The 55,829-nt window shown below is 59.9% G+C and carries 53 protein-coding genes, 7 pseudogenes and 1 riboswitch; of the genes and pseudogenes, 28 read left to right on the plus strand and 32 right to left on the minus strand.

Annotated elements, in window-relative coordinates:
* The 4 pseudogenes from AC1DF8_RS26965 to AC1DF8_RS26980 all read left to right on the plus strand — a co-directional run.
* Window positions 1-166 (plus strand): annotated as a pseudogene (locus tag AC1DF8_RS26965) (IS5/IS1182 family transposase); the annotation flags it as partial.
* Window positions 167-208: 42 nt separating this feature from the next.
* Window positions 209-433, plus strand: a pseudogene (locus tag AC1DF8_RS26970) (DUF1295 domain-containing protein); the annotation flags it as partial.
* Window positions 364-612 (plus strand): annotated as a pseudogene (locus tag AC1DF8_RS26975) (DUF1295 domain-containing protein); the annotation flags it as partial. The pseudogenes AC1DF8_RS26970 and AC1DF8_RS26975, both read left to right, overlap by 70 nt.
* Window positions 613-715: 103 nt before the next feature.
* A pseudogene (locus tag AC1DF8_RS26980) lies at window positions 716-1,243 on the plus strand (lipocalin family protein).
* Between the two features lie 495 nt (window positions 1,244-1,738).
* On the opposite strand, the pseudogene AC1DF8_RS26985 reads toward AC1DF8_RS26980, so the two are convergent.
* Window positions 1,739-2,020: pseudogene (locus AC1DF8_RS26985) on the minus strand (nucleotidyl transferase AbiEii/AbiGii toxin family protein); the annotation flags it as partial.
* A gap of 11 nt (window positions 2,021-2,031) precedes the next feature.
* Window positions 2,032-2,295 (minus strand): hypothetical protein, encoded by a 264-nt coding sequence (locus AC1DF8_RS26990; protein ID WP_029616580.1) that lies wholly within the window; start codon window positions 2,293-2,295, stop codon window positions 2,032-2,034.
* A 493-nt stretch (window positions 2,296-2,788) separates the two neighbouring features.
* On the opposite strand from AC1DF8_RS26990, the gene AC1DF8_RS26995 reads away from it, so the two are divergent.
* Both AC1DF8_RS26995 and AC1DF8_RS27000 read left to right on the plus strand, forming a co-directional pair.
* On the plus strand, window positions 2,789-3,070 hold the full coding sequence (locus AC1DF8_RS26995) for a ribbon-helix-helix domain-containing protein (RefSeq protein WP_113207689.1): 282 nt from the start codon (window positions 2,789-2,791) through the stop codon (window positions 3,068-3,070).
* The gene (locus tag AC1DF8_RS27000; RefSeq protein WP_113207690.1) at window positions 3,060-3,377 is read left to right on the plus strand and encodes a type II toxin-antitoxin system RelE/ParE family toxin; all 318 of its coding nucleotides are present in this window, start codon (window positions 3,060-3,062) and stop codon (window positions 3,375-3,377) included. The genes AC1DF8_RS26995 and AC1DF8_RS27000 overlap by 11 nt, the downstream gene beginning before the upstream one ends.
* A 110-nt stretch (window positions 3,378-3,487) precedes the next feature.
* Here AC1DF8_RS27000 and AC1DF8_RS27005 read toward each other — a convergent pair whose 3' ends face one another.
* Entirely contained in the window at window positions 3,488-4,582 is a 1,095-nt protein-coding gene (locus AC1DF8_RS27005; protein ID WP_478155706.1) for a nucleotidyltransferase family protein, read from the minus strand.
* Window positions 4,583-4,783: 201 nt separating this feature from the next.
* On the opposite strand from AC1DF8_RS27005, the gene AC1DF8_RS27010 reads away from it, so the two are divergent.
* The gene (locus AC1DF8_RS27010) at window positions 4,784-5,758 is read left to right on the plus strand and encodes a hemagglutinin repeat-containing protein (protein WP_478155707.1); all 975 of its coding nucleotides are present in this window, start codon (window positions 4,784-4,786) and stop codon (window positions 5,756-5,758) included.
* Between the two features lie 98 nt (window positions 5,759-5,856).
* Window positions 5,857-6,069, plus strand: coding sequence for a DUF2283 domain-containing protein (locus tag AC1DF8_RS27015; protein WP_478155708.1), 213 nt, complete (start codon window positions 5,857-5,859; stop codon window positions 6,067-6,069).
* Window positions 6,070-6,191: 122 nt separating this feature from the next.
* On the opposite strand, the gene AC1DF8_RS27020 is transcribed toward AC1DF8_RS27015, so the two are convergent.
* The gene (locus tag AC1DF8_RS27020; protein ID WP_478155794.1) at window positions 6,192-7,082 is read right to left on the minus strand and encodes a LysR family transcriptional regulator; all 891 of its coding nucleotides are present in this window, start codon (window positions 7,080-7,082) and stop codon (window positions 6,192-6,194) included.
* Window positions 7,083-7,203: 121 nt separating this feature from the next.
* Here AC1DF8_RS27020 and AC1DF8_RS27025 point away from each other — a divergent pair, with 121 nt between their 5' ends.
* Window positions 7,204-7,467: a helix-turn-helix domain-containing protein gene (locus tag AC1DF8_RS27025; RefSeq protein ID WP_478155709.1), complete on the plus strand. Its 264-nt coding sequence runs from the start codon at window positions 7,204-7,206 to the stop codon at window positions 7,465-7,467.
* Window positions 7,468-8,012: 545 nt separating this feature from the next.
* On the opposite strand, the gene AC1DF8_RS27030 is transcribed toward AC1DF8_RS27025, so the two are convergent.
* Window positions 8,013-8,144: a hypothetical protein gene (locus tag AC1DF8_RS27030; RefSeq protein WP_478155797.1), complete on the minus strand. Its 132-nt coding sequence runs from the start codon at window positions 8,142-8,144 to the stop codon at window positions 8,013-8,015.
* A gap of 118 nt (window positions 8,145-8,262) precedes the next feature.
* On the opposite strand from AC1DF8_RS27030, the gene AC1DF8_RS27035 reads away from it, so the two are divergent.
* The 11 genes from AC1DF8_RS27035 to AC1DF8_RS27085 all read left to right on the plus strand — a co-directional run bounded on the left by AC1DF8_RS27035 (window position 8,263) and on the right by AC1DF8_RS27085 (window position 17,529).
* Complete coding sequence (locus AC1DF8_RS27035) at window positions 8,263-9,150, plus strand: LysR family transcriptional regulator (RefSeq protein ID WP_478155710.1); 888 nt, start codon at window positions 8,263-8,265, stop codon at window positions 9,148-9,150.
* A gap of 193 nt (window positions 9,151-9,343) precedes the next feature.
* Window positions 9,344-10,396, plus strand: coding sequence for a cyanuric acid amidohydrolase (gene atzD, locus AC1DF8_RS27040; RefSeq protein ID WP_478155711.1), 1,053 nt, complete (start codon window positions 9,344-9,346; stop codon window positions 10,394-10,396).
* A gap of 53 nt (window positions 10,397-10,449) precedes the next feature.
* Window positions 10,450-10,884, plus strand: a complete 435-nt coding sequence (locus tag AC1DF8_RS27045) for a RidA family protein (RefSeq protein ID WP_478155712.1) — start codon at window positions 10,450-10,452, stop codon at window positions 10,882-10,884.
* Between the two features lie 159 nt (window positions 10,885-11,043).
* Window positions 11,044-11,157: riboswitch (guanidine-I (ykkC/yxkD leader) on the plus strand.
* Between the two features lie 124 nt (window positions 11,158-11,281).
* Window positions 11,282-12,139, plus strand: a complete 858-nt coding sequence (locus AC1DF8_RS27050; RefSeq protein ID WP_478155713.1) for an ABC transporter ATP-binding protein — start codon at window positions 11,282-11,284, stop codon at window positions 12,137-12,139.
* On the plus strand, window positions 12,108-13,037 hold the full coding sequence (locus tag AC1DF8_RS27055) for an ABC transporter permease (protein ID WP_478155795.1): 930 nt from the start codon (window positions 12,108-12,110) through the stop codon (window positions 13,035-13,037). Before AC1DF8_RS27050 ends, AC1DF8_RS27055 begins: the two co-directional genes overlap by 32 nt.
* Before the next feature lie 50 nt (window positions 13,038-13,087).
* Window positions 13,088-14,086, plus strand: a complete 999-nt coding sequence (locus tag AC1DF8_RS27060) for an ABC transporter substrate-binding protein (protein WP_478155714.1) — start codon at window positions 13,088-13,090, stop codon at window positions 14,084-14,086.
* An 80-nt stretch (window positions 14,087-14,166) separates the two neighbouring features.
* Window positions 14,167-14,595: a GlcG/HbpS family heme-binding protein gene (locus AC1DF8_RS27065; protein ID WP_478155715.1), complete on the plus strand. Its 429-nt coding sequence runs from the start codon at window positions 14,167-14,169 to the stop codon at window positions 14,593-14,595.
* 50 nt (window positions 14,596-14,645) lie between these two features.
* The gene (locus AC1DF8_RS27070) at window positions 14,646-15,611 is read left to right on the plus strand and encodes a nucleoside hydrolase (protein ID WP_478155716.1); all 966 of its coding nucleotides are present in this window, start codon (window positions 14,646-14,648) and stop codon (window positions 15,609-15,611) included.
* 112 nt (window positions 15,612-15,723) lie between these two features.
* The gene (locus tag AC1DF8_RS27075; protein ID WP_478155796.1) at window positions 15,724-16,374 is read left to right on the plus strand and encodes an N-acyl homoserine lactonase family protein; all 651 of its coding nucleotides are present in this window, start codon (window positions 15,724-15,726) and stop codon (window positions 16,372-16,374) included.
* Window positions 16,375-16,420: 46 nt separating this feature from the next.
* Window positions 16,421-17,122, plus strand: a complete 702-nt coding sequence (gene biuH, locus AC1DF8_RS27080; protein WP_478155717.1) for a biuret amidohydrolase — start codon at window positions 16,421-16,423, stop codon at window positions 17,120-17,122.
* A 56-nt stretch (window positions 17,123-17,178) separates the two neighbouring features.
* Window positions 17,179-17,529, plus strand: coding sequence for a cupin domain-containing protein (locus AC1DF8_RS27085; protein ID WP_478155718.1), 351 nt, complete (start codon window positions 17,179-17,181; stop codon window positions 17,527-17,529).
* Window positions 17,530-17,642: 113 nt separating this feature from the next.
* Here the strand turns inward: AC1DF8_RS27085 and AC1DF8_RS27090 are convergent.
* From AC1DF8_RS27090 to AC1DF8_RS27160, 15 genes and pseudogenes are all read right to left on the minus strand, one after another.
* A pseudogene (locus tag AC1DF8_RS27090) lies at window positions 17,643-18,425 on the minus strand (DUF3095 family protein); the annotation flags it as partial.
* 173 nt (window positions 18,426-18,598) lie between these two features.
* Window positions 18,599-18,913 (minus strand): alpha/beta fold hydrolase, encoded by a 315-nt coding sequence (locus tag AC1DF8_RS27095; RefSeq protein WP_478155719.1) that lies wholly within the window; start codon window positions 18,911-18,913, stop codon window positions 18,599-18,601.
* Window positions 18,885-19,586 carry an IS6 family transposase gene (locus AC1DF8_RS27100; RefSeq protein ID WP_478155720.1) on the minus strand — a complete coding sequence of 234 codons (702 nt, stop codon included), beginning with the start codon at window positions 19,584-19,586 and terminating at the stop codon, window positions 18,885-18,887. Before AC1DF8_RS27100 ends, AC1DF8_RS27095 begins: the two co-directional genes overlap by 29 nt.
* Window positions 19,587-19,705: 119 nt before the next feature.
* Window positions 19,706-19,852 carry a hypothetical protein gene (locus AC1DF8_RS27105; RefSeq protein ID WP_478155721.1) on the minus strand — a complete coding sequence of 49 codons (147 nt, stop codon included), beginning with the start codon at window positions 19,850-19,852 and terminating at the stop codon, window positions 19,706-19,708.
* A 124-nt stretch (window positions 19,853-19,976) separates the two neighbouring features.
* Window positions 19,977-20,963, minus strand: coding sequence for an Ldh family oxidoreductase (locus tag AC1DF8_RS27110; protein ID WP_478155722.1), 987 nt, complete (start codon window positions 20,961-20,963; stop codon window positions 19,977-19,979).
* Between the two features lie 4 nt (window positions 20,964-20,967).
* A complete protein-coding gene (locus AC1DF8_RS27115) occupies window positions 20,968-21,735 on the minus strand; it encodes a TSUP family transporter (protein ID WP_478155723.1) in 768 nt (255 codons plus the stop codon).
* Window positions 21,736-21,778: 43 nt separating this feature from the next.
* Window positions 21,779-22,930, minus strand: a complete 1,152-nt coding sequence (locus tag AC1DF8_RS27120; RefSeq protein ID WP_478155724.1) for a M20 family metallopeptidase — start codon at window positions 22,928-22,930, stop codon at window positions 21,779-21,781.
* Between the two features lie 21 nt (window positions 22,931-22,951).
* Window positions 22,952-25,315: a penicillin acylase family protein gene (locus AC1DF8_RS27125; protein ID WP_478155725.1), complete on the minus strand. Its 2,364-nt coding sequence runs from the start codon at window positions 25,313-25,315 to the stop codon at window positions 22,952-22,954.
* A gap of 11 nt (window positions 25,316-25,326) precedes the next feature.
* A complete protein-coding gene (locus tag AC1DF8_RS27130; RefSeq protein WP_478155726.1) occupies window positions 25,327-26,301 on the minus strand; it encodes an ABC transporter ATP-binding protein in 975 nt (324 codons plus the stop codon).
* Window positions 26,298-27,293: an ABC transporter ATP-binding protein gene (locus AC1DF8_RS27135; protein ID WP_478155727.1), complete on the minus strand. Its 996-nt coding sequence runs from the start codon at window positions 27,291-27,293 to the stop codon at window positions 26,298-26,300. Before AC1DF8_RS27135 ends, AC1DF8_RS27130 begins: the two co-directional genes overlap by 4 nt.
* A 9-nt stretch (window positions 27,294-27,302) precedes the next feature.
* The gene (locus AC1DF8_RS27140) at window positions 27,303-28,085 is read right to left on the minus strand and encodes an SDR family NAD(P)-dependent oxidoreductase (protein ID WP_478155728.1); all 783 of its coding nucleotides are present in this window, start codon (window positions 28,083-28,085) and stop codon (window positions 27,303-27,305) included.
* Window positions 28,086-28,093: 8 nt separating this feature from the next.
* Window positions 28,094-28,954, minus strand: coding sequence for an ABC transporter permease (locus AC1DF8_RS27145; protein WP_478155729.1), 861 nt, complete (start codon window positions 28,952-28,954; stop codon window positions 28,094-28,096).
* Window positions 28,955-28,963: 9 nt separating this feature from the next.
* Window positions 28,964-29,884, minus strand: a complete 921-nt coding sequence (locus AC1DF8_RS27150; protein ID WP_478155730.1) for an ABC transporter permease — start codon at window positions 29,882-29,884, stop codon at window positions 28,964-28,966.
* Between the two features lie 20 nt (window positions 29,885-29,904).
* Window positions 29,905-31,401 carry an ABC transporter substrate-binding protein gene (locus tag AC1DF8_RS27155; protein ID WP_478155731.1) on the minus strand — a complete coding sequence of 499 codons (1,497 nt, stop codon included), beginning with the start codon at window positions 31,399-31,401 and terminating at the stop codon, window positions 29,905-29,907.
* 55 nt (window positions 31,402-31,456) lie between these two features.
* A complete protein-coding gene (locus AC1DF8_RS27160) occupies window positions 31,457-32,392 on the minus strand; it encodes a polysaccharide deacetylase family protein (RefSeq protein WP_478155732.1) in 936 nt (311 codons plus the stop codon).
* 122 nt (window positions 32,393-32,514) lie between these two features.
* Here AC1DF8_RS27160 and AC1DF8_RS27165 point away from each other — a divergent pair, with 122 nt between their 5' ends.
* Complete coding sequence (locus AC1DF8_RS27165) at window positions 32,515-33,261, plus strand: IclR family transcriptional regulator (protein ID WP_478155733.1); 747 nt, start codon at window positions 32,515-32,517, stop codon at window positions 33,259-33,261.
* Between the two features lie 329 nt (window positions 33,262-33,590).
* On the opposite strand, the gene AC1DF8_RS27170 is transcribed toward AC1DF8_RS27165, so the two are convergent.
* Together AC1DF8_RS27170 and AC1DF8_RS27175 are read right to left on the minus strand one after the other, a co-directional pair.
* Complete coding sequence (locus AC1DF8_RS27170) at window positions 33,591-33,941, minus strand: DUF1330 domain-containing protein (RefSeq protein ID WP_478155734.1); 351 nt, start codon at window positions 33,939-33,941, stop codon at window positions 33,591-33,593.
* 173 nt (window positions 33,942-34,114) lie between these two features.
* On the minus strand, window positions 34,115-35,932 hold the full coding sequence (locus AC1DF8_RS27175; RefSeq protein ID WP_478155735.1) for a PAS domain-containing sensor histidine kinase: 1,818 nt from the start codon (window positions 35,930-35,932) through the stop codon (window positions 34,115-34,117).
* Window positions 35,933-36,220: 288 nt separating this feature from the next.
* On the opposite strand from AC1DF8_RS27175, the gene AC1DF8_RS27180 reads away from it, so the two are divergent.
* The gene (locus AC1DF8_RS27180) at window positions 36,221-39,070 is read left to right on the plus strand and encodes an ATP-binding protein (protein ID WP_478155736.1); all 2,850 of its coding nucleotides are present in this window, start codon (window positions 36,221-36,223) and stop codon (window positions 39,068-39,070) included.
* Window positions 39,071-39,115: 45 nt separating this feature from the next.
* Here AC1DF8_RS27180 and AC1DF8_RS27185 read toward each other — a convergent pair whose 3' ends face one another.
* Complete coding sequence (locus AC1DF8_RS27185) at window positions 39,116-40,213, minus strand: IS1595 family transposase (RefSeq protein ID WP_478155737.1); 1,098 nt, start codon at window positions 40,211-40,213, stop codon at window positions 39,116-39,118.
* 502 nt (window positions 40,214-40,715) lie between these two features.
* Here AC1DF8_RS27185 and AC1DF8_RS27190 point away from each other — a divergent pair.
* Complete coding sequence (locus AC1DF8_RS27190; RefSeq protein ID WP_478155738.1) at window positions 40,716-41,753, plus strand: IS110 family RNA-guided transposase; 1,038 nt, start codon at window positions 40,716-40,718, stop codon at window positions 41,751-41,753.
* A gap of 857 nt (window positions 41,754-42,610) precedes the next feature.
* Here AC1DF8_RS27190 and AC1DF8_RS27195 read toward each other — a convergent pair.
* On the minus strand, window positions 42,611-42,883 hold the full coding sequence (locus AC1DF8_RS27195) for a DUF982 domain-containing protein (RefSeq protein ID WP_478155739.1): 273 nt from the start codon (window positions 42,881-42,883) through the stop codon (window positions 42,611-42,613).
* Between the two features lie 382 nt (window positions 42,884-43,265).
* Between AC1DF8_RS27195 and AC1DF8_RS27200 the strand changes: the two genes are divergently transcribed.
* The 3 genes from AC1DF8_RS27200 (at window position 43,266) to mgtA (ending at window position 47,645) form a co-directional block, all read left to right on the plus strand.
* The gene (locus AC1DF8_RS27200; protein ID WP_478155740.1) at window positions 43,266-43,646 is read left to right on the plus strand and encodes an EF-hand domain-containing protein; all 381 of its coding nucleotides are present in this window, start codon (window positions 43,266-43,268) and stop codon (window positions 43,644-43,646) included.
* A gap of 326 nt (window positions 43,647-43,972) precedes the next feature.
* On the plus strand, window positions 43,973-44,806 hold the full coding sequence (locus tag AC1DF8_RS27205) for a universal stress protein (RefSeq protein WP_478155741.1): 834 nt from the start codon (window positions 43,973-43,975) through the stop codon (window positions 44,804-44,806).
* 193 nt (window positions 44,807-44,999) lie between these two features.
* A complete protein-coding gene (mgtA, locus tag AC1DF8_RS27210; protein ID WP_478155742.1) occupies window positions 45,000-47,645 on the plus strand; it encodes a magnesium-translocating P-type ATPase in 2,646 nt (881 codons plus the stop codon).
* A gap of 42 nt (window positions 47,646-47,687) precedes the next feature.
* Here mgtA and AC1DF8_RS27215 read toward each other — a convergent pair whose 3' ends face one another.
* The 3 genes from AC1DF8_RS27215 to AC1DF8_RS27225 all read right to left on the minus strand — a co-directional run bounded on the left by AC1DF8_RS27215 (window position 47,688) and on the right by AC1DF8_RS27225 (window position 49,554).
* Entirely contained in the window at window positions 47,688-48,617 is a 930-nt protein-coding gene (locus AC1DF8_RS27215) for an ABC transporter ATP-binding protein (protein ID WP_478155743.1), read from the minus strand.
* A gap of 79 nt (window positions 48,618-48,696) precedes the next feature.
* Window positions 48,697-48,849 carry a hypothetical protein gene (locus AC1DF8_RS27220; protein WP_018073256.1) on the minus strand — a complete coding sequence of 51 codons (153 nt, stop codon included), beginning with the start codon at window positions 48,847-48,849 and terminating at the stop codon, window positions 48,697-48,699.
* A 39-nt stretch (window positions 48,850-48,888) separates the two neighbouring features.
* Complete coding sequence (locus AC1DF8_RS27225; RefSeq protein WP_180692023.1) at window positions 48,889-49,554, minus strand: CBS domain-containing protein; 666 nt, start codon at window positions 49,552-49,554, stop codon at window positions 48,889-48,891.
* A 243-nt stretch (window positions 49,555-49,797) separates the two neighbouring features.
* Between AC1DF8_RS27225 and AC1DF8_RS27230 the strand changes: the two genes are divergently transcribed.
* Window positions 49,798-50,850 (plus strand): type III polyketide synthase, encoded by a 1,053-nt coding sequence (locus AC1DF8_RS27230; RefSeq protein WP_130686292.1) that lies wholly within the window; start codon window positions 49,798-49,800, stop codon window positions 50,848-50,850.
* A gap of 46 nt (window positions 50,851-50,896) precedes the next feature.
* Here AC1DF8_RS27230 and AC1DF8_RS27235 read toward each other — a convergent pair.
* The 4 genes and pseudogenes from AC1DF8_RS27235 to AC1DF8_RS27250 form a co-directional block, all read right to left on the minus strand.
* Window positions 50,897-50,999: pseudogene (locus AC1DF8_RS27235) on the minus strand (phosphoketolase family protein); the annotation flags it as partial.
* 69 nt (window positions 51,000-51,068) lie between these two features.
* Window positions 51,069-52,241, minus strand: a complete 1,173-nt coding sequence (locus AC1DF8_RS27240; RefSeq protein ID WP_130686291.1) for an acetate/propionate family kinase — start codon at window positions 52,239-52,241, stop codon at window positions 51,069-51,071.
* A complete protein-coding gene (locus AC1DF8_RS27245; protein ID WP_130686290.1) occupies window positions 52,234-52,587 on the minus strand; it encodes a hypothetical protein in 354 nt (117 codons plus the stop codon). The genes AC1DF8_RS27240 and AC1DF8_RS27245 overlap by 8 nt, the downstream gene beginning before the upstream one ends.
* The gene (locus AC1DF8_RS27250) at window positions 52,568-54,202 is read right to left on the minus strand and encodes an MBL fold metallo-hydrolase (protein WP_478155744.1); all 1,635 of its coding nucleotides are present in this window, start codon (window positions 54,200-54,202) and stop codon (window positions 52,568-52,570) included. Before AC1DF8_RS27250 ends, AC1DF8_RS27245 begins: the two co-directional genes overlap by 20 nt.
* Window positions 54,203-54,415: 213 nt before the next feature.
* Here AC1DF8_RS27250 and AC1DF8_RS27255 point away from each other — a divergent pair, with 213 nt between their 5' ends.
* Window positions 54,416-55,063 carry a BON domain-containing protein gene (locus AC1DF8_RS27255; protein WP_130686288.1) on the plus strand — a complete coding sequence of 216 codons (648 nt, stop codon included), beginning with the start codon at window positions 54,416-54,418 and terminating at the stop codon, window positions 55,061-55,063.
* Window positions 55,064-55,141: 78 nt separating this feature from the next.
* Here AC1DF8_RS27255 and AC1DF8_RS27260 read toward each other — a convergent pair whose 3' ends face one another.
* Window positions 55,142-55,651 carry an Hsp20/alpha crystallin family protein gene (locus tag AC1DF8_RS27260; RefSeq protein WP_165419625.1) on the minus strand — a complete coding sequence of 170 codons (510 nt, stop codon included), beginning with the start codon at window positions 55,649-55,651 and terminating at the stop codon, window positions 55,142-55,144.
* Window positions 55,652-55,829: the final 178 nt, after the last annotated feature.

The following is a 55,829-nucleotide window of genomic DNA, read 5'->3' on the forward strand; positions in this document are numbered from 1 at the left end:
ACGAAACCTCGTGGAGAGATTCTTCAACAAACGAAACCTCGTGGAGAGATTCTTCAACAAGATCAAACAGTTTCGAGGTATAGCTACTCGCTATGACAAGCGCCCAGAAAATTATCTCGCTGCTGTCAAAATCGTCGCGGCAAGGATCTGGTGTCAGAGTTTATGAGTCGACGGCCTAGTGATCATCGCGATTGGGCTTTCTGTGGCGATGGCCGGCGCGTGGGTAATAGAGCGCACGACCGGCCTTAGCGGCTGGATCGACACGACGTGGTCTCTGGCCGTAAGGGCCGGGAGCATCGCGGCAGCAATCTTCGCAGATGGTAGCATCAGTCGTCGGTCCATAGCGCTGCTGCTCGTGGCACTTTGGTCGCTCAGGCTCGCCAGCCATATCGGCGCGCGCACCAGAGGCGCGAAAGAGGACCCCTGCTATGCAAATTCATCGAGGAAGGGGGCGATAGCGCGCCATGGCGGCTCTTCGTGTTCTCGCAGGTGCAAGCAGTCGCCGCCTTCGTTCTTGTCCTGGCCGTCTATATGGCAGCAACCAATGGCGAAGATCTCGTTCGCACTCTGGATTTCATTGCCATTGCGGTCGGTTTTACTGCCTTGGGGGGCGAGGCGGCTTCGCTTTTATCGGGCTACGATATGCGGGGATTTGGCGCCGCCGATCAGGGACATCAGAAACTCAAGTGCAGATTAACGAACCAGGGAGGACTCAATGATTCATCTCCGAATCGTACGGTCGCTGCTTCTCGCTCTCGCCGTCGTTGCGTCGGCAACGTGCCCGGCAAGTGCCGAACCCGATGTCGTGAAGGTCGAACCAGACCATTACCGCGGCACCTGGCTGGAGATCGCCAGAAGACCGATGTACCTGACCGACGGCTGTGTCGCTGGCTACTCGACATATCGCCAGGGACCGTCGCGGAGCGAGATCCTCGTCGAGGATGGTTGCAGGGTGGATACGCCGAAAGGCCGCCTGAAGGCCGTAAAGGGCGTCGGCACGATCACCGATTTTGAAACAACCAACGCCAAAATGCGCGTTCGCTATCCTTGGTTCATCACATTCAATTACTGAGTGTTGTACAAATCTCATGATAAATCCTGGTTTATAAGCGCGAACCCCTCGATGACCGACCTTTGGATCTATGCGCGGACGGTACCGTCCAAAAGTAAACTTCAACGCATGGTCAGAAAGGCAAGCGAGCCGGGCTACGACGTGCGCCGGCTCGAGTTCCCGGCGCAATAAGCATTGGTGGCGATGGGGCATGTGAGCTAATTTCCGGCGGACAATCCAATCCTCTACGGATGATGTGGCTCGCAATACAGCCTTCGGCGTGGGACGACCCCGAAGCCACTATGCTACCAAGAGCTGATGGCGTGCTCTTCTTATCGTTGCCGGCTCACGACGTGATGTCGCTCTCTTCTCCTATGCGGCTAGGCTGACTCAAATCCTATGAACACTTCATGCAGTCCAGATCTCATCACAATAACTGCGCGTCACCAGGCAAAATGTAATGCAAACATGAGACAGTAAGCGAATAGAACGACCAGCGTGACCCTTACACGAAGCGTCAAGTACCAGCCGGGTCATCGCGTTCAGCGATCATCCTCCCGTCGGCGGCGAGCAAAAGACCGAACGAAATCATTTGAATGAGAAGGCTCACAGTGGTGGATCCAATGAGGAGCGTCCAGAATGCAACCAGCGCCAACGCGTTGCTCGCGAGGGTAGTGAAGTTGCCCGGCCGACCGTCTTGAGCACTGCGATTTTCAAAGCATGCGTCCCGTCCGAAACATATTCATCAGGGTTCACCTGTAGGGTATAGCCCTGTGTTTTCGGGTTCAAATATGGGAGGACCTGCGGATCATCGATGAAAATGTCGATATCGAAGCTTTCACGATGGTTTATCTGGAGCATAAGGGCGGTGCCACCTCCGAAAGTCCAGCTATCGAGGAGCTTAAAAGAAGTGTTCGCCTGATTTATAATTGACACAGCCTGGTCGAAAAGGCTTTCCCAATGGCTCATCAGGACAGCCCTCAGGCGGCCAGGGCGAGGGGATATCCAGCCAGCTGCGAGAATTTCTGGGCAATTTCGAATGCGGTACCGTGATCAATCTCCATCTCATCGAGAAACTGGTGCTGGAGCTCGGCTTTCACTTCGGAATAGAATGAAAATGCGGAAGCATCAAAGTTCTTAACGCTCGCAAAATCCGAAATCTTCGAAGCGAGTTGCTCAGCCGAGAGGTTCGTCCCGTAAGGGGCGTTCACCGTCGACAGTACCTTAATCGCAACGCTAGACATCGTTATCACCACCGTTTTTCAATAAGTTATATAATACATAGCCGCCGAAAACGCAATAAACACAGCAGACGCAGGCATGCAACGGGCGATTGATCCGGCTTATTCCAGTTCTTCTGACAAGAGCAGACGAAGCAGTGGCTTTTTTCTTCCCGGTGCATGTCAACCACACCGGGAATAGGCATTTTGCGGCTCAGAGGCATGCACGTGCCAGACCATGCTCGACGAGCCTGTCGACCTCGGGCTATTCAGTCGTTCCGTTCACGTTCTGTCCGGCAACTGTTGCGCTGTCCATCGCTTTGAATGGATTCGAACCGTCGGCCCTGCTTCTCAGAGTCCTACAAACCTCCGAAGCCGCTAATTCCGGTCGACGTCGAAGCGTCCCGGCAGTGACGCTTAAGAGCCGGACCTCGTTTCAGGCGTGACTGAAACAGCGAAGTTGCCATCTCGAACAACTGGTGGTAATAATTGCTACCAATCCTGATGGAGGTTATCAATGCCGAATGTTGAAAAGGTCAGTATTTCGATGACACCCCAACATGCCGAGTTGTTGCGAGATGCGGTGAGCAGTGGGGCTTATGCAAGCGGAAGCGAAGTTGTTCGCGAAGCTATGCGTGATTGGTCGGCCAAATGGATGCAAAAGCGTGCGGATATCACCAAGCTGCGTGCGATGTGGGAGGAAGGCAAAGCTAGTGGTCCTCCTGTCGAAGTGGATTTTGATGCAGTGCTGGATGAAGCACGCCAGGAAATAGCACCTGCCTCTCCTCATGCCGGTTAAGCTTCTGTGGACACCACAGGCGCGCGCCGACGTTAAGAACATCTACATTCATATTGGCAAAGAGCAGCCACGGAGCGCGGAGAAGTACTTCGCCAATTTTCGTCGCAAGGTGGAGTTGCTCATTGAGCACCCGCGGTTAGGCGAGCGTCACCAGGAAGTATTCCGAACAGCCCGGATGTTGGTCGAAGCGCCCTTTGTCATCCTCTATGAGACAAGGCCTGACACTGATGACGGTCCTATTGATACCGTCGAGATCGTCCGAGTGGTTGACGGACGGCGTGACCTTTCAGCTCTGTTTAAGAGCTGATGGGTTGGAAGTAAGGTATCGAACGCCTTGAGCGGACTCGAACTCTCGGCACCAGATTTGTCTCCACTTCGAATGAAATCAACTGCTTGGCTTTCGAAGCCGAGGACGGCCTATTCCCCAAACGGAAGTTCAATTTCTTCGCGGATTTTTTTTGCGCCCTCGATCAGGACCGCGCTGAACCGCTCGGCATCTTGTGCCGGCAGCATTCCCGCCCCGGTTCGAATACCTTCTTGCCACGCGGGCCCGCGCTCCCATGCTTCGTTGTAGACGAACGCCAAGTCAGCAGATCGCCTTGTCTGCTGCAGGGCTTCAAAGAGCAACGCAGCTTGACGAATGTCCTTCTCTTGCTTTGCCGGCCCCTGCCCGTCAGTGTGTCGGCGACTGGCGACGATGAGCTTGTGGACCGCATAGCGGGACGGATCAGGGACGACAACTGGGACACCACTTCGGTGGAGCAGCATTGTCCTGACAGGTTCCCTTATGAGGAAGTCGAGAAAGCGTAATGGATCCGCGCTGGCGCCACCAAGGGCGGGCATCTTCGCCGGCTGGTCGATGTAGTCATCCGAACCGCGGTTAGACGTCAGGAATTCGACCCGGTAGCCGTCCGCATTCTGAAACGCCGACGAGGCAGCGGATCCCGATCGATGTGGAACTGGCCGGAAGCTGGCGTCGACGCTCTGCAACAGCTCAACAATCGGAGGCAGACTGTCTTCTACCTCCCGACTGATGGCATAGTCCTGAGCGATATCCGCATCGCCGGTCAGGATCGCAGCCATGGGAAGGCGGACGCCTAGAAGTCCGGAATAGCACTGAAAGGCCACCGTGCCGACGAGAACACCTCGGAGACGAAAGAGACCGCCATCGGCAAGAGCCTCGACGATGTCGCCCGACATCGCATCAGGGGCGATCATACCGCCTTCGCGGGTCAGGGTATTTACCAAGCGCCTGCGAGCGCGTAGATCGTCCTTGTCCCGCTTGTGATCAGCTACGCGCTGCGCGATAACCGGATCATCAGCAGAACCGACGTAACGACGTTTCGTGCCACCATGTCCATCTGGGATGTCGAAGTACCAGTACTTGCGCCCTTTGATGTTCGCCGGGGTGAACCGACCTTCCGGAGGGAAATCGGCCGTCCAAGCGGCGTCGAGCGAGCGCTGACCTAGCTCGGCGAGCATCGTCTGATACATGAGGTCGATGGGCTTCATAGGCTTGGCTCCGGCGTTATACCGTTTTTCAAAAACAGTATAACGGTCGAGAGAATAGGCCGCAAGATAGGATGCTAGCCCTATCGAGCCGCCTTCCTCGACGTTTCGACATTCTACGGATCGAGCTATTTTATAAAGCGCATCGGCTACCAGCCGGAAACCACCGTCCCCTTCCTCGGTGACGCCTATTTCGACAACCAGTTGATCGATACCCAGCTGCGCCAGCTCGTCGGCGATGGACTCGGCAAGGGCTCCTTCATTCCCGGCAACAACGCCACCGAACAGATGAAGACGCTCCTCGACAACGGTGTCGCCTATCTGCAAGAGAACGGCATTTCCTTCGGCCAGGCGCTGACGCCCGAGCAGGCAGCCAATCTCAAGCAGTCGATCGTCGTCTACCAGCCGCAGACCATCGACGGCGTCACGGTACTGGCGCCGGTCGTCTATCTCTCTGTCGCTGATCGCGCCGGGATCAAGGCCTCCGGCGCCACCATCGCCGTCAACAGCGTCGACATGAACGTCGGCGACCTCACCAATTCTGGCGCCATCGCCGCAGCGGGCGGCCTTACCATCGCCGCCAACTCGATCAAAGCGACGGGTGCGTTTCTGTCCGGCGGCAACATGAACCTCAATGCCGCCAACGGCATTACGCTTGCCGCGCAGACGATGTCGATCGGCGGTCAGACGTATGTTTCCGGCAATGGCGGTGTGAAGTCAGGCGGCGACCTCAAGCTTGCCGGCGGCGCCGGCGACCTGACCCTCCTGGGCACTACCGCTACGGCCGGTGGCAATGTCGCCCTGAGCACGAACGGCAACATCAACATCGCCGCGGTCGGCAACACGACGACCAGGACGAAGCGCGACCGACACAGCAATACAACCAGGTCGAGGCGACGGCAAAGTAAAGTGCTGGCAGCTCGATCAGCACGGCCGATTGCCTCCTATGGGGAGCTGAGGCATACGAGGGCACGAACAAACGCATCTTCAGATAGTGTAGCGCCTGCAGTCCAAAGAATTCGGGGACCGACTGGCCCGAGCATTCGCGTCTGCCTTTTAGTCCGATCTCCTGATCAGGTTGGCACGGTAGAGATAGACAGCGACCTTTTCCCTTCCATCGCCGACCGGCCGCATGGAGCCATGTTGATCAATAGGTTACGCCTGAACAGGGTACTCTGACGCAGCCAGCAACACCTTCGTCGGTGTCGGTGACCGAATTACCACCGTGGTCAGACCCAAAACCCGACGAGCTACATTGCGAACGTAAAGGCACGACAGTGAAGATAAGCTATGATGACAGTGTAGACGCAGCTTATATCAAGCTCAAAACGGAGGACGATAGGACGCCTTTTGGGTTCACATATTGCTGTGATCCGGCCGCCGTCGATGGTCAAATCAATCTCGACTTCGATCTCGACGGTCGACTAATAGGGATTGAGGTGCTGTCCGCCAGCACAAAGCTTCCTTTGGATTTGCTCAAAAGAGCTTGAGGACAACGCCAGAGACCTCATAGGCTGCTGCCGACCGTTGAGTCGGGTCACAGCCGCGGGAGCATATTGAAGCTATCTGCTTAGCGGGTCGCCCAGATCAGAACGCGAAAGCCCGGCCTCCCTCACCTGCCCGGCCGCACCAGCGATCGTGCGATATCGATGATGTCGTCACGCGAGGCGGTTGGATCTTCCCTGTTCCAGGCGACACCGAGCCCGATCTTGAAATCGACACCCCTCACCTTCTTCAGCTCAAACCCGCGGTTCGGCAGATCCTGCGTCCATTCCGGCACGAAGCCGATGCCAAGCCCGGCAGAAACCAGCGACACCAGCGAGAAGGTGTCGTCGCATGTGTAGGCGACATTGTCGGTTAGATCGTGCTCCTCGAATTTTTCGGCGAAATAGCGCTCGCTGTAGGAGAGGTTCTGGCGGGAAAAGGAGATGATCTTCTCACTGCGCAGATCCTCGAGACCGATCTCGCTCTTCAGCGATAGTGGGCTCTCCCTGGCAACGGCCAGCAGATAACGCTCGTGAGCAATCGAGAAGAAGCGCAAGGAGCCGATATTCTCCACCGGCCGGATGAAGCCGAGATTGATGCGGCCGGCCTCGATATGGCGGATGATGTCATCGGTGGTGCCGCTTTCGATATGCAGGCGGATATCGGGATATTTGCGGGCGATGCGCGACAGGAAGGACGGCAGCACGCCGATGGTGGCGGGATAGACGGTGCCGATCGCAATTCTCCGCGTCGTCTTGCCGGCCACAGACCGGGCGATCTCGGCTGACAGGTCCACCTCGCTGAGGATCCTGACCGATCGTTCGTAGAAGGCCGCCCCTGCCCGCGTCAGCTCCACCCGCCGTGTCGTGCGCAGGAAGAGCTGCACGCCGAGTTCCTTCTCGAGCGCCATCACCTGGTTCGACAGTGCCGGCTGGGCGATATGCACCTTGGCTGCCGCCCTGCCGAAATGCAGCTCCTCGGCCACTGCAACGAAGTAGGATAGCTGGCGCAATTCCATACGATCCACTTACCCCCGCCCCATAGGACAGTGTTCATGACGTCGCGTACGCGCCGACAATGTGATAATATGTCGGTTATATCCCATGGATTAATGCAATGCAAGATGGTGCCCATGAGCTATGGACACTCGAGCGCGCATAGCCTGGAATCTGCGAAATCTCCGGTCCCTGCGACACATCACGCAGGAGAACCTTGCTGTTGACGCTCAGGTCGACAGAACGGTCATTAGTGATCTCGAGAGAGGAAAACACAACGCCTCTATCGACCTATTGGATCGGTTAGCGGTCGCATTGTCTGCAGATATCTCGGAGTTCTTTTCGGAGCCCCAGACCAACGAAGAACCGAAGCCAATGAAGGCAGGACGGAAGCCGAAGCAAAACTGAAAGGCGAGATCCCTTGGTGGATAGGAGGATGGTCTCTTTGATGAGAATCGAACTCACCCGCCTCTGATTATTCACTAAATCATTGAAAACAAATGTCTGAGGCATAACGTTAATTTATGGAACCGTTGATAATAGGGCTCCTGCTGGGGGACAATATCGTCCGACAGTCAACTCCTCCCCGTCACCAGGTTCCCGCCTAAAAAACGGTACTACCTGCTCAGTACGGTTATTTGAGGCGGTATGATATTCGATCGTTAGCGCTAAGGCGAGCGACTTCGATGGTACCCGTCGCAGGCGCCAACCGAGCGTCTGATTGACGAGGGGACGATCGGAGACGTCCTTGAAGTTCATTTCTACGACGGCAACCGCGGCTCGCTCTACCATCTTGCTGCCAAGGTGGATGGTTTCGGACGAGGATGTGCAGAGGCAGAAACCGGAATCGTGGTGGTAGAAGGCGGGGTCTCATGCCGGCTCACTGCTGGACTATCTTGGCTTCGGCGCCACGCTCGGCCCTTAGTTCATGAATGGGCGCGAGCCCAAAACAGTCACAACGGTCGTCTCGGACGGTCGACGAGGTTGAAGTTCTGGCCCTTGATATCGGCAAGGCTTGCCTTGTCCTTTATGATGATGGCCTCATTGCCGTTCGAGATTGCGCGCGCCGAGGCGCGGGGTTTCAAGCGTTCTGCTCATTCGGTATTGGAATGATGTTGCCGAAACCGATAGGTTGCGGTCGGAGCCGACAAGGGCAGCCAGCAATCGGGAGCCCAATCCTCTCGTTGGCCCGTGGAGAGATGCTTGAAGCCAGAACTTACATCTCGCTCGCTTGTCTATTTCGCATCGGTTGCCAAGCACGGATCTATCCGGGGCGCGGCAGAGGTGCTGAATATCGCAGCGTCCGCCGTCAACAGGCAGATACTCGATCTTGAATTCAGTGTCGGCGTTCCCTTGTTCCAGCGCCTGGCGCGCGGAATGCGGTTGACCAGTGCCGGCGAGCTGCTGCTTGCGCATATCCAACGCACCAGCAGGGATTTCGAGGTCGTAAAATCTCAGATCGAGGAACTGCAGGGATTGCGCCGCGGCGCCGTGCGCATCGCAATGATCGAGGCGGTGGCCGAGGCGACCGCCGACCAGATCGCGATATTCCGCCAACGGCATCCCAAGGTGTCATTCGAGTTCAAGGTCACCGGCAGCGTCGAAGTCATCGGCGCTGTCGCCCGCGAAGAGTTCGATATAGGCATCGCCTTCAATCCACCCGCGGAGCGAAAATTCTATGTGCTGGCGGAGACCCGCCAGACGCTCTGCGCAGTCATCGCCCGCAGTCACCCGCTTGCGGGGCGCGATGCGCTCCGGTTTTCGGATTGCCTTGCGTTTCCGATCCTGCTCGGCGACCGCAGCCTCGGTGGACGTGCGCTATTGGATGCCATGGCCGATGGTACAACCGTCGATCTGCAGCCAGTCGTCGTCGGAAACTCCATCGCAGCCATGGAAACAATCGCCGCCGCCTCCGAAGCCGTCTGCTTCCAGATCGAGATCGGTGCGCGCACCAACGAGACCCTCATCGCGCGCCGTCTCACGGACGCGGCACTGACGGGGCGGCTCGTCTTGGGAGTACGGCGGGGTCGCCAGCTGCCAGCCATCGCAGCGGTTTTCGCCGAAACATTGAAGACGACGCTTTTCCCGTGAAGGCATGGGTTCGCGACCGTTGCTTATTTCCGTACGCTTGGCTCAATAAATGCTGCTTGTACCGCGTGCTGCCTGACCCAATACTCGTCTCCAGAAGACCGATACAGCAAGCGTCCCAGCCCGTTTCCAAGGCCAGATATGCGACGTAGCGGCCTTCCGATGAATTCAAATTCGAGCCGGAGTGTGTGAATCCATGCCATCCATGCGTGCTGTTGTTTATCGGGTTGCTGCTGCTGGTCCGGATGATGTTTCGGGTGTCGAGGCGCTTCTCCAGAATGGCCTGGAACCGAAAAGCGTCGTTGCGGTTCTCGGCAAGACGGAAGGCAACGGCTGCGTCAACGACTTCACGAGAGGCTTTGCGACCAGGAGCTTCGAAGCGCTGTTTGCTCGCTACGGCGTGTCGGATGCATCGATTGTGATGTCCGGTGGCACCGAAGGAGCTTTGTCGCCCCATTGGACAGTCTTCGCCCGCAGCGAGGTTGCGGACGACGCCGGGCGGGCTTTGGCGATCGGCACTGCACGCACGGCAGATCTGCCGGTGGAGCAGCTTGGAAGAGTGGGCCAGGTCGCGATGGTTGCGGCAGGTGTACGAAAAGCGATGGCAGATGCGGGAATAGACGACCCTGAAGACCTTCACTTCGTCCAGATCAAATGCCCGTTGATTACCCTTGCGCGCGCCAACGAAGCTGCTGCAAGGGGCGAAACGCCGATCACCCGGGATACGTTGAAGTCGATGGGATATTCCCGCGGCGCCTCCGCCCTCGGCGCCGCTGTCGCCCTCGGGGAGCTCGATCTGCAGGACATCGCCGATGCCGATATATGCAATCGTTTCGAACTCTATTCCGACCGGACATCCGTCTCCTCGGGCGTTGAGCTCCGCGACCACGAAATCATCGTGCTGGGAATGAGCTCACGATGGTCAGGGCCGCTTTCGATCGATCATGCGGTCATGGCGGATGCTATCGACACGCATGCTGTCCGTGCCACGCTCAGCCGACTGCCGGCAGGATCCATCACTGCCGTGCTTGCAAAGGCAGAAGCCGATACGGCCGGCATGATCCGCGGCAAGAGGCATACGATGCTTGACGATTCCGATATCTCAAGCACGCGGCACGCCCGTGCCTTCGTGGGCGGTGTCCTCGCCGGCCTCTTCGGAATGACGGATATCTACGTCTCAGGCGGCGCCGAACACCAGGGGCCCTCTGGAGGCGGGCCTGTTTCGATCATCGTCCAGCGGGAAGGCTAGAAGCCATCCAGAAAGTACGATCCCTGCCATGACGGCAACTTTGGCGAGGGTCCTTGGAACGCTCAACACAAGAGGCCAATTTGTTTAAGATTCACAATCCCCCCGATGTTCTGCCGGTCGTCGGCCCGCTCAGCTGGGGACTAGAGTTCCAGCGTGTGCGCCGATTTCTCTACATTTCCGGGCAGGTCGGCGCCACGGTGGATGGTCGGGTGGGCGATGGGTTGCTGGAACAGGTCAAGCTGGCATTCGACAATGTCGGCGGCGTTCTTCGCTCCGCCGGACTGACCCCGCAACATGTGGTCCGGACCGGGCTCTATTTCACGCGGCATGTCGAGATGACGGAAAAGCTGCAGGCGGACTTCAATCTGCTGCGAACCGACTTTCTTGGCGATCACCGCGCGACCTCGACGTTTCTCTACGTGCATGCACTCGCAGACCCGCGCTGGCTTTTCGAGGTCGATGCCATCGCGGTGGAATTTGAAAGTTGAAAAAGGTGCCGGTGGAATGGAGGTGCCTATGGGCGCATCAAACTGCATGCAGATGTAGATAACCTGCACAGAATTTCGCCAAATGTTCGCGAGGCCTAACGTAAGGTCATGTTTTTTAAGGGTTCTGCATTTGGCACGCGGTTTGCGTTCCTGAATGTCGAGCTTAGCGGCTAGGGATCCGGCAAACCCTTCAGGGATTGCGCAGAACCGAGAGCTGCTGCTGGTGCGGGAGAAATCCGCGCCATTGCACGGCGGGATAAAAACCCGGGAGATCTCAAAAGCACGGTATGGCCGCGTTCGGTCATTCCATGACGAGATCGACCGACGCCATGACGAGATTCTTGAACCTTCGTTTCTTGCGCCAACGTTCTCCAACTTTTGGAGACGTCGAACTTTATTGCACCAACTTTCTCAACTCAGCTCCAGGAGGCAGTGCATGACATCTCCCATTGGAATCGTGACAAACAAGGCTACGCCAAAGCTTCAACTGAGCACGCTCTCTCATCGGTTCGAGGCCGGCGGCCAATCCGTTCAAGCGATCTCGAATATCTCGCTCGACGTCGCACCGGGGCGCTTCGTCAGCCTGATCGGTCAGTCGGGCTGTGGTAAGTCGACACTCTTCAACATACTCGCCGGCCTGCTCAAGCCGACATCAGGCAGTGTCTTGCTTGATGGAAGCGACATCACGGGCCGCGCCGGTCTTGTTTCCTATATGTTGCAGAAGGACTTACTGCTGCCGTGGCGCACGGTGCTCGACAACGTGATCTACGGCCTCGAGATACAGGGCACGGATCGCAAAACTGCCCGGGAGATCGCCGAGCCCCTGATGGAACGCTATGGGCTCGGCAAATTTAAGAAGCATTATCCCAACAGCCTTTCGGGCGGTATGCGTCAGCGCGCAGCACTGCTGCGAACGCTGTTGTGCAACAACGACGTCATCCTTCTCGACGAGCCGTTTGCGGCTCTCGACGCCCAGACCCGCTTCCGCATGCAAGAGTGGCTTTTGACGCTCTGGAAGGATTTTGACCGAACCGTCCTGTTCGTCACCCATGACGTCGATGAGGCGATTTTCCTCTCGGACGAAATTTGCGTGCTGTCCCCTCGCCCCGGCCGCATCGCCGACCGGTTCGAGGTGCCGTTGCCGCGCCCCCGTGATCGCGACGTGGTCACCTCACCCGACTTCGTTGGCTTGAAGCAACGGTGCCTCGATCTGCTTTTTGCGGATGAGCACACCAGCGGCAGCCGTGCCGCGTAGCAAAAGGAAACCTCCCATGACTCAGAACGTCCTTTCGCAGACCATATCATTGGCACAGCCTGTTCCATCGAAACCAGTCGAAACGACCAATGTCCGCAGACGCACTGGCGTTGTCATTTCAGGTGAAAAACACTGGAAACCGTGGGTCGTCTGGCTGATCCAGGCCGCCATTCTCATTGCGATCGTAGGGGGATGGGAAGTCGCAGCACAGCTGGGCTACATCGACCCGTTCTTCTGGTCGTCGCCATCGCGGATCTTTGCAGCCGCAATTGCCATGTTCGAGCAAGGCACGATCTTTCAGGATACGTGGTTTACCTTCGAGGCGACGATCATCGGCTTTTTGCTTGGGTCGTTGATCGGCGCGGTAATCGGGCTCAGCCTTTGGTGGTCGGTCAATGCCGCCGCCGTCGCTCAGCCTTATATTGTCGTGTTCAACTCCGTGCCGAAGATCGCCCTGGGGCCTTTGATCATTCTGATTTTCGGCATCGGCATTTCGTCGAAAATCGCACTGGCCATCGCGTTCACCGCAGTCATCACCGCATTGGCAGCCTATGCGGGCGTCAAAGCAGTGGACGACGATCTGGTCAAACTGACCCTGTCGCTCGGCGGCCGTCRCCGGGACATTTTCTTCAAGATCGTCGTGCCCTCCTCGCTGCCGTGGATAGCATCTTCACTGCACATCAACATCGGCCTCGCTTTGGCAGGCGCCATCGCCGGCGAGTTCATCTCCTCCCAATATGGGCTTGGCAAAATCATCATGTACGCGGGAGCGACCTACGACATGGCGCTGATCTGGGTCGGCATCATCATCTTGGCCCTTCTCGCAACCGCACTTTACGCCGTCGTTTCGTGGCTCGAGCACAAACTGATGAAAGGGCAGAGCATCAAAACAATCTGACCGATGACAGATACGCATCCAGACAACCAATCCAAAAAAGGGGAATAACCATGTCTAATTTTAGTCGTCGTCAAGTTCTGGGTGGAGCCGCCGGCCTCGCCGCCGCAAGCTTTATCGGCACGGGCCGTAGCGCCTTCGCCGCCACCCGCAAGCTCATCGTTACCGAACCGGGCCATTCCGTCGACTCGCTTCCCTTCTACGTCGGCATCCGCAAGGGCTACTACAAGGAAGTCGGTCTCGACATCCAGCTCGTCACATCCGAAGGCGGCGGCAAGGCGATGGCTGCTGTACAGTCGGGCAATGCCGACGCCTATATCGGCGGACCGGAACATATCGCCTTCGCCGACCTGAAAGGCGGCCAGCCAATCAACGCCGTGGTTGCACTTTCGAACCGCGCAAACTCATTCGTTTGCGCCCGCACGGGCGTTTCTGTCGATCCGTCCAAGCCGTTCGCAGAGAACATCAAGGGCAAGAAGATCGCCGTCGGAACGCGTGGCGCCACTGACAACTCGGTCCTGCTTTACCTCCTGAAGCGTGATGGTCTCGATCCGCGCACGGATGTCGTCATGCTGGAAATCGAAACGAGCGCCGGCCGTATCGCCGCCATGAAAAACGGCCAGGCCGATATGGCCATGGTTTTCGAGCCGTTCATTTCGCAGGGCGTCAAGACCGGCATCTGGCAGGAACCCTTCGCCAGCCTGCCGAAGGAACTGGGCCTCTTCTCGTGGACGACGGTCAATCTTCCGGAAAAGACGATCAAGGCCGATCCGGAGCTCGCCAAGGCCATCGTTGCCGCGACCAAGAAGTCGCTCGAACTGATTTTTGCCGACGAGGCCGAAATGCGTGCGATCGCGGCAGAAGAATTCCCGACGCTCCCGAAAGACGATCTCGATGCCATCATGACGCGCGCGCGCGACAACGACATGTGGCAGCGGGATGGATCCATGCCGGAAGAGGCCTGGACGAAGCTGGAAAGCATCCTCACCATCTCCGGAATGATCAAGCAGGACGTTCCTTACAAGCAGATCTTCGATCCCTCGTTCCTGTAATCTCCGCAAGACACCGAAGCCGGCTGGAGCATCGGCCGGCTTTGCAGCTCATGATGCAACTTTGAACAAAGAACGATCCCATGACCTTCACAAAACCAACTCTCAAGCTCACGCATGATGCGGCGCTGACTGCCATTCATGCGGCCGTCGCCAAGGCCAAGGAAATTGGTTGGTCGGTCGATATCGTCGTCGTCGATGACGGCTGCAATGTCGTTGCATGCGTCAGAATGGACGGCGCCAAGCTGCTGTCGATGTTTACGGCGACGACAAAGGCTGCCAGCGCCGCCTCGCACAGCCGGCCGACGACGGAAATCGATGCCGAGATGGCCCCGAGCCTCGCTTCCGCTTCAGGCGGACGGCTGACAAATATGGCTGGCGGCCTTCCGATCATCATTGACGGCATTTGTGTCGGCGGCATCGGCATCGGCTCTGCTCCCGATGATGAGGACGTGGCAATCGCCAGAGCCGGCCTAGCCGCGATCGGCGCGCAAGAGCGCATGCCTGATTAGGCCGGATACCAACGCACACTCGTGACATTTCCCAGACGCGGAGCGAACCCTTGAGGCGCAAACTCATTCTTGATGTCGATACCGGAACCGACGATGCAGTCGCCATAATGCTGGCGGCGCTGCATCCGGCACTGGACCTGCTCGCCGTCACCACCGTGAACGGCAATGTCGAAGTCCAGTACTGCACGGAAAATACCCTGAGGACACTCGACTTTATCGGCCGCGGCGAGATCCCGGTCTATCAKGGCTGCCCGAGGCCGCTTGTTCGGCCCGATTTTCCGGTTCCCCGCTCGCTCAAGAAAGACGACGGCATCCACATCAAGACATTGCCGCTGCCACCGGCAGTGAGTGCCAAGCAGGACAGGAACGCCGTCGAATTCCTGATCGAAACATTCCGCAATGCGACAGACGATATCGTGCTCGTGCCCGTCGGTCCGTTGACCAATATCGCAGCCGCCATCACCGCGGACCCAGACTTCGTCAAGAACGTTCCTGAGATCGTCATCATGGGCGGTGCCCATTATACCGGCAACGTTACTCCGGCTGCCGAATTCAACGTCTGGGCCGATCCGGAAGCCGCGGCAATCGTCTTCAGCGCCGGCTTCGCCAAGCTGACACTCGTTCCACTCGACGCGACCTTTCAGGCCCTGGTTACCAGCGAACAAGCAAAAGCCCTTGAGGACCTCGGCTCCAACGCCGGGATCGCCGCCTCGCGCTTCATCGCGCAACGCATCAAGGGCTATGACGCCACACAGCCGATGAAAGTCTCCGGCGCTGCGCCGGTGCACGATGCTGTCTGCGTTGCCTATCTCGTCAGGCCGGATCTTCTCGAAACCAGGCATGTCCACATCGTGGTCGAGACCCAAGGTATCCACACGATCGGCCGCACCGTCATCGACGTCAACCGCCGCGGGAACAGTGAACCCAACGGCCATGTCGCATTCGGTGCCAAGGCAGAGATTTTCATCGGCATGCTGATGACGGTATTCCAGGGAGGGCGGCGCGACCATGACTGACGTCAGGAAACTCTACATTCTCCTTTGTGGCTACGAGATCATCCGGAAATCCGGCTGCATTCGCGACGAGCAGCCGAATATCCTCCTGGCACTTCCCATCTGCTGCTACCTGATGGAGACCGCCCACGGCTTCGTGATGTTCGATGCCGGCCTCGACAGCCAAAACCTTTCCGATGTGATGGCAAGCAGTGCCCGCTACGTGAACGATAAGTTTCCGTCACCCCCCATCGTGCTTCCGGAGCATGAGATCCTGCCGCAGCTGGCTGCACTTGGCGTCGAGCCTGAAGATATCGTCGAGATCGTTCTCAGCCATGCGCACGGCGATCACACCGGTCATCTCCGTGATTTCCCGAACGCCCGCGTCACCATTCAGAAAATGGAATATGAAGCGGCATTCGCGGACACCGGCCGTGCGAACTTCGCTGAATACGGGAGCCCGTCGATACGATGGAATATCATCGACGGAGATACGCAGCTGATGCCGGGATTGGACCTCGTGCTCACCCGGGGACATCAGCCCGGGCATCAATCCGCCGTTGTTCGCTTGCCGGATTCAGGCGTGAAAATCCTAGTCGGCGACGTCGCCGATCTGCTGGAGAATTTTGAGCGCGAAGTGCTCGGCTCGAGCATGGATGACGCAGCAGCGGTAGAGAGCATCCGCCGATTGAAGCGGATTGCCCTGGATACGGAAGGCGAACTCGTCCCCTTGCATGATCCGAATTTCGTTCAAAGCGCGCGTCTCGCGCCGCTCTTTTACAGCTGAATGCCGAATACGGAAAACACGAGATCGGACAATCAGGAGCCTGATGATGGATATGACAGCCGAGCCCAAGGAGCGCTATGTCAGCGCCGATCCCTATCCCTGGCCCTATAATGGCTCGCTCAGACCCGACAATACGGCTCTCGTTGTCATCGACATGCAGACCGATTTCTGCGGTCCGGGTGGCTACGTCGACCACATGGGTTATGACCTGTCGCTGGTCCGCGCTCCCATCGAGCCGATCAAGAGCGTGCTCGCCGCCATGCGTGCGAAGGGCTACCACGTCATCCACACGCGCGAGGGCCACAGGCCTGATCTTGCCGACCTTCCCGCCAACAAGCGCTGGCGTTCGCGCCGGATCCACGCAGGCATCGGCGATACCGGTCCCTGCGGCCGGATCCTCATTCGCGGCGAGCCGGGCTGGGACATCATTGACGATCTCTACCCGATCGATGGCGAAGTGATCATCGACAAGCCGGGAAAGGGCTCTTTCTGCGCCACCGACCTGGAACTGATCCTGCATCAGAAACGCATCGAGAACCTTATCCTGACCGGCATCACCACCGATGTCTGCGTCTCCACCACAATGCGCGAGGCCAACGACCGCGGCTTCGAGTGCCTGCTGCTGGAAGACTGCTGCGGCGCCACCGATCTCGGCAATCACCTTGCCGCCATCAACATGGTGAAGATGCAGGGTGGCGTTTTCGGCTCCGTATCCAATTCCAAGACATTTATCCAAGCCCTGCCCTGACGCCGTCAAGGCGCGATCGGCCGCCGACGGAAACCGTACTTTGGAGATGACAGGCAATGCCGGAAGCAATACGCGAAGGTCTGACTCTTGATGGCTGGGAGCGGCTGCCATTCGGACCATTCCGAGAGAATGTCACAATCCACTGGATCCGGCCGTTCGAAGATGATCAGCCGGGTGTTGCCCTGCTGAAATACGAAGCCGGCGCCAGCGTGCCGCGTCATCGGCATGAGGGTCTCGAAACCATACTCGTGCTTGATGGCGTCCAGTCGGACGAGCTCGGCGACTACGCCAAGGGAAGCTACATCGTCAACTTGGCGGGAACCGAGCACTCAGTCTGGACCAGAACCGGTTGTGTGGTCCTCATCCAATGGGACCGGCCTGTGACAATCCTCGACGCCCACGATTAGAGTCCAGCGCATTGAACCTGTCGATCGCGGCTTCCGAGTTTCATTTGGCGGTTCATGCCGGCAAGGGCACAGCGCGCGTGCCGACGGCCTGCTTGCCCGCGATCTGGCTTGCGGCGACTGCCCTTTGGCGCAGCGGCGGCGGCCTCAAGGCTCACGGCCTTCATGGAGAAGGCAAATGCCGGTCCATCTTCCGGCGCCGGATGGCCATTTCGGTTCTGCTCGGCGGCTATGGAAACAACAGCGGCGACAAGCGCTTGGAATTCCGCGCCCAGACCGGCGTCCCCCGGTACGGCGATGATCGATACGATCTCACCATTCCGGGCCTCCATCGGACTCCAGCGGCAGGAAAGACCGCTCAGATCCGGACGGGCGCCAGGCGCGGCCTTCTCGACGCCGAAGCGCCCCATCTTCATGGCTTTCTCCGCCCAGCTCGTGCCGCCGCCGGAGAACATCGCATAGGTGACGAAAGGGCTGGCGGAATACCGGGCGACACGCACGTCGAGGCCCGCGGCGCGGATATCGCCGATCGGCACGACGGCAACACGGAGATCGAGGTCCAGCTCTTCCTTGACCCAGACCCGGGTCACTGCCAGCGCCTCACGCGCAACTTTTTCCAGAGAGCCGGGCAGCGCGATCACCGCGCCGTCGCCGGCGAAAACGAAGGGATAGTCGCCCTTGCCGACGGCGTTCAGCACCGCGGAAATGACGCTGACGCCAGCCATGTTGACGTCCTTGTAGCGCCCGTCGACGATGGCCTGTGTCGAGCCGACGATATCGGCCGTTGCCAACACCCAGCCTTCGGGAAGCGGCTGGTAATTGCTTTCATCGGTCACGCGTTCGAAATCGGTAAAGACCGGCACGCCGGCAAAGAATGCGTCACTGGACATCTTGTTCATGCCGGACAGTCTATCACCGACCGATACGGCCGCTGCAACCGCAATTTGCGTTCCGAGTCATCGTCTTGCATAGCAAGCATCGGCATGGTGGCGCGGAGGACAGTCAGCTGCTTCGACGGGGCAGTTTTATAGTGCGTCGCCGTCGGTCATCGACGGCGACGCATTGCGATGGCTTACTTGGCGGCGGCAGCGGATTCGATAACCGCTGCGACTTCTGCGGCGTGGGAAGCCAGCGAAGAGTGGCTGCCAGCAACAGTCGTCACCTTGGCCTTCATGCGATCGGCAAAGAAGGTCTGTGCATGCGGGTCGAGCAGCATGTCCTTCGAGCTGAGGACATACCAGCTTGGCTTGGTGTGCCATGCAGCGACCTGAGCCGGTTCGTCAAAGGCCGTGTGGTTGATCGGCGGTGGCGTCGCCTTAACGGTTTCGAGCGCGCGGTGAGGACGTGTTTCGCGTACTTCAGGCAGCGATTGAGCCAGCGATTTCACGCCAGATCGAGATGGCGTGAGTGCGAAGCTGGCGATGGTCTGCGGCGGACAACCATTTCCGGTGAAGAAGAAAAAGATTGGCGATCGGGCCGTGAGTTGAGACGAAACGCTGACATTGTCGCGCGGACTTGAAGCGCATCATGCGTCGCTCTCGCCGTCGCACAACAAGATGAGAGTTCTCAGCTCGGTTGTTCAATCCCTTATGCGAGCGATGTTCGACGCGCGGCATCAACTGGGATTTTGCGGCCGAATAGGAACGCAGCTTGTCGGTCACCATCACGCGCGGGGCGGTCCCCTGGTGCTTGAGCAGCTTTAAGGCGGCCGCCTTGTTCCGTCGGCTTTGCAGCAGGGCGTCGAGCACGTAACCGTTCGCGTCGACGGCGCGCCACAACCAATATTTCTTTCCCTTGATCGTCACCACCATCTCGTCGAGCTGCCACTTGTCGGAAAAGTGGCCTCGTGAACGGTGCCGGAGCAGATGAGCAAATTTCAAGCCGAATTTCGCCGCCCATTCCGAGACGGTCTGGAATGAGACGTTGATGCCGCGCTCAGCGAGCAGATCTTCGATGTCACGGAAGCTGAGCGGGAACCGATAATAGAGCCATACGGCATGGGCAATGATCTCAGCGGGAAATCGGTGGCGTCTGAAGTGGGCGAGAGGGGCTTCGGTCATGAAAACCCGATATCAAGTCATTTCGAACAGGCAGTTAAGGCGACGCCACCGCCTGACCTCGTGCCCCACTTTGACCAACTCACGGACCCAGTAATGGGCGCTACCGCAGGCTTCCATAATCACAATCGCTGGCGGCTGTTCCGATAGGAAGCCGAGAAACTGTCCTCGTGACAGTTCTTTCGATACCGTACTTCGCCCGCCATCGTTGCTGCGTGCAGCACGAAAACACTCTTTGCCAGATCCACCCCGATCATCGTGTCTTTCATTTTACCGTCTTCTCCGTCCTGTGGACTACAACCACATCATTTTGGCATATTGCAATGCCGTGAGGGGAGGACGGCAACCACCCCATCTTGTTCCGGCCCCAGATAGGATGCGGCGGGCGCAATGTCACGGCGCAAGCAGCGCGGCCATTTCGCTATCGATGTCCAGTCCCGTCGCAAGCGCATCCCGCCGGCGGCCTTGGCTGCGCCGGCCAGGCAGGCGCAGCCCGGGATCGGCCATCATCGTCGCCGCAAGCTGCCTCAGGCGCTCGGCCGTTCCGGCGCCGCCGGTCGCCGCAGGATCAATGGCGATGATCATCTGGCCGAGCCCGGGCGGATTGCCGCGATCGTCGAAAAGCGAGGTCGATTCGAAGGAATGATTGGCGCCCGTCAGGCTTGCCGCCAGGATTTCGACCATGAGCGCCAGCGCCGCCCCCTTGGCGTCGCCGAGCGGCATCATCGTACCCTTCAGAGCTTCGTCCGGCTTTGTCGTCGGCCTGCCCTCGGCATCGAGCGCCCAGTCGCCGGGAATTTCGACGCCCTTCTGATGTGCGGCCATGATCCGGCCGCGCGCCACCTTGGACATGGCGAGGTCGATGACGAGTGGCTCCTCATCGGCAAGCGGTGCGGCAAAGGCGATGGGATTGGTGCCGTAGACGGCAGTCTTGCCGCCCCAGGGCGCCATGGCCGCCGGCGTATTGGCAAACATCAGGGCCACGAGCCCGCGCGCGGCGAAACGCTCGACGGTCAGACCCATCACCCCGGCATGGTGCGAGCGATGGATGGCGGCGGCGGCGATCCCGGATTTTGCCGCAAGCGCAGGAAGCTCATGGACGGCGAGATCGAGGGCAGGATAGGCGAAGCCGTTGGCCGCATCGATCCGCAGCACGGCGGTCGCACTTTCAGACGCGACAGGTGTGGCGAAGCCATCGACTTTTCCCGCCTTGGCCTGGGCGGCATAGGCAGCCAGGCGGCGCAAGCCGTGGCCGCTCTGTCCGGCTGCTTCGGCCGCGACGAGAGAACTGGCGACCAATCGTGCGTTGTCGGCGCGGACCCGGTTTTTCTCCAGTATCTCGGCGACACGGCGCTCGGTTTCCATAGCAGACAGCAGCATTCGATCAACTCCAGGCAAGGGCTTTCGGAATGGCCGGCAGCGCCAGCGAGGCGCCGGAGGCACACAGCAACAGGAAGACCACCAGTTTCAGTGCCTTCGGCGACAGAGGCAAGGGCATGTGGCGCGCCAAATGCGTGCCGATCGAAACGGTGATGACGGCGAAGAAGGCCGGCCAGTAGACCGGCTTGGGAAAGGTGCCGTCGGCGACGACGACGAAAAGACGGAGCAGCGCATTGATGCTGAAGATCGCCACTAGCGTCTCGCGGATCGCCGCAACCGGCAGAGGCTGGCGATAGAAATGATAGACGAGCGGCGGCCCGCTGGTCGAAAACAACCCGCTCATGATGCCGGAAAAGGCACCGAAGACGACGAAGGAGGATCTGCTCGCCTCCTTCTCTTCCTTCCTGGGCGGCACGACGAGTTGCAATGCCGAGACGATGATCACCGCGCCGAGGATGATGCGAAGATAGACCAGCCCGTTCGTCGCGAGATGATCGAGCACGAAATAGCCGGCGACGAGGGCCGGCAGGCTGGCGCAGAGCACCAGCACCAGCTCGGCGCGCAAGACGTCGCGCCACCCCCTCATCATCATGATGGCGGCATTGACGAGTGTGAGCACGCCCGTGACGACCGCGGCATCTCGCAGCGGCATCACCGATGTCAGACCGACCCCGCCCATCAGCAGCAGGCCAAAGGCGAAGCCGGTCAGCGTCTGAACATAGGCCGCAACGCCGGCCATCAGCACGAAATCGATGATCTCTGCGGGCGTCATGGCACGAAAGACCGGGAAAGAGGCATCATGCGGTCGAGGGACATCACGGCTCGCCGCCGAGCGTCAGCATCAGATTGGCGAGAAGGGCCGTGCGCGGCCCGACGCTGCTGACGAAGATATATTCGTCGAAGGTATGAGCGCCGGCGCCGTCGGCGCCAAGCCCATCCAGCGTCGGCACGCCGAGCGCGGCGGTGAAATTGCCGTCGGAGCCGCCGCCGGTGCTGACGCCTTCCAGGCTGATGCCGAGTTCGGCAGCAAGCCTTGCCGTGTGGTCGAAAAGCCGCCGGCCCTCCTCCGACTGGGCAAAGGGAGGACGGCTGAGGCCGCCCCTGATCTCGATGGTGATGTCCGGATCGACCGGTTTTAGGCCCTCGACCGTCTTGAGGATATCGTCGGCTGTCGCAGCGTCGGGCAGGCGCATGTCGACCTGCATGCGGCATTCCGCCGGGACGGTGTTGCGCCCCGTACCGCCATGGATCGTACCGACGGTGACGGTGATGCCGCGTTCGGCGTCGTTCAGGCCTTCCAGTTCGAGGACCAGGCGCGCCGCGGCGCGGATGGCGCTGCGGCCCTCCTGAGGCTTGCTGCCGGCATGCGAGGCGCGGCCGCGCAGCAGAATGTCGTACATGGCGACACCCTTGCGGGCGACGACGATCTTGCCGCCGTCGCGAGCCGGCTCGACCACGAGCGCATAGGCCGCATTGCGGCCATAGGCCTCGATGAGACCGCGCGAACTGGCGCTGCCCATTTCCTCATCCGGCATGAACAGGAGATCGACCGGCAGAGGCGTGCCGGCGCCGACCGCGATCTTCATCGCCTCCAGCGCCATGAGGGCGCCGGCCTTCATGTCGTAGATGCCGGGACCGTAGAGCTTGTTGCCCTCCTGCCGCAGGGTCAGGTTTTCGGCGATCGTGCCGGCCGCATGCACCGTATCCAGATGCGCCAGGATCAGCACGCCCTTCTCGTTGCTGCCGGCGGGACGCGGCGAGCACACGGCAAGGATGTCGCCGAAGCCGAGCGTGCCGGCCATCCGTTCGACCTCCAGGCCTGCCGCCTTGGCGATGGCCTCGACGCGATCGGCCAGACGGTTGACGGCGGCGGCATCGCGGGTCGGCGTTTCGATCTCGATCCATCGCTTCAGTTCGGACAGAAGCGCTGCGTCATCGATATCGGCGGCGGAGATGGTACGGGGCATGGAATATCTCTCAGAAGGCGTTCAAAGGGGCAGCAGCAGAATAAAGCGTTCGGTTTCGGCGTCGATCTTCTCGTCGCTGTAGAGCAGCGGCACATAGCGCCCAACCGACCAGTCCTGGGCGAGATCTCCGTAATGCGGCGAGCGGGGATCGCCGGATTGTCCTGGCGTATTGATGCAGAAGGACTTGTCCCAATCGCCGACATCCATGACGAGCCGGACGGAGGCGCCCGCAGTGACCCGGAAGTCGCCGGGACGGTAGCTTGCGAGGCCCGGTGTCGAGCGGCTGCCGCCGAGCGGCAGCGGGCCGACATTCCATTCTCCGCCGGCCTTGGGCCGGATGCGGCTTGCCGCGTGTTCGAACAGCGCTTGATGCAGCTTGCCCCACGCCCATGCTCCGGTATCGGCGCCGAGCCTTTCGCTGCAATCGCCAAAGGCCGCGGCAAGCGTATCGAGCAGCATGCGGTCGCGCGCCGCCGTCGGGCCGGGATCCTCCTTGCAACACGGCGCCTCGATGATCGCGACGAGCGTATCGACATTGCCGGGGACGAGAAGCGCCCGAACGGCCGGATCCGGCGCGAAGGAGGCGAAGATCGCCGGGCGCAAATGCTTCATCCACCAGACTTCGAAAAGGGCCGCCGGAGCGCTTTGCGCCTCCAGGCGATAATCCCAATCCGCAAACAGGGCGAGCGCCGTACTTTGTTCATCCGTCAGCAAAGACCGGGCCGCCGCATCGAAAAGCACGGCGCAGATGCGCTCCGCCGGCCGCGAATAGGTATCGTTCTGCAGCGCCATCGATTCCGTCACGGAATGGGCCGGCTGGGCGGYGAGAACCGATTCGATCCGCTCGGCGCGGCTGACTTCGGCCCATTCGTGGCCAATGGTCGGGGCATCCGCGCCGCGTTCGGGCGGCAGGTTCATCTCGTTTGCCGAAGCCAGGAAGCCGGCGGCGGGATTGACGCTACGCGGCAGTTGCCCGGCGGGCAGAAATCCCGCCCATTCGTGGCTGCCGTCGCCCGGTACCGGCAGCAGCCCGTGCCAATTGCTTCGGACCGGCGTGAAACCGGCGGTGAACCAGCCGATATTGCCCTCGATATCGGCGCAGACATAATTGACCGAGGGCGTTCCCCAGGCGGTCAGGGCCGCGCCGAAGGCTGAAACGGACGACGAGCGCATCGCCGAAAGACTGCCGAGATAGGCGGCCGAGCCGGGCGACAGCCAGACCGAGCGCAATGCGATGGCAATCCGCTTCTGCGGGTCCTCGTGAAGCACGGGGCCATGACGGGTGAGAGCAATCGTCAGGATCTGGTCTGGATATCCCTTAACCTCGAAGCGCTCCTCATGCCGGCCGATCGCCTCCCAGGTATCGCCGTAGCGGTAGAAATCGGGATCGCCTTCCTTGGTCTCGTAGACATACACGTCCTCCTGGTCAGCACCGAAGATCGTCAGGCCGAACGCCGTCTTGCCGTTGTGGCCGAGCGAAATGCCGGGAGCGGTCGGTTCGCCGGTGCCGATGGCGTTGAAGCCCGGAGCCCGCAGGTGGACCAGATAGCGCAGCGACGGCACGGCATGGGCGCGATGCGGATCGCTCGCCAGGATCGGCCGGCCAGTCTCCGTCCGCGAGCCGTGAACCACCCAATTGTTGGAACCCTCCTCGCTGATCGCGCGGATGATGTCGCCGAGATCGGTGACTTCGGTCCATGTCCAGATATCGTCGAGCGTGGCGGCGAGGCGCTCGCGCTCGAAGGTGACAGGTGCCGTTGCAAGCTTGAAGAGCCGCAGTGCGCTAAGCGGAATGTCGGCGAGCCTGATGCCGTCTGCGACATGCAGCTCAACCGGCGGCTCGATGCGGATGCGCAGGAGGTCGGTTTCGGCGTCGGCAAGCGTCAGGATATTGGCGCGCAGGATTTCTGAAGCGCCGTTGCGGGTGAGCGCATGGGTGCGAACCCGCACGATGTCCTGCGGCTGCCAGAGCGCCGGCGCGGTGCCGAAGAACGCGAATTCCGGCGGCAGTCGCGCGGGCTCGGTCTTGCAGAGAGCGACATAAGCGTTGATGCCGGCGGCAAAGGCGGTGCAGATCGCATGCGCATCCGGCGCGTAGGAGGTCCATTCCGCTTGCATGTCGCCGCGATAGAGGAAATGGCGGGCAGCGTGGTCCTGGGCGAGATAGCCGGGGCCGAAATCGGCGGCCAGCAGGCCGAGGCCGCGTTTGCGCCAGAGATCGAGCTGCCAGAGTCTATCGCGTGCGGCATTGAAGCCCTGCACGAAGAAGAGGTCCGCCTCGTTCTCGGCCTTGATATGGGCAATGCCCCATCGGTCGACGCGGATTTCCGCGGCGTTTTGCAGCCCTTGCAGCGATACGGTCTCGGTGGCGATCGTCTCGGTCATATCCGCTCTCGTCAGGCGTGGTGGCAGGCGACCCGGGCTCCGTCAGGTCGCGGCGTCAGTTCCGGTCGTTCCCGCGAGCAGATTTCGCTCGCAAGCGGACAGCGCGTATGGAAGGCGCAGCCGGAGGGAATATTGGCCGGACTCGGCAATTCACCGCTGAGTACGAAACGCTGCTTGGCGCGCTGCACCTCGGGATCAGCCTCGGGCACGGCCGACATCAAAGCCTTGGTATAGGGGTGTTTCGGGTCGGCGAAGAAGGTGTCCCGATCGGCCATCTCGACAAAGCGGCCGAGATACATGACGACGACGCGGTCGCAGATATGGCGAACGACGGCAAGGTCATGCGAGACGAAGAGATAGGAAACGCCGGTGCGCTTCTGCAGCGCGACGAGCAGGTTGAGGATCTGCGCCCGCACCGAGACGTCGAGGGCAGAAACCGGTTCGTCGCAGATGACGAGATCGGGCTCCAGTGCCAGCGCCCTTGCGATAACCACACGCTGCCGCTGGCCACCGGAAAACTGGTGCGGATAGCGGTCTGCATGTTCCGGCCGCAGGCCCACTTGGGCGAGCAGCGTCGCGACGCGCTCCTTCAATTTCTTGCCGCGGGCAATACCACGCACGATCAGCGGTTCGCCGATCGTTGCCCCGATCGTCGAGCGCGGATCGAGCGAAAGCGCCGGATCCTGGAAGATCATCTGCACCTTGCGGCGGATCTCGTTCAATTCCCTGCGGCTGGCACCGACGACCTCCGCGCCGCCGATCCTGACGCTGCCGGCAACCGGCTGCTGTAGGCCGACAATCGTGTTCGACAGCGTGGATTTGCCGCAGCCGGATTCGCCGACGAGCGCCACCGTCTCGCCCTTGGCGATATCGAGGCTGACGCCGTTGACGGCTTTCACCGTCGCCCCGGTGACGCCGAGCAGGCCGGCGCGGCCGCCGAAATGCACGGCGATATCGCGGATTTCAAGAACGTTTTCGGAGCTCATGCCACCACCTCGCGCATCTCGGCCATTCTGTCGATGTGCCAGCAGGCGGAGAAATGCCCCGCTCCGTGCTCGAAAAGCGGCGGTGGTTCGACATGGCATTTGTTGGTGGCAAGCGGACAGCGGCCGACGAAACGGCAGCCGGCGCCGAATTCGTTCGGCGTCGGCACCGAGCCCTCGATGGTCGCGAGGTCCGCCTTGGGCGCGACATCGAGCTTGGGAACGCTGGCGAGCAGCAGCGCGGTGTAGGGATGCGCGGGCTCGCCGAAGAGGGCGTGAACCGGGGCGATTTCGGCGATCCGCCCTGCATACATCACGGCCACCTGATCGGCGATATCGGCGACGACTCCCATGTCATGAGTGATGAAAACGATCGATGTGCCGCGTTCGGCGACGAGCTTCTTCATCACGTCGAGGATCTGCGCCTGGATCGTCACGTCGAGTGCCGTCGTCGGTTCGTCGGCGACAAGCAGGCGCGGGCCGCAGATCAGCGCGATGGCGATCATGATGCGCTGGCACATGCCGCCGGAGAGTTCGAAGGGATATTGATGCAGCCGCCGGTCCGGATCGGGAATGCCGACATCGACGAGCATCTCGCGCGCCTTGGCCAATGCCTCGGATTTCGAAACGCTTTGATGCGCGCGGAAGGCGTCGGCGATCTGCGATCCGACCGTCGTCAGCGGATCGAGCGAAGCGCTCGGCTCCTGGAAGATGATCGAGATGTCCTTGCCACACGCCTTGCGCAGCTGCCGTTCGGAGAGGCCGGCGAGATCGGTTTCTTCGAGCATGATCCTGCCTTTTACACGGCGTGCGGCCGGCGGCAGCAGGCCGAGCATAGCATAGGAGGTCAACGACTTGCYGCAGCCGGATTCGCCGACCAGCGCCATCACCGTGCCGGGGCTGACGGTAAAGGAAACGCCATCGACGACCTTCGCGCCACTGATATCAATGGTGAGGTCTTCGACCGTCAGGAGAGGCTTGGTTTCGATGCCCACTTTCGCTCCTCAGCGACCGCCGGCGACAGGCTGGCTGCGCTGGAAGGTGCCGATCGAATTGCCGCCATCGACGCTCAGCACCGCACCGGTGATGAAACTGGCCTTGTCCGAGCAGAGGTAAGCGATCGCCGCCGGCGCATCGTCTGGGCCGCTCTGGCGGCCGAGCGGAATGCGCTTCAGCATGTTCTCGACATAGTCCTCTGTCAGCAAGCTGACCTCGCTGCCGGCGGCAAAACCTGGCTCGACGACATTGACGCGAATGCCACTTTCGGCAAGCTCCAGTGCAAACCCCTTGGAAAGGCGTTCGATCGAGGTCTTGGAGGTGCAATAGGGTACGGATTCGCGGTTCATGCCGCGGGCCGCACCGGAGGAAATGTTGATGATCGAGCCCTTGCGGCCCTCGGTAATCATCAGCTTGGCCATTTCGCGCGTCAGCACGAAGGGTGCCTTGAGATTGACGTCGAAGACGAGGTCCCAGTCGGCAAATTCCATCGTCATCAGATTGTAGCGGGTATAGATGCCGGCATTGTTGATGAGCACATCGGGCGCCTTCCATTCCCGCCTGACGAGATCGACGAGATCGAGCATCGAAGCCTCGCTCGTCAGTTCGGTCACATGCAGCAGCACTCTTGAGCGGTCGAGGCCAAGCTCCTCGACAGCCTTTTCAAGCGCGTCCTGCCGCCTGTCGGACAGGCAGAGACGGGCGCCCTCGCGGGCGAAATAGGCAGCGATCCAGCGGCCGAAGATGCCGGCTGCACCGGTGACGACGACCGTCTTGTTTTCGAATTCCATGATAGACCTCAGCGCAAGCGGGAGCGCGGATCGAGCTGGTCACGCAACCAGTCACCCAGCACATTGACGGAAAAGACGAGGAGGAAGAGGCCGGCGCCGGGAAAGGCGACGATCCACCACGCGCGTTCGATATATTCGCGGCCGACGCTCATGATCGCCCCCCAGCTTGCGGCGGGCGGCTGGATGCCGAGACCGAGGAAGGACAGGCCGGCTTCCATCAGGATCATCAGGCCGAATTCCGCGGTGGCGACGATCATCACCGGTCCGGCGATATTGGGCAGGATGTGGTGGATCAGGATGCGCGCGGCCCCGGCTCCGGCCAGCTCCGAGGCTTTGATGAAGGGCAGATTGGCAACCTGTAGGGTCTGCGCATAGGCAACACGGGTATAGCGCGGCCAGCGGGTGAGCCCGAGCACCAGCACGAGCTTCAGGAAGCCGGGCCCGAGCACGGCGACGGTCAGGACTGCAAGCAGGATCGCCGGGATCGACATCATGATATCGACAAGGCGCATGATGACAGCTTCGATCCCGCCGCGAAACCAGCCGGCGATCATGCCGAGCGTCACGCCGACCAGCGTCGAGACGACGACCGAGAGGACGGCGACGCTCAGCGAGACGCCGGCGCCGTAAAGCGTGCGCGAGACGAGATCGCGGCCCAGATCGTCGGTGCCGAACCAATAGGTGATGCCACCGCGCTCAAAACCCGGCGGCTTCAAACGGCTAAGGAGGTTCTGCTTGTTGGGATCGACGGGCGAGATGTAGGGCGCGAGGATCGCGAGAATGACGATCGCGGCTAGGATGATCGAAACCAGGACTACCGAAATCGGGATGCGACGCAGCTGGAAGAAGGCGGGAACGGGAATACTCATATGCCGCTCCTATCGCGCCAGGCAGATGCGCGGATCGACCAGCACATAGACGAAATCGGCAAGCACGCTGGTCAGCACATAGACGAAGGAAATCAGAAGCACGATGACTTGGACAACAAGGAAATCGCGCGACTGGATCGACTGGATTGCGAGTTGGCCGATGCCAGGCCAGGCAAAGACCGTCTCGATGATCACCGCACCGGCGAGAAGATTGCCGATTTCGAGCGCCGCGATGGTGATGACTGGAATGGCGGCGTTGCGCAGCACATGCCTGACGACGACGGCGCCGAGCGACAGGCCGCGGGCGCGCCCTGCCCTGACATAATCCTTGCCGAGCTCGTCGATAACGGAAATGCGGGTCATGCGGGCGAAGGTGGACATCGAGATCGCGCCGAGTGCAATCGACGGCATGATCAGCGACGCCAAGCTGCCGGAGCCCGAGGTCGGCAGCCAGCGCAGCGTCACGGCAAAGACGAAGATCAGGATGATGCCGGACAGGAATGTCGGCACGCTCTGGCCAGTCACCACGATCACCGTCAGCACGCGTTCGATCAGGCTGCCGCGCTTCGTCGCCATGAGGATACCGGCAGGAATGCCGAAGCCGATGGCGACGAGGATCGCGCCGGCAGCAAGCTCGATCGTATAGGGCAGCCGCGATGCGACGATATCGATCGCTGGCGTGCGCTGGACCACCGACTGGCCAAAATCCAGCTGCACCAGGCCGGCGAGATAATGTAGATATTGCACCCAGATCGGCTGGTCGAAGCCGAGCTGATGGCGCAGCTCGTTGATCATCTCGGCGGTGGCATCCGGGGGCACCAGAAGCAGCGTCGGATCCCCGGAAAAATGCATCACGACGAACACGATGGTGAGAACGCCGAAGATAGCGATGATTGCCTGAATCAGTCGTTCGACGACGTATCTCAACATCTTGCTCGACCTATCCTGCCTTACTGCTGCCAGCTCATATCGGTGACGAACATGGCCTCGTTGGCCGTCGGCGTCCATTTCAGATGCTTGCTGGCGCCGTAGATGGCATAAGCTTGGTAGAGGCCGATGCCTGGGACATCGTCCTTGAGGATCTGGTAGGCGGCCTCGTATTTGGCGAGCCGATCCTTAGGATCGAGGGTCACTCGGGCGCCGTCGACGAGCGCATCATATTGCGGATTGCTGTATTTCGCCCAGATGCTGCCGCTGCGGAAAAGCGGGAAGATGACGCCATCGGCATCCTGGCAGGCGCAGGACCACGCGCCGAAGGCCAGGCTGCCGGCATTTGCCGGTTCGCCCTGCCGGCGCTTCAGGAAGGTCGCCTGGTCGCTCGACTGGATTTCGACTTCGAGGCCGACATCGTTGATCATCTGCTGAATGGCCTCGATCGTGGCGCGGCTATAGGCCGGCGAGGTGAGGAATTCGAGTTTTGCGCCCTCCGCACCGGCTTGCTTGATCAACTCGCGCGCCTTGTCGGGATCGTAGGGATAGCCCTCGACCTTGTCGGTATAGCCGAAGATCGGCGCGGCGCCGACGATATTGACGGGATTGCCGAAGCCGGCGAGCAGGGCCTGGATCAATGCATCGCGGTCGATCGCATAGGCGATCGCCTGGCGCACCCGGACATCCTTGGTCGGCCCGGCCTCGGCATTGATGTAGAGGTAGCCTACGCGCTCGGTCGGTGCCGAGAGAACGCCGATCTCGGTTTCGTTCTTCAGGTTCGCCGCCTGGTCCGGCGTGACGCCGCCGACGAGATCGGCCTTGCCGGTCTTGAGATCGGCGATGCGGGTCGAAGCATCAGGCACGTTGCGGAAGACGACCTTGGCGAAAGGCGGCTTGATGCGCCAGTAGTTCGGAGAGGCTTCGAGATCGGTCTCGACGCCCTTCTGCCAGCTGACGAGCTTGTAGGGGCCGCTGCCAATCGGCTTGAGATTGAATTCCTGGTCACCGACCTTTTCGACATAGGCCTTCGGCACGATCGATAGTTTGACAAGCTGGGCAAGCAGCGCTGGATAGGCCGATTTGGTCGTCATCTTGACGGTGGAAGGGCCGGTGGCCTCCGCCTTGACGATCTGGTCGAACTGGGTCAGCTGCGGGCTCTTCAGCTTCGGGTCGATGATGCGGTTGATGCTGAAGGAGACATCGTCCGCGGTCAGCTTGCTGCCGTCCTGGAAGGTCACGTCGTCGCGAGTCTGGAACTCGATGGTCTTGTCGTCAAGATATTTCCACGACTTGGCGATCTGCGGCACGATCTCGCCTGATGCGTCGCGAGTCAGCAGATTGTCGAAGATGTTGCGATAGATGCTGTAGCTGTTGGTATCCCACTGGAGATGCGGGTCAAGCGTCGCGGCTTCGCCGGACAGGTCGATCGTCAGCGTTTCCTTCGCAGATTGAGCAAAGGCAGCCGATGTCAGAAGTGCCAGCGTGAGCGCGGTGGCGGATGCAAGTCTTTTATACATATTCGTTACCCCTTTTATTCCTCGTTGCATGGATGCGCACGGTCCGGTGTTGGGCTTAACTGCGGATGGCGTCAGGGCGTTTCAGCCCGCACTCATCGGCACAGTAGGCAGCAAGTTCGGCATGGGTCGTGAACCAGACATCTTTTTTCGATTGAGCCTGACGAATAATTTCCTCCAGAATGAAAATACGCGAGCGATGCCCGACGTGATGCGGATGCATGGTCAGCTGGAAGAGCCCGCCCTCTTCATAGGCGAGTTCGAGCTCGCGCTGGAAGATGTCGAGGACCATGGCCGGCCCGCCATAGGGGCGCGCGCCGCTATGACGGTCCATCGCCACATAGGGTGCGTCGTCGCGGATCCATTCGACCGGAATTTCGACGACACCCGTCGGCTCGCCGTCCTCCAGCAATTCATAGGGCTCGTCGTCAGCCATGAGCGAGGAATCGTAGAGCAAGCCCATTTCTCGGGCGATCTTCAGCGTATAGGGGCTGAAGTCCCAGGAGGCGGTGCGCATGCCAACAGGGCGCACACCGCAGATGCGTTCGAGCACGTCGGCCGCCCGCAGCGCCAGATCGCGCTCGGTCGTCTCGTCCAGCCGCGAATTGAATTCGTGGATCCAACTATGCATGCCGATCTCGTGGCCTGATGAGACCACGGCGCGCGCCTCATCGGCATTGATCATCGCCGAGACCGCAGGCATGTAGACGGAGGCTGGAACGGTATATTTCTCCAGGAGCTTCAGGATGCGCGGCATGCCGGCGCGCGCGCCGTATTGTCCCTGACTCATGCGGCCGAAGGAAACGCCGCCATTGCGCAACTCCATCGTCTCGTGATCGGCATCAAAGGACAGAGCGACAACCATGCGGGCGCCATTCTTCCACTGCGCTGGCTTCAACGAGCGACCCGCCCTTACCTTGCTGACGCTTTTCTGCCAGACATCGTCCGTCCAAAGCCAGGGCTGGTTCTTGTCGTGCTCATCTGCTGCGCTCATGATCGTCTTTCATTCGGCGATGCCGGGGGCTGCCTTGCCGCTGTCATTTTTCTAGGCAGATTTGTTATAAGCCGAACGAATAGTCATCAACGGGGGTTTTGTTCACATATATGAACTCCGAAGTGAAAAGCGCCGGACGCATCCTCGACCTCTTGGAATATCTGTCAGGCCTGCGAGAGGCGGTGTCGCTGTCACAAATCGTTCGGGATCTACAGCTTCCGAAGAGCAGTGCCCATGGCCTCATCCAGACGCTCGCGTCACGCGGCCATGTCGTCCAGGACACTGCAGGCCGCTATATGCTGGTCGAGGCAAGYCGCCATGGCTTTCCCTTTCGCCGTCACGAGGAACCGCTTGTGGTGGCGGCAATGCCGTTCATGGAGCGATTGCGCGATGAGTCCGGCGAGACGGTCCTGCTCGGCACCATGAACGCCCATTGCGACATACGCCGGCTGGCAAAATGTGTCAGCCACCATCCAATCCGCTACGACGTCAATATGGATGCCGCGATCGCCGCGCATTGCACAGCGACCGGCCGAGTGTTGCTTGCGCACGCCTCGCCGGAGGCCTTGGAAGATTATATCTCCCGCGTCCGCTTTCTCTCCTACACCCGCTACACGATCACCGATGTCCAGCAGGTCCGCGAACTGCTGACCAAGGTTCGCCGCGATGGCTACGCGATTAACGACCAGGAATTCGTCACAGGTTCCACAGGCATCGCCGCCCCCGTCTTCAGCGCGGAAGGCAACGTCGCTGCCGCCATTAACCTTGGGACGCTGACAAGCCGCTATGTCGAGAGGCGTGAGGAGCTTCTGCTTATGCTGCGTTCCACGGCGGACCAGATCAGCCGCGCACTTGGCTACCGAAACTGAAACGCTCTAAGCCAGCCAAATCCGTCCAAGATGCCGTTTCCCACGTAGGTGTTGCTAGAAAGACTCGCCGCAATCGGTACGACTCAGCCGAAGGCCCCGCCCATTTGGTGCTCTTGAAGGAATTGGAACCAACGACCCTGTTACTACGATTTCCATCCATATGAATTGTTTTGCCCTGCACCAACTTGGGCTCGGCGGAATGACAGATTTGGGGCCGGAAGCGGAATGGCGGCTTTCGGGATGATTAGGCCGAAAAGCAGACCTTCATATTGGTGAAACGAGCGTTGTTGACCCTAATCCGGAAGCCCCGGGGGACGATGTGCAAACCATCACGCGCCTTTCATAGTCTTACGGATATTGTTCGCGAACGCCTTAATGGTGAATCCTGCCGGCAAAGAATCGATCAAGACTATGTCGGAGATCGCACTCTTGATCCGGAGAGCGCGAAGGGCGGTGTAAGCCGCCGAGTTGTACCACTGGTCAGCCGCCTCCCGGGTCGGAAACTCCATCAGCACGACAGCGCCAGGCCAAGCGCCCTCGATTACGTCGCCTGGACCCTGCGCTAGCCATTTTCCGCCATAGGGAGCAACTGTTGCCTCAACTTGGTCGAGGTAATTCAAGGCATCAATGTTCGGGACATCGCCCGGAATCCTCAGATGATTTACGAGGTAGGTTGGCATCGTGGATCCTTATGGTTGCTGATTTCTACGAATTGCCAGGGCGCGTGCTAGCGCCTTGGCCTTGCTCGGTTTAAAGTCAACCTGATGCTGCCGTCAGCCGCCTGTTGAGTGTTGAAACCTCCTCGGGCTGCCCCTCGGGGAGGCAAGACTTGCATCGCTCGTTGCGTCGGGTATCAGAAGTCTCCCGTACTGCTGGGTGAAATGGTCGGCAGGCGGACGACGAATGTCGACCCGCCCACCGGGTTCTGGCTGGCGGTTATCTTCCCGTTGTGCGCCTCGACGATTGATCTGCAGATGGCGAGACCCATTCCCATTCCGTGTTCCTTCGTCGTGTAAAAGGGCTTGAAGAATGCTTCGCCATCGCCGGAAAAGCCGGGTCCGTTGTCGCTGCACGAAATGACGACCTCATCGTCGTCAAGGCGCGCCGACACGCGGACGATCCGACTGCTGAAATCGTCGTGGGAAAGCGCCTGTATTGCATTCATTATCAGATTGATGATGACCTGCTGAAGCTGAACGGGATCGCCGTTGATGTTGGGCAGATCGTGCGCGATGTCGATATCAACCTCGACCTTGCTTCGACGGGCCAGAGCTTCGACATAGGACAGCGCCCCTGATAGGAGTTCGACGCAGTCTACCTTACCGAACGTCGATGCGCCCTTTTCGAAAAGCGTTCGGACACGCGCGATGATGTCACTTGCCCGTCGGGCATAGCCGACCATCCGTCTGGCGTTCGCCTTAGCCTTTTCGATATCCGGCTCATCCCGTTCGATCCAGCGTAGCAGCGCTCCGCCGCTGGCGACCAGAGCGCCGAGAGGTTGGTTAACCTCGTGCGCGATCGAGGCCGTGAGTTCCCCGGCGATCGCGACGCGGGCGACATGGGCGATCTCCGCCTCGCTCTGTTTGAGGCGTTCGGCGCTCTGGACCTCGGCGGTAACGTCCATGATCACGGCGGTATAGGCGGCTCCCCCGGCGGAAGTGAGCTGTCCGAGCACCCGGATATGCTTGATCCTGCCGTCATCGAACGAAAGACGGAACGTCGCCTCGATCTTCGCCCTGCGCTCGCGCAGTTCCGCGCGGAACCGCTCGAACTCCGAAAGGTCGTCTTCGTGAATACGCGATACCAGGAGGGACAGCGACGGTCGGGTTCCCGGATGATACTCGAGTATCCGGTAGGTTTCGTCCGACCAGAACAACCTTTCGGTGGAAATCTCGAAGCCGAAGGTGCCGATCTTGCTGAGTACCTGCCCCTTCGCGAGATAGGCCTCGCTCAGTTGCAGCGACGTCTCTGCCGTCTTTCTCTCCTCGATGTCGAAAATCGCTCCGTACCAGGCGGAGATAGCGCCGTTCTCGTCGTGTCGAGGCGTTCCGATGCTGAGGCACCAGCGGTATCCGATCTTGTCATTGCCGACGCGGGCTTCGTAGCTTCCCTCGGTGCCGCTGACGAGCATCCCCCGCCAGTAGGTCTCTATGCCCTCCCGGTCGTCGGGATGCACCCCGTCGCGCCAACCCCAACCTATGGCCTCAGCGAGGGTCAGGCCGCAGAAATCAAGCCATCGTTTGTTGGCGTAGTCGAGGAAGCCGTCAGGCCTCGCGCGCCAAATCATCGCGGGTACCTGGTCGAGTGTCCGCTCAAAATCGGCGGCCGTTTCCTCGCCGGCGATTTTCGAGACGATAACGCTATGAGCCTCCATTCCGACAAGGAGGCGACCCTGGTGGACATTTGACGCTCTGAAGAGATGCGAACGAAATTCGCCGTTCCCAGCACGCACGCGTACGACCGCTTGGTCATCATCACCGGAGGGCAAGCCCGCGAGAACGGAAACCTCAGCCGGGTGCAGGAACGACTTCCAGCGGTCGCCGAGCAGGGAGGAACCGTGCTCGCCCGTAACGCGTGCCCAGTGCCTGTTCAAGTAGATCGCATGCCCTTCGTGGTCCAAAATTATGGCCAGCGCAGGCAGTTCCTCCGCGATTTCGGATGGTTTGAACATCGGGCTAACTGTGCGACCGTTTGATGGCGGTTGCTGACAGATGCGGGTAACCCGTTGCTGGAGAGCCTCCTCAATCATAGCTGTCTTCCTCAACCAAAGCCGAAAACACTCTTCTCACTCCGTTCAACGGATGCTCCGTCAACAACTGTTCTCGGCATGTCCTACCTCGTTTTGGCGTCTCTTGGCGGAAACGCTTTGATTTTTGAACACCATCGCGCGACTCCGCCATTTGTGAGAGTCGTGCTATGTTAATAGTTGTAAATCGATGCATAGGGTTTGTGCGAAGTGATGAACTCCGACCAGGGCGGCATCGTACATTTCGGGCCGTTCGAGCTGAACATCCATGAGAGAATCCTGATAAGGAACGCCGAAGACATTCGGCTCGGTTCTCGCGCCTTGGACATCTTGATTAGTCTGATCGAGCGGGCCGGTGAGGTTGTCAGCCACCACGAACTCATGAAGCTCGTCTGGAGGGACGTAGTCGTCGAAGAGGCCAATTTGCGCACGCAGCTTTCGATCTTGCGAAGGGCTCTAGCGGACGGAGAGGGCGGCAACAGGTATATCGTCAACGTCGCAGGACAAGGCTACTGCTTCGTAGCCCCTCTCATCCGAATGGCAAGGGCTGCGATCCCGTTGCCGGTTGCATCATCGCGGCCTGGCATGCGCCATGAACTTCCCGCGCCTCTTGAAACCCTCATCGGACGAGAAGAGACCGTCACCAGCGTCAGGCAGCGTCTCAAGGAGCGGCGCTTCGTCTGCATTGTAGGTGCCGGTGGGATCGGGAAGTCCAGTGTTGCGGTCGCTGTCGCCGACCAAATGAGGCAAGAATATGGGGAGGATCACGTCTTCTTTGTCGATCTCAGTTCGGTTGCCGACGAGGCGGACGTGCCGAGCGCGATAGCGTCGTCTCTCGGGTGCGCCGTTCAGGGACCGAACGCCGAACCGGCAATCCTCGCGTTCGTGGCCTCCAAGAATTGCCTGGTCGTACTCGACAGTTGCGAGCACTTGATTGTCGCGGTTGCGCAGATCGCCGACCGCATACACGCCTATGCGCCGACGGTCTATCTACTCGCCACCTCCCGGGAAGCCCTGCGGGCCGACGGCGAGACGATCTTTTTGCTGGGGCCGCTCGAGGTTCCGCCGGAAGGAAACCTCTCCAGACAAGAAGTCGTTCGTTTTCCTGCGGTTCAATTGTTCCTGGAGCGTGCCAGTGCGAGTGGCCACAACAGCGAGCTAACGGATGACGAGGTGTTGAAAGTCTCCGACATGTGCCGCCGTTTGGACGGTATCGCGCTTGCAGTTGAGCTTGCCGCAAGCCGTGTTGGCACCTTTGGTATCGGCGGGACGGCCGAGCTTCTAGCAAACGGTGCCGAACTTCATCTGCGGGGTCGGCGTAGCGCATTGCCCAGGCATCAGACCTTGCAGGCGATGCTTGACTGGAGCATCGACCTCCTTTCCGACGTCGAGAGGACGATGCTGTTCAGGTTGTCTGTCTTCGCGGGTCCGTTCAGCGTCGAGGCAGCGCACGGAGTAGCAGCCGAGGATGGATGGTCCGTTGGTCAGACCAGCCTCGTAATCACCTCGCTGGTCGACAAGTCGCTGATTTTCGTGTCGCCCATCGGTGGCTACCTGTTTTACAGGTTGCTCGACACCACTCGCTCCTACGCCGGAAGCAAACTTGCGTCGCGGGAGGACGTCAACGTCATTTCACACAGACACGCAAACTATTTCAGGCAATTCCTGAAGTCGCTTTCCGTCGAAAGTGCGATCCACGATGCCAGGACCATGTCGTCCTTCATCCCACATTTGGGAAACATCAGAAAAGCGATTGCATGGTGCTTTTCCGATAGTGGGGACGCACTTGTAGCCGTTGATCTTTCCGCCAGCGCCGCGGTTCTGTTGATGGACCTCTCGCAGTACGGCGAGTGTCAAAGGTGGTGTTCGCGGGCACTCGCTATCATCGAACCGAATGCAAAGGGCACGCCACTGGACTTGCGCCTGTCCGAAGCACTTGCCCGATCGGCGATGTACACATTGGGTAACCGCGACGAAACGAAGTTCCTGATCGAGGCGGCTCTAAACCTCGCGGAGCGGTTGGGCGACAACCGGCGGCAGTTGAACCTTTTGACCGACCTGAACATCTTCTTTACAAGACGGGGAGACGCGGGCGCGGCGGTCGATGCGGCCAACCGAGCGGCCGGCATCGCCCAGAAAATCGGAGTTGTAGAGGACGAGATCGCCGCCGAGCTCATGCTCGGAGTGGCGTGTCATCAGGCGGGAGACCAGGCGGGCGCTCTCAGGCACTGCCGGCATGGTTTTAAACTGGCTGCACAGGCCGCACCAATTCAACTCGACCTGCTCACGGAAGCGCGCGGGCGCTTCATGCTGGCCCGGTCGCTGTGGCTCGTCGGGTACCCAGACCAGTCCCTGCAGGTCGCTCGACAGACGATCAGGGAAATTTCCAGATACAGCCATCATGTATCCTATTGCGTGGCCCTGACCTATTCCATCCCGGTTTTCTGTTGGTGCGGTAACTTCGACGAAGCATCTGCCGCCGTTGAGATACTTCTGGCGCAGGCGGATAAATATTCGCTTCAGGCGTTCAAGACACTCGGGGCTGCCCTAAACGGCCAGATCATGGTGGAGACTGGGCGGAGCGAGCAAGGAATAGTGTTGCTGCGAGCCTCTCTTGAGGCGTTGAAAGCAGAGAACTACAACATCGTTTCCTCGTCGGTATCCTGTTTCCTCGCGAAGGGTCTGGCTGATCTCGGTCGTTTCGCGGAAGCCCAGACCATTGCTGAGGAAGCCCACCGGCTTGCCGATGCGATCGGCGAAATCGTTTGGCTTCCCGACATCTATCGGACAAGAGCAGAGATCCTGCTCGCCCAGCCGAACCCTGATCTCGCGCAGGCCGAAGCTTTTTTGGTGCTGTCGATGGAGGAGTCCGTTCGGCAGTCTGCCAACAGTTGGGAGTTGAGGTCGGCCATATCGCTTGCCAGGCTATGGCGATGCATGGGAAGAGAAAGCAACGCCAAAGAATTGCTCGGTCGCGTCTACGCCAAATTCAAGGAAGGGTTCGATACATCTGACCTGATCGCGGCCCGACAGATACTTCTCAAGAACGGGCCTGCCCACTGAGTCGGGGTCAGAACAAGAGCAGTCCGAAATCGTACGCGGCCTTTATCAACCAAAGACAGCCACGGCAGATTTGATGGTGATGCCTCCGCTATGACTACGGCGCATCTGGCGGCCGGTGGCAGCACGGAACACTTGCAATAGCTGCAGTGCAGGAGGTACTCGCGACCAAAGGATCTTCGTGCTTTCCTTGCCGCTTCGGCTTTTCCGCACCGCTTGGCCGGTAACAACTCGTTGGGACCATCTGAAGCCGATTTCATGAAAATACAGGTCGGCAAGTTCCGGGCTGATGTGGTGAAAGACGCCTGCAATGGTTCGCCGGACCCGCGCATTGAACCCCTCGGCTGAATTGACATGGACGGCATCCCGGACATATTCGCGGCTTGAGTGGTTGACCGTCTCGTGTGTGGCAAAGCTTTCGCCTATGGCAACGAACGCCTTTGCTTCGTCACTCATCAAATGCGCTCGAAGTTCAACTTGTGTTGCAACTGCTCGAACGGCAGCACGCAACGAAACGCCGGTGACGACAGCCGCACGGGCATCTCCGGCACTTGAACCCGGGGTGATATCTGTCGGTCGCTGCACGATCGCCATGACCGGCGTCTTTTCCGTCTTTACTTGGCCCTTGCGGCCTCTTCCGGGCGGAGGTTCATCGGGATGCTTTCTCGGTCTGCCTCCAAGATAGAAATGGTCGACTTCCACCGTGCCGTCGAGCATGTGCTCGCGCGCCACCATGAGGCGCAACGCATGACCGATCCGCCAGGCCGTGGGTTGACTTACACCGAGCGTCTCGGCGAGGCGAACCGAAGACAGGCCTTTATCCGACTGCAGCAACAACCACATCGCCTTGAGCCATACGCGCAAGGGGAGTTTCGTGGCGTGCAGGGGCGTATGCGTTGTCACCGTGAACTGGAACCGGCAATCACCACTGGAACATTGATAGAGGCCCGGCCGCGCGCGGCGCTTACCAGTATCGCGGCCAGCTATCGCGATCGAGCGTTTGTAACCACAAGCAGGGCAGATCCTGCCATTCGGCCATACCATGCTTTCCAGCAAGCGACGGCAACGCTCTTCGTCCCGGAACGCGGCGACCATGTCTTCAACCGTCCGAATATTGGAAAGCATCGCCAGCATCATTTCAGACATAATTATCTCCTTCGGGACTGACCGAAGAATCCCATGAAAGCTACTGCGTTACAAGGAAGTTGCTGTCTTTGGTTGATAAAAGCCGCGTACGATTTCGGACTGCTCTTGTTCTGGCCCCTACTTCGACAAGACGTGGAAGCTTGAAGATATCAAGGCGACAAAGTAGCGAGGCAGGCCCCAGTCAGGAACGCAATCAGATCAGATGCCATCTCGGCTCAAATCTATTTTGGCGGGCGTAGTGGTCAGCGCATGAGACCGTTTGTCCCGGACAACGCGAGTGAGTTGCACCACTGGCGATGAAGCGCGAAACAGCAGCCTGACTGCTTGCAGGAGCTGACGTAGTCGGGCTGAACGACCAATATGAAGGCGCGAAGCCGCCGTTCGGCGCTGGCCGGACTATGCCGAACGGACTTCTTCGCCTTGATGTTGGAGTGGACGGCCCCTGAACGGCATCGAAATGTGCCAGAATGAGCTGTTGAGATCTCAATCGAAGGGGCCGCCCATGGACAAGATTATTCGTATTGGCATGGATACGTCAAAGCATGTCTTCCAGTTGCATGGCGTGAATGCCGGAGAAGAGCCAGTCTTGCGGAAGAAAATGCGACGGAAGGAGATGATCGACTTCTTTACGACTTGCCCGCCTACTTCGGTCGCGATCGAGGCCTGCGGTGGTTCCCATCATTGGGCGCGGTTACTCGCCTCATTTGGACATGAGGTGAAGATGATCGCACCACAACTCGCCAAGCCTTACGTTAAGGGGAACAAGAATGACGCTGCCGACGCCGAAGGGCTGTGCGAGGCGATGGCCCGCCCAACGATGCGGTTTGTTCCGGTCAAGACAGTTGATGAGCAAGCAGCACTCATGCTGATCAGCGTCCGTACCCGTCTGATAGCCAACCGGACCCAACTCGCCAACGCTATACGGGGTTACGCCAATGAATTCGGCATTTCCGCAGCTAAGGGGCTAGCACATATTCCGATGCTGCTCGAAAGGATAAAAGTTGAGAAAACTGTGCCAGAGCTCGCGCAGGAATTGTTCATGAGCCAGGCCGAGGAATATGCTGAACTGGAGAAGAAGATTGCGGATGTGGAGGCCAAGGTAAAGGCATGGCAGCGCAACGACGAACGCAGCATACGCCTCAACACCATTCCCGGTATTGGCCCAATTGGTTCGGCTCTCTTGATCATGAAGACACCCGCTCCGGAGCTCTTTCAATCTGGCCGCCAGTTCGCAGCCTGGATAGGGTTGACGCCAAAAGATCACTCGACCGGCGGAAAGCTGCGTCTCGGTGGTATCACGCGAGCCGGCGATGAAGCTCTGCGGGCTATCCTGGTGAATGGAGCAACCGCTGTCATTCATCACGCGCGGCGATCTGGCAAGGCCTCTCGATGGTTGGCGGAACTGCTCAGGCGCAAGCCGCCTAAACTGGCAGCTGTCGCACTCGCCAACAAAATGGCGCGCATAGCTTGGAAACTCATGGTCTCCGGAGAAACGTACAGCGCACAATCGGTACCGGCTTTGAACGGGTGCGCCACATGAAGACTGGGAAGCAAGAACCAACTGTATCCTGATCTTCATCACGTGTAGACAATACTACAACTTGCAAGATAATAGCAGATGGTGTGATCGATCGATCCGGGACACTGCACACCCCGAGAATCCCTTCGGCCCGTCAAGGCCGCCTTGATGTTTGGGACCTGTGTTGCGGAAACCATCTTGGCCAGCGTTCATGCGCGAACGCAACAACAGGCCGGACATATGGACGCAAGCGATCAGATCAAATTATCTCGAAATATCTTGCGGGTCGGGGGCCGTCCACATAAGAGATTCGAACCCAGCACCAGTCTTTTCAACTAACCAACTGCTCGAACGAGAGCGGAATGGCTGACAACGAATTCATCGTCGAGAAATCGGTATTTGTAGTTTCACGGCACGGTTCCTACGGGCCGAAGCTGACCTGGTGAATTTTGTTGCTCAGATCACTGCACTTGCTCGGCTTGAAAGTGTTGACGACGGTTTTTTTCGAGAAGGTTGACCTCGTGGAGATGTCGTCGCCATCGTGGCGCAACTTGCCCCTTCCGCTTTTGAGAGACGCTCTTCGCGATCTGATAGAGAACGCCGTGAGACACACACCAGATCGATCTGTGATTGTCGTCCGTGTGGGGGATGGCATCATCACCGTCGAGGATCGCTTACCGAAACGTTCACCTTCTGAGGAAGTCCGTGTCCCACCTTCCTGACAGCCTTGGCATCGGTTTGAAAATTGTCGAACGGATAATGGAAATACATCAAGCGACGTTCTCTAGGTCACGGTCCAGTTCCGGTTCATATCTTTGAATTGAACTTCCGGTTAAGGATTTGTGGCATACTTGACTGAGTTGCTCTCGTCCTGGCGTCTACGAAAGACCACCGGGTGCGCAGGTGGACATCCTGGCTTCATGAGCGGCGAGAATGAAAGCCTGGCGCGCGGTCTCCTGTGAGACATGCCCGCTTACGGCCGCGGCGCAGATCTCACTCGCGAATGCGTGTTTTCTTCGCGAGCCTTTCCATCGATTGGCGAGAAAATCAAGCGCCTCGCTCGCTCCCCCGATAGCCTGCGGGGTGCTCATGCCCACCTGGACGAAAACGGGTTCCGACCAGGTTGGTTCTATCTGTTTCTGGGCAGTCATCCTCGATCTCCTTAAGGTTCCGGACTGCGAGGGGGCATCATCAGGAAGGCCGGACCACGATCCGGCGCTAGCTGATGGCGCTAGGATACTGGGTTTGAACGGTGTGGACGTTGATATCGATCAAGCCAGGCAAGATCGCACTCTGAAATCACCTTGTTCTCGCCTTAGGCAACCCGATCCTCCCTGTCGCTTCAGCCGCGATCGTTCCTCGTTGACGCAGGTGGCTCGCATCGCAGTCATCGGGCGGCGCGAAGCCGATCGTCCGTCCTCGACGAGTTGCACCATACGAGTGGTTGATCCAGCGCAATGTTTGAACCCGGTGTGCATCGTATCCTCAAAGGGCGCTCCAACTGGAGGACAATACTCAACGAGGAGATTCAGGATGTCCATGTTCAAACTGCCAACGATCACTATGCTGGCCTTACTCGGTGTCGGTGCCATGAGCAGCGCCCCCGCCCAGACGAAGAGCCCAGGCCCGACCCCATCTGAGGCTAAACCCGAGACCGACGGATCGGAAATGATGCCAGGCATGATGGGCCACAGCATGATGCCATCTGGCATGTACCCAGGAATGCGCATGATGGGGCCAATGCGCGGTTATATGATGAAGGTTATGTTCGCTATCGCTGATAGTGATGAAGACGGTGCGCTTTCCTTCGAAGAATTGACCGCAATCCATAAACGCGTCTTCGACGCGGTCGACGCAGACAATGACGGCAAGGTTACACCTGAAGAAATGCAGGCGTTCATGCAAGACATGTGATTGGACGCGGTGCATTTGCCGGCCGTCGCATGGGAACTGCCGCCCAAAGGAGCCTTCTCACGACCTATACGCTGGATAGAACCCATTGTCGCAAGTACGTCCTCCTGAATTCAATACCGGATCTCGGCCATCAACGAATTGACCACGATTGTGTGAACTTCCGGCTATCCTGGCGCTCATCGAAGGCGAGGCAGAATTCTGGGACGTGGCGCCGTGCCAAGGCCAGAAAAACCGGAACACCGGCAATTGCGTTACATCAATGCCGCCTCGCAACAAATGGACTTAAATGATTGCAATCTTAGCGGTCGGCGAGAGTGGAGCAGGACATGACGGCACAATATTTCCTCCCGCTGGCAACATATCCCGATTCAAGTTCCGGATTGATCATTTCGAACGCCGTGGCGTTTGCTGGGCACTGCCGTGCACATCTTCACGCGTGCGCGCTAACAGTCGCGATTCCGCACATCCCCAACGCATGGTCGTCTTTGCTGCTCGATACTCCGAAGATGATCGAGCATGCCGAGATTTTGAGCCGCGATCGTGCCGCAACACTGGTTTCAGCGGCAACGAACCTCGCAGCGAGCGCCGAGGTTGAATTATCTTGTCGAACGGTGAAAACCGCCTTGCCCTTATTGCACGACACGGCAGCAACGGAAGCACGTTTTTTCGATCTGGCTATTCTCGAATGTATCGCAGACGTTCCCGATACCCGTATTGTCGCCGAAGCGGTCATATTCGGATCCGGCCGGCCGGCCATCATCTTTCCCAAAAAGACCCTTGCGGGCCCAATCGACCATCTGGTCATCGCCTGGGACGGAAGCCGAGCCGCCGCTCGGGCCGTCAACGATGCAAACCCTTTCATTCACAAGGCCAAGCGGGTCTCGGTCCTATCTGTGACGGGCGAAAAGCCGCTGCCGGAGCCAAGCGGAGCGCACCTTGCTGAGATCCTGGTTTCGAGCGGCGTCAATGCAAGCTCAACGGCCGCTCGGTTTACTTCGTCATCCATCGGTTTGAGCATTCAGCAAACAGCACTGGAACTGGGCGCCGATATTCTGGTCATGGGAGGATTTGGACACTCGAGGTTACGCGATTTTGTCCTTGGCGGAGCAACCGATGGCGTGTTGCACGAGCCTCTTTTGCCCGTCCTCATGTCACATTGACGAACTGTCCCCGTCGTAGCTTATGACTGGCTTCGGCTGCTATCGAGCGGCGGGACCTTACCGGGTTCGAACGGCGTGGACGTTGATATCGATCAAGCCAGGCACCTTCGACGCGAAATACGAAGCTTGACAACCATCAATGACGTCCTCGTGGCGAAGACGATAATCGGCGAAATCACATACGGAGTTCGCCATGAATATCCCCGTTCCTCCTTCTCCTCTCCCTTCGTCCGCTTTAGAGGTCGCGATCCCTGCCTACTGGACGAGGTCGCCCTCGGAGCTCGGCGCTGCATTCGCCACGTCCCTGCAGGACGGGCTGACGACCGCCGAAGCCGAAGAACGCATGCGACGGTTCGGACCGAACTCTCTTTCCGACGAAAGCCGTGGAGGCATGCTGGCAGACTTGGCGCGCCAGTTCAAAAGTCCGCTCGTGCTCGTGCTGGTGTTCGCAGCGCTCGTCGCGGGTGGCGTCGGCGAAGTCCACGACGCCATCATCATCGGCATCATCATTCTCGCTAGCTGCTTTCTGGGCTTTCTGCAGGAACATGGCGCGCAACGAGCGGTCGAGGCGCTGCGACAGCGAATTTCTCTCACTTCAAAGGTCCGCCGCGACGGCGCCGACAAGGTCGTGGCCGCAATCGGCATCGTACCGGGCGACCTGATCCTGCTCTCGGCCGGGAGCCTCGTGCCCGTCGACGCAGTCGTCATCGTCGCGCAGGATCTCAACGTCAGCGAAGCGACGCTCACCGGAGAGACTTTTCCTGTAGCGAAGGCGCCCGGCGTTTCAACAAAAGACGCCGGTCTTGCAGATCGTTCCAACTGCGTGTTCACGGGAACCTCGGTTCGGAGCGGCACAGCGACTGCCCTTGCGATCGCGACCGGCCCCCGCACGGAATTCGCACGGATCGCCAGCGCCGTCGCGCGTCAGATTCCGGAAACGGAATTCGCGCGAGGTGTTCGGCATTTCGGATTTCTGATGACGCGGATCATGCTGTGCATCGTCGTCGTCGTATTGGTGGCGAATCTTCTGCTTCACAGACCTATCGTGGACTCTCTGCTTTTCTCGCTCGCGCTCGCCGTCGGCCTGACGCCGGAACTGCTGCCTGCGATCATCAGCGTGACGCTCGCGCGCGGCGCGCGGACGATGTCGAAGTCTGGCGTGATCGTCCGCCGCCTTGATGCAATGGAGAACCTTGGCAGCATGGACGTGCTTTGCACGGACAAGACGGGCACGCTCACCGAGGGCGTCATCCGCCTCGACAGTTGTGTCGACCCGCAGGGCGTCGTCTCGCCTGAAGTGAGGCGGCTGGCACTTCTCAATTCAGCGTTTCAATCGGGAATGAAGAATCCTCTCGACGACGCCGTGACGGCCACGATCGCAGCGGGGGAGATTTCTTCCGAGGCCCGCAAGCTTGCCGAGATCCCCTACGATTTCTCGCGCAAGCGCCTATCCGTAATCGTTGGCGTCAGGGGCGGTCCGCCGCTGTTGATCTGCAAAGGAGCGGCCACCAACGTGATCGACGTCTGCGCCGCCGTCATGACCGCGGGCCGCGAAGTGGCCTTGGACGACAATGTCCGCAAACGGTTGGACGATGCCTGCCGGCAATGGGGAGAAGCAGGCATGCGCGCGCTCGCGGTCGCCGCCCGGCCCATATCCGAAGCAGCTCCCGAAATCTCGAGGGAAGACGAATCCGGGCTTTGCCTGCAAGGTTTTCTGCTCTTCTCGGATCCCCCGAAGGCTGACATTTCAGCCGTAGTAGCAAGCCTCGTGGAACGAGGGGTGCGGATCAAGGTGATATCGGGAGACAACCGATATGTCGTCCAGCATCTCGCGTCGTCGATCGGAATCGACGGTTCCCGCATGCTCACAGGGAAAGAGGTCGGCCGCATGAGCAACGACGCACTGTTCAGCCGTGCGGGGAAAACCGACCTGTTCGTCGAAATCGACCCAAATCAGAAGGAACGGATCGTGGCGGCCCTCCGCAAGGCCGGACACGTGGTCGGATATCTCGGAGACGGGATAAACGATGCGCCCGCCCTTCACGAGGCGGACGTCGGGATTTCGGTGGACGGCGCGGCCGACGTCGCCCGCGAGGCTGCCGACGTCGTCCTGATGCGGCAGGATCTCGCGGTCCTTTCGAAAGGCGTGGACGACGGACGCAGGACCTTCACCAACACGATGAAGTACATATCGATCGCGACTAGCGCCAACTTCGGCAACATGATCAGCATGGCAGCGGCGTCGCTCGTGCTGCCATTCCTGCCGCTCCTCGCCAAGCAGATACTGCTAAACAACCTGCTGTCGGATCTGCCGGCGATGGCAATCGCCACGGACAAGGTCGATCCGGCAGACCTTCGGCGTCCGCAGCGGTGGGACATCTCCCGCATCAAGAGGTTTATGCTCTGGTTCGGGCCGTTAAGTTCTATCTTCGATCTGGCGACGTTCGTCGTCCTTCTGGCAGTGTTTTCCGCCGGACAGGACGAGTTCCGCTCTGCATGGTTCGTTGAATCGCTAATGACGCAGTTGGCGACCATGCTCGTCATCAGGACGCCCGGTCCGATCTGGAGGAGCCGGCCCAGTCCGCTGCTATTCGGCACGGCGATCGCCGTCGGTGCGGCGGGAGTGACCATCCCCTACACCCCTATCGGCGGGCTTTTTGGTTTCGTTCCGATCCCCCTCGAAATTCTCGCAGTGCTTTTGGCTGTGACCTTGATCTACGTATCAGCTCTTGAGACCGTGAAGATCTTCTACTTTGCGACGCTGTCAACGGAGGATCATTCACAGCCCCGAACATCACGCCGTCGGCCTCGCACTCGAACAAGGCGCCATTCAAAATAGGCGCAATCGCTCAGCGCGGGAGCGCGGAATCTCAAAATGCACTCATATTTCGTGGTTGCCAGCGCCATCGAACTTCGCGGCGTCCCTGATGAGCCGGAACTTCACCTGGGTCACCCTGAGGTCACGATACCAGTCCACGATCGCCCCCCAAGGATCGACGATCTTCGCCAGTCCCGAGACGAAGGCGACAACGGTGCCTATCTCGGTCTTGCCGGTGACAACATAATATCCCCCCAGGACGAAAATGCCGACATAGCCCAATTGCGCCATGAGATTCATGAGAAAGTTCATGGCGTACTTGTAGCGGTAGATCTCCATGTTGGCGGAGAAGATCGCTCCGATGCGCGAAGTTTGAGGATCCTCTCCCTGGCCACCTTCGATCGCATGCACCATGCCTTCGCTGACGTCGCGCATGATGGCGACCTTCGCCTCGACCCGGCGGTTGATCGCGGCCTGCATCATCGGGACGAACGCAATCTGCGGGGCGAAGGTCGCTGCGACGGCCAGCATCATCAGCGGCTGGAGATAGATCAGGTAGCTGCAGACGGTGACAAGGATGCCGACCTGCAGCAGCGGCTCGGAGATGCTGGTTCCAACGAAACCGCCGACCGGCTCGGCTTCCGCAAGAACAATCGACAGCTCGACGCCCTCGAGCATGGATTCTGATGGCGGCGTCTCGGCCTGATGCAGAACACGCGCCCGCAGCCAGAGCGTGCCCTTCTCGCCCACCCAGCTTCTGTAGAGATTGAGGGTGAATTTTATCGCGCCCTCCAACACTGCCACCGCGAGATAGAGGGATACGAGAAAAAGAAGCGCCCCGTATGACGCTTGCTGGGTCGCCTCATTGACGATCCGGCGCTGGAGTTCGAGAGGCGCCGCTCCTATAGCAAACAGAACCAGGGACAGCCCGGCGATCAACGCCTGATGACGCCTTCCCATCAGCCAGATGAAACCGAACAGTTCGGAGGGCATCGAATCCGTTGCGCTTCCGGTCTTTTGCGAGAAGCGGCCGGGCAATCCAATCCTGGAGCTCCAAATGTTCATCGCGCACTCACGGGTCAGAGAGAGAGCGCTCGACGCGCCCGCTTCGAGAGTCGTCGGATGGTTTCACCAGCAGGACGCCCACGACCGTCCCGACCATGAGGATCAGGATGACGAGGAGAAGCCTCGACATGACAGCGTCTGCAATGACCCTGACAAACATGACGGAAACTCCAGGGACGATTTCATCGTTTGAGGGGGCTCACCATGCGGAAGCCAGGGTGATCTTGTTCACCACGCCGCCGACGCCGCGGACGCTTTCCGCCGCCACCCTGGCCGCTGAGCGTTCCAGCTCGGTCTCGACCTCCCCCCTTAGGGTGACGATCCCGTCGGAGACGGTCGCTTTGACTATGGGCGCGGTTATCTCAAGCTCGGCTTCCAGGCGGCTACGAACGGCGGTCCCGAGGGCCTCGTCGCCGGAAGCGGTGCACTGTCGAGGAACATCGAGAAGCGCTCGCATCAAGTCGCGACGGCTGATCATTCCGGCGAGCCTGCCGTTCTCGACGACGGGCAGGTGCTTGATGTCGTGGGCCTGCAGCAGTTCGGCGAGCTGGCTGGCTGTGGCGGTCGGGGTGGCGCTGACGACCGGCGTCGACATCACGTCCTTGACGCGCCAGCTTCGGGCCTTCACATAGTCCGCCAGTGCATCCTCGCGGTCGCGCGTATGCGGGACCGCCCGTCTCGCCCAAGACGACGCCACCCGGCGCAGCAGGTCTCCCTCGGTGACGATGCCCGTGAGCCGACCTTCGCCATCGACGACGGGCACCGCGCCAATCTTGCTGGCGTTGACGATCTCGACGGCTTCCCTGACGTTATGTCCCTCGTCGATCGTCGTTACGGGGGTCGTCATGATGTCTTTAGCAAGCATCGCGCAGTCTCCTTGTTGAGCGGACGATTACGGAGCCAACACACGTCGAGCGCATTGACGTGGATCAAGCCGGACACGAAGCTGCGGAGGCCGTCTTCGCCCGTCGGCTTCTCCGGCGCCCTCCGACGAAGTGCGGCATCAGGCCCGCCGGCATTGCAACCTTTTGCAGGATCAAGACGTTATGGTTCGGTCTCGTCCTCGCGCGGCACACCAAAGTCTTTCCGCGCCGTCGCAAGGAGTCTTATGCAGCATTCCGTCAAGCTGGTATCCGTCGGTACCGCAGTTCCGCCACATGTCATCGACCAGCGTGACGCGGCGCGAGCGTCGCACACCGCGTTCTCATCGCGATTTGGCGATTTCGAAAAGCTCGCAAGGGTGTTCGAAACCTCGGGGATTCAACGACGCTACGGCGTTCGGCCGATAGAGTGGTATCTCGAGACGTCGGGATGGCCCGAAAGAAACCTCGCTCATATCGAGGGCGCGGGTGCGATGTTCGTGTCCGCCGCCAGTAAAGCGCTTGCGTCGGCTGGCCTATCCGCAGGCGACGTCGACACGATCGTAACCGTCTCCTCGACTGGTATTGCGACACCTAGTCTGGAAGCAAGGGTAAGCAGAGAGCTGGGTTTCCGGGACGACGTCGAACGGGTGCCCGTGTTCGGCCTCGGCTGTGCCGGCGGAGTCTCCGGGCTGTCGATCGCGTCACGGCTGGCGGCATCCCGGCCAGGCTCGGTCGTGCTGGTGGTCGCGGTCGAGACCTGCACATTGGCATTTCGCATGGACAAGCTTACGAAGGCGAACATCGTGGCGACCGCCCTCTTCGGCGACGGGGCCGCCGCCTGCGTAGTCCGTGCCAGCGAGGCCGGTCTGGCCGAGATCGAATTTGCAGGCCAGCATACGTGGCCCGACACGCTGGACATCATGGGGTGGAGCGTCGATCCGGAAGGTCTAGGCGTGATCTTCGACCGTGCGATACCACCGTTCGCCGAAACTCACGTGCTGAAGGGCGTGACATCCATACTCGCCCGATCAGATCTCACTCCTGCCGACGTTGACCGGTTTGCGTGCCACCCCGGTGGATCCAAGGTCATCACCGCCTTGGAATCGGCACTTAAACTGAGCCAGGGAACCCTCGACAAGGAACGTGAGGTTCTCTCGGATTATGGGAACATGTCGTCGCCAACCGCGCTGTTCGTACTCGAGAAGCTTCTTGCGCACGGACTACCCAGGAGAACTGTCCTGACGGCGATGGGACCGGGCTTCACCCTTAGCTGCCTCTCGTTGAGGGCTGCAGCATGATCCCCTCGATCATTGTTCTCGCCGCGGTCACGGTGGTGCGGGTGGTGACACGGTTGAGATGGGCGTAGATGAAGTTGAGGCCCGGCGTCGTTCCCCAAGGTCCGAGAAGGGGGCTTGATTTGTTCCGGCCGAAGCGGCTCGCGCAGAAGTTAGCGGTCGATGAGTTCGAGCTCGCGAGCGGTGAGCTGAAGGCTGCTATGTTCAGACCTATTCGATCCTTAAAGCCTGTGCCGGCTGATGACTTCGATCGCTTCGTCGGCGATGACCTGTTCCTCGTCGGTCGGAATGACAAGGGCGACGATTTCGCTTTCCCTCGCGCTGATCACGGTCGCATTCATCTTGTTCGCGGGCTCGCTCAACGAGAGACCCAGCCAGCCCAGATGGTGGGCGACGCCACTGCGTATTTCCGGTTGATGCTCGCCGACGCCGGCGGTGAAGACGACGGCGTCCACCCCGCCTAGAGAGACGGCAAGCCTTCCTATCTCGCCGGCGATCCTAAAGCAGAAGAGGTCGAGGGCTTCCCTGGACGCCGGATGGAAGTCCTCCAGCAGGACCCGGACGTCGCCGCTTTTCCCGGAGACGCCGAGCAGCCCGCAACGGTGGTAGAGGAAATCCTCGAGACGATCTGCGTCGTGACAATTGTTGCGCAAAAGGTGGACGACAGCGCCGGGATCGAGCGACCCCGGCCGGGTCGACATCGGAATTCCGTCCAGCGGGGAGAAGCCCATGCTGGCGTCCATGCTCACGCCGTCGACCATGCCGCAGAGGCTCGCGCCGCTTCCAAGATGCGCACAGATGACACGGCCGGCGGCCAGGTCTGGATCGTGTTTCCTGAGTTCGCCGGCGACGTACTTATAGGAAAGACCGTGGAAGCCGTATCTGCGGATCCCGGCGTCATGCAACTCTCTTGGAATGGCGAGCCGTGAGGCAAGACTGCTCTGCGACGAATGGAACGCGGTATCGAAGGACGCTGTCTGCAGTATGTCCGGATATGCGCTCCGGACTGCGCGGACGATGGCAAGCGCAGGAGGAAGGTGCGCCGGCGCAAGATGCGTCAGGTCTTCCATTCTGAGGACGACCTTGGGTTCCAGCAGAACGGGGCCATCGAAGACCTGTCCCCCATGGACGATGCGATGGCCGGCCACCACGGGGTCGAATCCTCTGCGGACGATGCAATCGACGACCTGCGAAACCAGCCGCGCGTCGATCGCTGTGCTGGAGGGAAGATCGACGGCCTCGTCCCCGTCAGAAAATCGGAAGGTGAATCTTGACTGGTCTCCGAGCGTGGCAACACCGCCTCCCAGCCGGAGTGCCCGACCCTCCTTCAGCCTGAAGACGCCGACCTTGAGGCTGGAGGACCCGGCATTGAAAGTGACGGCAACCCTATCCATGGCCCGAAGCCCTGGAGCGTGCCGTCCCAGCAGACTTCGCAGCCACCTTCGTTGCAGCCTGCCCGGCTGCCTCCTTGCTTGCCTCTTCGAAGAACTCGCATGCGTACTCCAGGGCGGCCGTCTCGTCTTCCGGCGAAAGACCGAACGGCGCGCACTGCTCCTTCATGGCCCGCAAGACCTTCTTCTTCAACGCGGCGACCGCAAAGGCATTCTTCGAAGCGAGAACCTCCCGCAGGCAGGTTATAGCGACGACCTCGAGGACGATAAGCTTGCCTTGCACCTCCCCCTGGGTCGGTATCGCGAAGCGTTCTCCGCCGCGCTTGCAGTCACGATCCATGATTAGCATCGAAATCTCTCCTCCCTTCGACCGCCGAAACATCTTCCGGGTCCAGTGCGCGTCGAAGCCTGCGCAGCAGGACCGCGCGGCCCCTCTCGTCGGCCACGGACTTCAGACGATCGGACAGGTCCAGAACGAACCGCTGATAGTCGTTGTTCCAGTCGGCCTTGCCGGGCACGACCGGCTTGATACGTGCGGGCGTCGTGTCTTCGATGAGGCGTGCACCCGCCGGTGAAAGCTCGTAGGCGTCGTCCAGCGACGGGCAGACGACCTTTGCGGAAACGTGCTTCGAGAGACGCGCGGACATCGCTTCACGAGCGCGCTCCTCTCCATGGACAAGGAAGACTGCGTTCCGGATCGGTTCCCGGCCAGCAACCCACGCATCCAGTTCGCTCGCATCCGCATGTCCGCTGTAGGCGTCGAGCGTGGCCATCCTGGCGCAGACGTGGATCTCCTCGCCCTGGATGCGGACGTCGGTCGCGCCCTCCTGCAGGATGCGGCCGAGCGTCCCCGCCGCCTGAAACCCGACGAACAGCACGGTACACTCCTGCCGCCAGAGCCAGTTCTTCAGGCGGTGGCGGATCCGCCCCGCCTCGCACATTCCACTTGCCGCGATGATGATGTGAAAGCCCCGGACGAGATCGAGCGCCTTCGACTGCTCGGCCGTCTCGGTGAAGCGGACGTTCGGCGCGTTGAGCGCGCGAAGGAACGCCTTGCCGTGACCGAGGTCGGCCGCATGCTTCTTGAATGCCTCGGTCGCTCGCGACGCGAGCGGCGAGTCTATCATGATCGGGCACCGCGGCACCTGTCCTTCGTCCATGAGGGCGACGAGATCGGTCAGCACCTCCTGCGTTCTCTCGACGGCGAAGGAGGGAATCAGAAGAACCCCGCCGGGGCTGTTCGAGCTCGCCACCACTTCGCGCAGTCGGTCCCGTCGATCTTTCAGAGCGTACTCTTCCCTTTCGCGGTCTCCGTATGTGCTTTCGCAGATGAGGTAATCGACCCCGGAAGGCGCCCGAGGGAGATTTTCGAACAGTTTATTGCTCGCGCCGACGTCCCCCGAGAACAAAATTCTTGTCGCCCCGTCGGCGCCGGGCGTCTCGACTTCGATCGATGCGGAACCCATCAGGTGACCAGCATTCCAGTAACGGAACCTTACGCCGCCAACGGTCTCCCGCCACTCGCCGTACTCGACCGCGATGAACTGCGGCAGCATACTGCGGGCGTCGTCGGCGGTATAGATGGGCTCCACCGTCTCTCGCGCCCGTCTGCGATTCCTTCGGTTGAGCTGTCGGACCTCCGACTCCTGGATGTGACCCGAATCCTGCAGCATGATCGTGCAAAGGTCGATCGTTGCTGCCGTTGCAAAGATTGGCCCGCCATATCCCGCTTTCGCGAGCTTCGGAAGCAGGCCCGAGTGGTCGATGTGCGCATGTGTGAGCAGCACTGCGTCGACTTTCTCGGGATTGAATGGGAGCGGCTTGTAGTTCAGTTCCTTTTCCGATTTGGACCCTTGAAACATCCCGCAATCAACGAGAATGCGCCCCCCGGCCGTCTCCAGCAGGAAGCACGATCCGGTCACCGAGCCCGCGGCGCCGTGGAAGTGAAGGATCGGATTGGCCATGACAGCTCCTATGTGTTGTCGGGCACTTTAAGGCACCCCGGACGACCGCACGTTGACGAAGGTCAAAGACAAGTTCGCGGCTAGCCTGACGGTAAGTTCGGTGAGATGCGGGCCGTCGCCAGGTCCAATTGACCAAGCGCAACGCGCGAAATTTCGGATGGCGCATCATACCCCGCGAGGCCAACGGGCTTCGGAATCCAACAGGAGGTAAAAATGACGGACTTAGGAATCCAACAGGACATAATCGACGAGCTGGCGTTCGAACCCAGCATCGACGCCGCCCATATCGGCGTCTCGGTGGAAGATGGCATTGCGACCCTCTCCGGTCATGTCTCGACCTATGCCGAAAAGCTGACGGCAGAGGACGTGGCAGCGCGGGTGAAGGGCGTCCGGGCGGTGGCCGCGGACATCGAAGTGCGGTGCGTAGGTCACAAGCAGCATGCGGACGACCAGATCGCATCGCGGGCGATCGACATCATCGCCTGGACCACGGCGCTCCCGGAGGGGCCGGTTCATGTTAAGGTCGAGGACGGCTGGGTGACGTTGTCGGGCGAAGTGCGCTGGCAGTTCCAGAAAGCTGCCGCCGAGCATGCCGTCAGGAAGCTCGGTGGCGTCGTCGGCGTCCTCAATCTGCTCACGATACGGCCGTGCCCGACGGTGCCGGACGTCCGCCGTCGGATTGAAGACGCGCTGAAAAGGAGCGCCGAAGTCGACGCCGGGGGCATTTCGGTGAAGGTTCAGGACGACAAGGTCGTTCTCGAAGGCGGCGTGCGCGCTTGGCACGAACGCGGCGTCGCCGAACGGACGGCCTGGTCTGTTCCAGGCGTCGCCACCGTCGAGAACCACATCCGCATCAACTGAAAAAGAAGGAGGGGTCGCCCCCTCCCTCTCTCCGCGCCCACCGTACGCCACCCCCTCGGCGCAACGGAGGGTTGACCGTCAAGCCGCCTTGACCGTGATCTTCTTGTCGTTCTTCTGCCGCTCGGGCGTCTTAGGCAGCGTTACCTTGAGAACGCCGTTGGAGAACTTCGCCTCGATCTTCTCGCTGTCCACGCCGCGCGGCAATTCCAGGCTCCGGTGGAACGATCCGTAGCGCCGTTCGGAAAGGTAATAGTCGTTTTCCTTTTCCTCCTTGGCCTCGTTCTTCTCGCCCTTGATGGTGAGCACACCGTCGGCGAGCGTGACGTCAAGATCCTTGGCGTCGACGCCCGGAAGCTCGGCCGACAGCTCGAAGGCTTTGTCGGATTCAACGAGATCGACGGCGAGCATGCCGCGCGAGAACGCGGCCGGCATCCTGCTGAGGGCCCGGTCGAAAATCGACGGACTGCCGAAGTCGTTGAACACGCGGTCGATCTCGGATCGGAGGCTGTCGAGGGGCCACCAGCGGTCGGCAGGCGCCGCCGGCCTTGCTTCGGTCTTAACGGAAAGTTTCGTTGAAGAGTCTGCCATTGTCATTCTCCTTCTCTCAAGAATGCCGTCGTTCACAGGCGGCGACGCGCACATAGAACAGTCCATCGCCTTCTCAGTCTTTGATCACCGTCAAATCACCCTGGCTTTTGTCATTCGAGTTTCCCCGAACTGGCGATTGACCTGGGACAAGGTCCCAACTGCCGGACCATGCGAACAT

This window comes from Rhizobium sp. 05N49 (assembly GCF_056396805.1).

Bases quoted from the DNA above. Each gene is read 5' to 3' on its own strand.
- AC1DF8_RS26990 (WP_029616580.1), bottom strand. From the start codon at position 2,295: ATGTCTAGCGTTGCGATTAAGGTACTGTCGACGGTGAACGCCCCTTAC.
- AC1DF8_RS26995 (WP_113207689.1), top strand. From the start codon at position 2,789: ATGCCGAATGTTGAAAAGGTCAGTATTTCGATGACACCCCAACATGCC.
- AC1DF8_RS27000 (WP_113207690.1), top strand. From the start codon at position 3,060: ATGCCGGTTAAGCTTCTGTGGACACCACAGGCGCGCGCCGACGTTAAG.
- AC1DF8_RS27005 (WP_478155706.1), bottom strand. From the start codon at position 4,582: ATGAAGCCCATCGACCTCATGTATCAGACGATGCTCGCCGAGCTAGGT.
- AC1DF8_RS27020 (WP_478155794.1), bottom strand. From the start codon at position 7,082: ATGGAATTGCGCCAGCTATCCTACTTCGTTGCAGTGGCCGAGGAGCTG.
- AC1DF8_RS27025 (WP_478155709.1), top strand. From the start codon at position 7,204: ATGGACACTCGAGCGCGCATAGCCTGGAATCTGCGAAATCTCCGGTCC.
- atzD (WP_478155711.1), top strand. From the start codon at position 9,344: ATGCCATCCATGCGTGCTGTTGTTTATCGGGTTGCTGCTGCTGGTCCG.
- AC1DF8_RS27060 (WP_478155714.1), top strand. From the start codon at position 13,088: ATGTCTAATTTTAGTCGTCGTCAAGTTCTGGGTGGAGCCGCCGGCCTC.
- AC1DF8_RS27065 (WP_478155715.1), top strand. From the start codon at position 14,167: ATGACCTTCACAAAACCAACTCTCAAGCTCACGCATGATGCGGCGCTG.
- AC1DF8_RS27075 (WP_478155796.1), top strand. From the start codon at position 15,724: ATGGAGACCGCCCACGGCTTCGTGATGTTCGATGCCGGCCTCGACAGC.
- biuH (WP_478155717.1), top strand. From the start codon at position 16,421: ATGGATATGACAGCCGAGCCCAAGGAGCGCTATGTCAGCGCCGATCCC.
- AC1DF8_RS27085 (WP_478155718.1), top strand. From the start codon at position 17,179: ATGCCGGAAGCAATACGCGAAGGTCTGACTCTTGATGGCTGGGAGCGG.
- AC1DF8_RS27100 (WP_478155720.1), bottom strand. From the start codon at position 19,586: ATGACCGAAGCCCCTCTCGCCCACTTCAGACGCCACCGATTTCCCGCT.
- AC1DF8_RS27105 (WP_478155721.1), bottom strand. From the start codon at position 19,852: ATGAAAGACACGATGATCGGGGTGGATCTGGCAAAGAGTGTTTTCGTG.
- AC1DF8_RS27110 (WP_478155722.1), bottom strand. From the start codon at position 20,963: ATGCTGCTGTCTGCTATGGAAACCGAGCGCCGTGTCGCCGAGATACTG.
- AC1DF8_RS27115 (WP_478155723.1), bottom strand. From the start codon at position 21,735: ATGACGCCCGCAGAGATCATCGATTTCGTGCTGATGGCCGGCGTTGCG.
- AC1DF8_RS27120 (WP_478155724.1), bottom strand. From the start codon at position 22,930: ATGCCCCGTACCATCTCCGCCGCCGATATCGATGACGCAGCGCTTCTG.
- AC1DF8_RS27130 (WP_478155726.1), bottom strand. From the start codon at position 26,301: ATGAGCTCCGAAAACGTTCTTGAAATCCGCGATATCGCCGTGCATTTC.
- AC1DF8_RS27140 (WP_478155728.1), bottom strand. From the start codon at position 28,085: ATGGAATTCGAAAACAAGACGGTCGTCGTCACCGGTGCAGCCGGCATC.
- AC1DF8_RS27145 (WP_478155729.1), bottom strand. From the start codon at position 28,954: ATGAGTATTCCCGTTCCCGCCTTCTTCCAGCTGCGTCGCATCCCGATT.
- AC1DF8_RS27150 (WP_478155730.1), bottom strand. From the start codon at position 29,884: ATGTTGAGATACGTCGTCGAACGACTGATTCAGGCAATCATCGCTATC.
- AC1DF8_RS27155 (WP_478155731.1), bottom strand. From the start codon at position 31,401: ATGTATAAAAGACTTGCATCCGCCACCGCGCTCACGCTGGCACTTCTG.
- AC1DF8_RS27160 (WP_478155732.1), bottom strand. From the start codon at position 32,392: ATGAGCGCAGCAGATGAGCACGACAAGAACCAGCCCTGGCTTTGGACG.
- AC1DF8_RS27170 (WP_478155734.1), bottom strand. From the start codon at position 33,941: ATGCCAACCTACCTCGTAAATCATCTGAGGATTCCGGGCGATGTCCCG.
- AC1DF8_RS27175 (WP_478155735.1), bottom strand. From the start codon at position 35,932: ATGTTCAAACCATCCGAAATCGCGGAGGAACTGCCTGCGCTGGCCATA.
- AC1DF8_RS27180 (WP_478155736.1), top strand. From the start codon at position 36,221: ATGAACTCCGACCAGGGCGGCATCGTACATTTCGGGCCGTTCGAGCTG.
- AC1DF8_RS27185 (WP_478155737.1), bottom strand. From the start codon at position 40,213: ATGTCTGAAATGATGCTGGCGATGCTTTCCAATATTCGGACGGTTGAA.
- AC1DF8_RS27190 (WP_478155738.1), top strand. From the start codon at position 40,716: ATGGACAAGATTATTCGTATTGGCATGGATACGTCAAAGCATGTCTTC.
- AC1DF8_RS27195 (WP_478155739.1), bottom strand. From the start codon at position 42,883: ATGACTGCCCAGAAACAGATAGAACCAACCTGGTCGGAACCCGTTTTC.
- AC1DF8_RS27200 (WP_478155740.1), top strand. From the start codon at position 43,266: ATGTCCATGTTCAAACTGCCAACGATCACTATGCTGGCCTTACTCGGT.
- AC1DF8_RS27205 (WP_478155741.1), top strand. From the start codon at position 43,973: ATGACGGCACAATATTTCCTCCCGCTGGCAACATATCCCGATTCAAGT.
- mgtA (WP_478155742.1), top strand. From the start codon at position 45,000: ATGAATATCCCCGTTCCTCCTTCTCCTCTCCCTTCGTCCGCTTTAGAG.
- AC1DF8_RS27215 (WP_478155743.1), bottom strand. From the start codon at position 48,617: ATGCCCTCCGAACTGTTCGGTTTCATCTGGCTGATGGGAAGGCGTCAT.
- AC1DF8_RS27220 (WP_018073256.1), bottom strand. From the start codon at position 48,849: ATGTTTGTCAGGGTCATTGCAGACGCTGTCATGTCGAGGCTTCTCCTC.
- AC1DF8_RS27225 (WP_180692023.1), bottom strand. From the start codon at position 49,554: ATGCTTGCTAAAGACATCATGACGACCCCCGTAACGACGATCGACGAG.
- AC1DF8_RS27230 (WP_130686292.1), top strand. From the start codon at position 49,798: ATGCAGCATTCCGTCAAGCTGGTATCCGTCGGTACCGCAGTTCCGCCA.
- AC1DF8_RS27240 (WP_130686291.1), bottom strand. From the start codon at position 52,241: ATGGATAGGGTTGCCGTCACTTTCAATGCCGGGTCCTCCAGCCTCAAG.
- AC1DF8_RS27245 (WP_130686290.1), bottom strand. From the start codon at position 52,587: ATGCTAATCATGGATCGTGACTGCAAGCGCGGCGGAGAACGCTTCGCG.
- AC1DF8_RS27250 (WP_478155744.1), bottom strand. From the start codon at position 54,202: ATGGCCAATCCGATCCTTCACTTCCACGGCGCCGCGGGCTCGGTGACC.
- AC1DF8_RS27255 (WP_130686288.1), top strand. From the start codon at position 54,416: ATGACGGACTTAGGAATCCAACAGGACATAATCGACGAGCTGGCGTTC.
- AC1DF8_RS27260 (WP_165419625.1), bottom strand. From the start codon at position 55,651: ATGGCAGACTCTTCAACGAAACTTTCCGTTAAGACCGAAGCAAGGCCG.